Raw genomic sequence first — 43,732 nt, 5'->3', positions numbered from 1 at the left:
GGGTGTCAACTCGACGAAAAGCGTGTCGAGTTGACACCCCTCCTCGGGCGCGGCCAACGATCAGCCACGACTCGTGACGGGACCCACCCCACCCAGAGCGTTCGCTCAAAGCAGCTCGGCTTCGCCTTCGCCACTGCCTTGCGCCCCTGCCTTGCCCTCGGGCTACTAGGTCGCGCTTGCCCTCGCGTAGGCGTCAGCTCCGCTGAAGACGTTTTGGCCGTACTCCACGGAGTTGTTGTACGACATGATCGCTGCCCACCAACCCTGGCCTGTGCCGAGGTCTCGGGCGCCGTTCGCGCAGAGGTAGCGGGCGGCGGTCAGGGCGGCGTCGTCGATGTTTTGCGGGTCTGCTGGTTGGCCGTCACCGGCTGCGCGCTTTGCCCAGCGGTTCCAGGTGCCTGGGATGAACTGCATTGGGCCCACGGCACGGTCCCAGGTGGTGTCGCCGTCCAGGCGGCCGCCGTCGGTGTCTTGGATTGCTCGGACTCCTGCTGAGCCGTTGAGGGGGACGCCGACGATTGGGCGGGTGGGGAGGCCGTTGTCTTGTAGGCGGGCGCCGAAGATGCTGCCGTGGTGGGACTCGACTCGGCCGATGCCTGCGAGGGTGGCCCAGGAGATTCGGCAGGCTGGGGCTTCGCGTTGCATTTCCAGGTCTGCTGCGGCGTAGGCCTGGAGGGCGCGTTGGGGGATGTCGGTTTTGGACGCGACCCTGGAGGCCCAGTCGGCTAGCGGGTTGGGGTCGGTGTTTCCTGGGGTTGAGGCGTTGCCTGGGGCTGCGGCTCCTGGTTTTACGTCCTGGATGGGGACCAGGAACGGTGGCGGGCCTGGTGGGGAGGCGTCTCTGCGGTTCAGGGCGCCCAGGGCCCAGGCTCCGGCGGCCACCACGACGATCAGCAGCAGCACCAGGACGATGCGGCCGAAGATGTTGCCGTAGTTGGGGCGTCGGGGCTGGGTTTGCTGGGGCGGCGGCGGGACCACGGGATCCAGGCTACGTGCTCGACACGCGCAGTGACGGGGTCAAGCGTGATGAAACCGGCACTGATGGCGGCTGGACATACAGGTGAGGCTTACCTTAAATAAGGCCGACCTAATTTGTTGGAGGTGTCGGGATGTTGTTCACCAATGGGCTGATCGGGCTGCGGGAAGGGCTCGAGGCTGCGCTCGTGGTGAGCATCTTGATCGCATTCCTGGTGAAGACGGACCGCCGGCACGCGCTCAAGTGGGTTTGGGTGGGTGTTGCGACTGCGGTGGCACTCTCCGTAGCGGCCGGGGCGATCATCACCTTCAGTGCTGCCAGCATGAGCTTTGAGCAGCAGGAAGCGTTCGGCGGGATCATGTCGATCATTGCCGTCGCGTTCGTCACCGGAATGATCTTCTGGATGCGCAAGGCGGCCAAGACGATTGCGGCCGAGCTGCGCGGGAAAATGGACGAAGCGCTGCAAATCGGACCTATCGCCGTGGCTGTCGTTGCCCTTTTGTCGGTGGGGCGGGAAGGGCTGGAGACGGCGGTCTTCTTCTATTCCAGCGTGCAGGCGGCCGGTGGGGGGACGACCGAGCCGTTGCTCGGGTTCCTGGCCGGGATCGCTGTGGCTGTCGTGATCGCCGGGTTGTTGTACCAAGGGGCGATTCGGTTCGATCTCGGGAAGTTCTTCACCGTCACGGGTGTGCTGCTCGTGTTCGTGGCCGCCGGGGTGCTCAGCTACGGGATCCACGACCTGCAGGAGGCCGCGATCCTGCCCGGGCTCAACACGCTGGCGTTCGACATCAGCGAGACCGTGCCCGAGGACTCCTGGTACGGGGCGTTGCTCAAGGGGTTCTTCAACTACTCGCAGCGGACTTCGGTGCTGCAGGCCATCGCGTGGGTGGCGTACGTCGGGGTTGTTCTGTCCGTGTTCCTCATCCGGCCGCGCCGTCGCGCCGCCGTGGCCAACTGATCAATGGAGTAGTGACCGTGCGCAAGGCAGTGGTGATTCTCGGTTCGCTCGCGGTGCTGGCGGCGTGCAGCAACGGCGGGGGCGGCGCAGCGAGTGGCAACATCGCCGTCGAGGCGACCGATGACGCGTGCAAGGTCGCCAAGACCGAGGCGGCGACGGGCAACGTCACGTTCGAGGTGACCAACAAGGGCACCAAGGTGACCGAGTTCTACCTCTACGCGGAGGGTGACCGGATCCTCGGCGAGGTCGAGAACATCGGGCCTGGGCTGTCCAGGAAGCTGATCGTCGAGGTGACCGAGTCCGGGAAGTTCCAGACCGCGTGCAAGCCCGGCATGAAGGGCGACGGCATCCGCGGCGACTTCACGGTCACCGGTGACAGCAAGAAGTCGACCGACGGCAACGCGTTGCTGGCCGAGGCGACCAAGAGCTACCAGCGGTACGTGAACTCGCAGGCGGACCAGCTGCTGGTGAAGACCGAGGAGTTCGTCAACGCGGTCAAGGCCAAGAAGGTCGACGACGCCAAGGCGCTGTTCCCCGTGTCGCGGACCTACTGGGAGCGCATCGAGCCCGTCGCGGAGAGCTTCGGCGACCTCGACCCCAAGATCGACGGCCGCGAGGACGTGATCGAGGAGGGCATGGCCTTCACCGGCTACCACCGCCTGGAGAAGGACCTGTGGGAGTCCGGGCTGCAGGCCGACTCCGACAAGATCGCGGACCAGCTCCTGGTCGACGTCAAGGAGATCGTGTCCAAGGCGAAGACGGTCGAGCTGACGCCCGTGCAGCTGGCCAACGGTGCCAAGGAGCTGCTGGACGAGGTCGCCACCGGCAAGATCACCGGTGAGGAGGACCGCTACTCGCACACGGATCTCTGGGACTTCCGGGCCAACGTGGACGGCTCGCAGGCGGCGATCGCGGCGCTGCGTCCGGTGGTGGAGCAGAAGGACAAGGCTCTCGTGTCCACTTTGGACGCCAAGTTCAAGGCGCTGGACGAGGCGCTGGAGAAGCACCGCAAGGGCGACGGCTTCAAGTCCTACACCGAGCTGTCGCAGGACGAGATCAAGGCGCTGGCCGAAGCCGTCGACGCGCTCGGCGAGCCGGTCAGCAAGGTCGCGGAAGTGGTGTCGGCCAAGTGAGCGAAGGGGTTTCGCGACGGAGGCTGCTGGGCTACGCGGGCGCCGGGGTGGCGCTCGCGGGTGCCGGCGCGACTGCCGGTGTGCTCGCGACCAGGCAGTCGCCGGAGGTCGAGAACGTCGCCGCGGCGAAGGTTCCGTTCCGCGGCGAGATCCAGGCGGGCATCACCACGCCCGCGCAGGACCACATGCACTTCGTCGCGCTGGACGTGAAGACGACCAGCCGCGACGAGCTGATCGACCTGCTCAAGCAGTGGACGATCGCCGCGGAACGGATGACCGCGGGCCAGGAAGCCGCTGAGAACGGTGCCGTTGGTGGCAATGCGGAAGCGCCGCCGAAGGACACCGGTGAGGCGCTCGACCTGCCCGCGTCCGCGCTGACGATCACGATCGGCTTCGGGCCGTCGCTCTTCGACGACAGGTTCGGGCTGAAGGACAAGCGGCCGGAAGCGTTGATCGACCTGCCGCGCTTCCCGCAGGACGACCTGGATCCCGCGCGCAGCAACGGCGACATCTGCATCCAGGCCTGCGCGAACGACCCGCAGGTCGCCGTGCACGCCGTCCGCAACCTGGTCCGGATCGGCTTCGGCCGGGTCGCGGTGCGCTGGTCGCAGCTCGGGTTCGGCCGCACGTCGTCGACCACGCGCGCGCAGGCCACGCCGCGCAACATGTTCGGGTTCAAGGACGGCACGCGCAACATCAAGGCCGAGGACACCGACCTGCTGCGCGACCACGTGTGGGTCACCGAGGGCCCGGAGTGGATCCGCGGCGGCACGTACCTGGTGGCGCGCCGGATCCGCATGCACATCGAGATCTGGGACCGCACGTCGCTGGTCGAGCAGGAGCAGATCGTCGGCCGCACCAAGGGCGAAGGCGCCGCGCTCGGGCAGCAGAAGGAGTTCGACGAGCCGGACCTGCACGTGCGTGGCGCGGGCGGCATTCCGTTGATCGGCGAGGTCGCGCACATCCGGCTCGCGTCGCCGGAGTCGTTGAACGGCGTGCGGATCCTGCGTCGCGGCTACAACTTCACGGACGGGTCGGACGGGCTCGGGCACCTCGACGCCGGGCTGTTCTTCCTCGGGTTCAGCCGCGACTCGCGCACGCACTTCGTGCCGATGCAGCAGGCCCTGTCCACAAAGGACGAGATGATGGAGTACGTGGAGCACACCGGTTCCGCGCACTTCGCCATCCCGCCCGGCGTGAAGGAAGGCGGGTTCTGGGGCGAGGGACTGTTCCGCTAGTTTCCCAGGGCCAGGCGGGCTTTGACCTCGCCGAGCGCTTCCTGGTACTCGGGTGACGGGTTCATCGCGACCGCCATCCGCAACTGGGCGAGCGCCTCGGTGAGGCGGCCCTGCCGTTGCAGGGTCTTGCCGAGCGCGAACCGCGCGTAGTGGTCGGACGGGTCGAGGTCGAGGACCTTCCGGAACGCCTCTTCCGCCCGGTTGAGCTGCGCGGACCCGAGGTACGCGCGGCCGGCCAGCAGCTGCACGGACGGAGCTTCCCCGGCTTCGTCCAGCACCTGTTTCAGCTCGCGGAGCGCATCGAGAGGGCGGCGCTGGGCCATCAGCGCCTCCGCCTTCCTGAACGCCTCGAAGGTGCTGTCCGTCATTCGATCAACGTTACCCACCGCTCGCCCGTTCTTCGACTGCCGTCCGGGCGACAGCACTCTTCGGGGTGGCGGTGCCGAGCCAGCACGCGCAGAAACCGAGCACCAGCCCGGCCACCACACCGGCCGTCGGCGCCTGCCCGAGCAACGGCCACGCGATCAACGCCGTGACGGACGGGACTACAGAGGACAGCGTGGTCATCGCCGCCGCGCCACCGTTGCGAACCCCGACCAGGAACAGCGACGCGCCGCCCATCGAGTTGACCAGCACCAGGAACACCATGGTCAGCCAGAACTGCTTCCAGTCGGTCACCCCGGCGTGCTCGGTCAGCGCGAGCAGTCCGACCACCGGCACCGACACGGCGTGCTGCACCGCGTTGCCGCTGCGGAAGTCCGTGTCGCGGCAGAACTTCTGCTGGTAGACACCGCCCGCGACGAACCCGAGCATGCCGAGCACCGTGAACACCGCGCCGGACCCGAACGATCCCAGCCGGTCCCACAGCGCGGCGAGCACGGCGGCGACTCCCAGCGCCAGGCCCAGCAGCTGTTTGAGTCCAATTCGGACACCGAACACACCCGCCGACACAACGGCTGTGAGCACCGGTGTGCACGAGATGATCAATGCGGTGACCGACGCCGGGACGCCGAGTCTGAGCCCGAGGTACACACCGGAGAACTGACAGGCCTGCACCAGCAACCCCGCCACGCAGGTGTGGACGAGCTGCCAGCCCCGCGGCCAGCCGGCGCTCGTCGTGAGCGCCACGAGGGCCATCAGCGCGGCCGCGAGGCTGAAGCGGATGGTGGTCATCAGGAACGGCGGAGCGACGGCCACGGCGAGCGCGCCCACCGGATACCCGGAGGCCCAGACCAGCACAGTGCCCGCCGCGAAGCCGGGTTTGATCCGCACAGACTCCAGAACTACCAGTCGATCACGTTCCGGACGAGCTTTCGTTCCACGCACGGGCCATGCGCGCGACCGCCTCGGTGATGATCTCCGGCGAGGTGGCGAGGTTCATCCGCACGAACCCGTTGCCGCCGGTGCCGAACGTGGTGCCGCAGTTGACCGCGACCCTGCCCCGGTCCAGGAAGGTCTTGGCCGGCCGGTCGCCGAGGCCCAGTTTCCGACAGTCCAGCCAGGCCAGATAGGTGCCCGGTGCCGGTCGGTAGCGGACTTCGGGCAGGTGCTCAGCCAGCAGGTGCTGGAGGTGTCGCCGGTTCTCGTCGAGTCCTTCGAGGAGTCCGTCCAGCCAGTCGCCGGCGTCGGTGAACGCGGCAGTGTGGGCGAGGATGCCGACGTGGCTGGGCCCGTGGCTGACCTCTTCCGGCAGCCTCGCGAGATCCTCCGCCGCATCCGGTCCGGCGATCGCGAGCGCGGCCTTGAGCCCGGCCAGGTTCCAGGCCTTGGACGCCGACATCAACGACAGCCCGTCGTCCGCAACGCTCAGGTACGGCACGAACTTCGCTTTGGTGATCGGCGCGTGGATCTCGTCCGCGACGACTCGGACGCCGTGCTTGCGCGCGAGTTGTGCGACCTGGGCGAGCTCGGCTTCGGTGTGGACGGTGCCGGTCGGGTTGTGCGGGTTGCACAGCAGGTAGACGGATCCCTTGCCGGCTCTGGTGAACGCCGCATCGAGGGCGTCGAAGTCGATCCGGTGCGCTGCGTCGAGCGGTGCCTCGACGACTTGGCGCCCCAGCGACTCGATGAACTGGTAGAAGGGCGGGTACACCGGGCAGTTGACGACGACCGGTGCGTCCCGGTGCGAGACCAGCCGGAACATCTCGACGACGCCGAGCATCACGTCCGGCACGATCGCGGTGCGTTCGACAGCGGGCGCCCAGTCCCATCGCTTCTTGGCGAACTCGGCCAGTGCTTCGGCGTACGCGGTGCCCGCGGGATATCCCGTGTCGCCTCGTTCGGCCGCCTCGATGATCGCTCGCTTCACCGGTTCGGCCAGCTGGACGTCCATCTCGGCGACCCACACCGGCAGCACGTCCTCGGGGTAGTACCGCCACTTCATGCTCGTGCGTTGCCTCAGCTGATCCAGGGTGAGCTGACGTAACGGGTTCATACCCGCAAACCTAGGGTCGTCGGCAGAGGAAGTGTTTGCGATTCTTTGCTGCATGGACGCCCTGGACCGCAAGATTCTTGCTCACGTGCAGGCCGACGGCCGCCTGACCATCACCGAACTGGCCGAACGCGTGCAGCTGAGCGTCTCCCGAGTGCAGCGCCGCCTGCGCGAACTCGAACGAGCGGGCGTGATCCGCGGCTACCGAGCCGTCGTGGACGCCGCCGCGATCGGCTTCGGTTTCGAGGCACTGGTGTTCGCCAAGCTGCGCATCGAGTCGATGGACGACTTCGACCGCGCGCTGGTGGACGTGCCGAACGTGGTGGAGGCGCAACGGTTGTTCGGCAGCCCCGACTACCTGCTGCGGGTGGTCACCGCGGACCTCGTGTCGTACCAGCGGCTGTACGAGGAGACGCTGGCCAAGCTGCCAGGGGTGCGGGGGCTGACGTCGACGATCGTGATGAAGCAGGTGATCGAGCCGCGCCCGTTGCCGGCCAACCCGTGAGACGGGAAGCAGGGAATGCCTGCGGGCGTTGTGCTGTTGCATGAGCCTGCGCTTCTCACTGATGGGTCCGGTACGAGCCTGGCGAGACGACGAGGAGATCGACCTGGGTCCGCGTCAGCAGCGGGCGGTGCTGGCGGCGTTGTTGCTGAACAACGGCATCCGGCTGAGCAACGACCAGCTGATCGGCATGGTCTGGGACGACCCGACGCCGAGCGCGGTCATGGCGTTGCGGACGTACATGTACAAGATCCGCAAGACGCTGCCCGAGCTGAACCTCAAGTCCAAGGACGGCGGCTACACGCTCAGGGCCGAGCTCGTCGACGACTGCCGCGGCGAACCCTTGGAGGGGCTCCAAGGGACCTACTTCGAGGCGCACCGGGTCCGGCTCGCCGAGCACCGGCTCAAGGCGCGCGAGGAGTGGCTCGAACGCGAGCTCGACACCCTTGAGCTGCAGAAACACGTCGCGGCCCACCCGCTCAGGGAACGGCCGCGTGCCCTGCTGATGCACGCTCTCTTCCAGGAGGGCCGCCAGGCCGAGGCGTTGGACCACTTCCACCAGGCGCGCGCACTGCTGAACGAGGAGCTCGGCCTCGAACCGGGGCCTGAGCTGCGCAGGGTCCACGCGCAGATCCTCAAGGGCGACCTGACCGTCCCGCGCAGGCCGGAGCAGCTGCCGTCCAGCCTTCCGGACTTCACCGGCAGGTCCGCGGAGATCGCCCAGGCACTCCGCACGCTCCCGAACACCGTCGGCATCACCGGGATGAGCGGCAGCGGCAAGACGGCGCTCGCCACGCACATCGCGCACCTCGCCAAGTACGACTACCCCGACGGGCAGATCTTCGTGCGGGGCAGGGACGTCGCCAACGAGCTGCTGCGCGCGGTCGGGGTGGAGAACCCCAACGGCGACAAAGCGGCTCTGTGGCGGGAGAAGGCGCGCGGCCGGCGGTTCCTGATCGTGGTCGACGACGTGCAGGACCCCTCGCAGCTGCAGGACCTGCACACGCCCGGCAGCGCCATGATCCTCACGAGCGTGCGGCGGTGGAACGGCCTGCCCGGCGTGACCTGGTTGACGATCGCCGGGCTGACCGAGCCCGAGGCGCGGGAGTTCTTCCGCAAGGTTCTGGATCCCGCGCGGATCGACGCGGAGTCCGACACCGCGGAAGTGGTGCTGGAGCGGGTGTCCCGCATGCCGAACCCCATCCGCGTGCTCGGTGGCAAGCTCAGCGGGCGTCCTCATTGGACGGTGGCGATGCTGCTGGCTCAGATGGAAAGGGAAGAGCGGCTCGGTACCTCCATCCCGTCCGACTGCCGGGCGGTGCTGGCGCCGATGATCAAGGCAGAGAAGGAGCTCACCGACCCGGAGAAGCACCTGCTGCAGTGCTTCGCGCGCCGCGACGCCGACGTGATCGACGTCTGCGAGGCGGCGGAGATGGCGGGCATCGAGGCCGGGGCGATCGAGTACGTGCTGGAGTCGCTCGCCGACGTGCACCTGATCGAACCGCTGGTGCTCGGCCGGTACCGGTTGCCGCGGTTCGTGCGCCTCTACTTCGGGTGGCGCATACCTGCTCTGACCAGCTGATTCATCTGGAATTTATGGCTCGACCATGTGGTGCGAGCACGTTCGTAGACATGTCAACCAAGGAACTCGCAGGCAAGAAGGCACTCGTCACCGGCGCCACCTCGGGCATCGGCCGCGCGATCGCGGTCAAGCTGGCCGAACAGGGCGCCACCGTCTACGTCACCGGCCGCCGCGCCGAGCTCGGCAAGGAGACCGTCGCGCTCATCGAGCAGGCCGGCGGCACCGGTCACTTCATCGTCTCGGACGTCGCCAGCGTCGACGACGTCCGCAAGCTGGCCGAGGAGGTCGGCGACGTCGACGTGCTCGTCAACAACGCGGGCATCTTCCCGTTCTCGCCCACGCCAGAGCAGTCGCTCGACGGCTACCAGCAGGTGTTCGACGTCAACGTCCGCGGCACCTACTTCCTCACCGCGGCCCTCGCCCCGGCGATGGTGGCCAAGGGCAAGGGCTCGATCATCAACGTCTCCTCGATCGCGGCCGTGATCGGCACCCCGGTCGGCTCCGTCTACAACGCCTCGAAGGCCGCGATGGACGCGCTGACCAGGTCGTGGGCGACCGAGTTCGGTCACGCGGGCGTCCGCGTCAACTCCGTCGCGCCCGGCCCGATCCGCACCGACCAGGCCGTCCAGGAGGCCGGTGAGCTGTTCCAGACGATCACCGAGCTCACCGCGTTGAAGCGGGTCGGCGAGCCCGAGGAGATCGCGGAGGCCGTGCTGTTCCTGGCGTCGGACCGGTCGAGCTACTTCACCGGCTCGGTGCTGACCGCGGACGGCGGTTACGTGGCGAGCTGAGCCAGCAGCGCGGTGATCGACGAGGGCGACTCGACGTGCACGTTGTGGCCCGTGCCGGGGAACTCGACCGGCTCGGGCACCAGCTCCTTCAGGTGCTCCTGGGGACTCATCGGGTCGTTCTCGCCCGCCGCCAGCACGACCTCGGCCTCGGCGGCCATGATCAGGCCAGGCATGTCCGGCCTGCCGACGCCGAACGCCTTCATGTCCAGCGACGGCGTCCATCCACCGTCCACTTCGGACACGCCGTGGGCCAGCTTCACGCCCGCCATCTTGGAAGCGCGCTCAACGGCTTCTTCCTCGCTCGCGAAGACCTTGCCCGGTTTCGCGGCGAGTGCCGCTGCTTTGCTCAGCTCCTCGTCGGTCCACTGGACCTTGATCCCGACGCCGACGCACGTGGTCACCTTCACGCCGAACCAGCCGCTCGCCAGCGCCAGCCCGACCACCCCGCCGAGCGAGTGGCCGATCACCGTGACGGGCTCCTTCGGGATCACGTCGGCCACAGCGGACGCGAACGAACCGAACGAGTAGCGCTCGATCTTTCCGGAGCGGCCATGTCCGGGCAGGTCCGGCACGAGCCAGCTGCCCCGCCAGTCCCGCACGACGTCCTGCCACACCTCACCGGTCGCGCCCAGGCCGTGCAGCAGCACCAGCAGCGGCCCGTTTCCCCCACGTTCGACATGAAGCACGTCAGAATCCCGTTCTATGCGGACCGATGCCGAGCTGATCGCCGACCCGGACACGTATACCTCGGGTGTCCCGCACGACGCACTCACCCGGCTGCGCGAAAAGAACGTCGTGCGCGTCGACGACTTCTGGGCAGTCTTCCGCCACGCCGACGTCCGCGCAGTTCTTCGGTCGCCCGGGGTGTTCTCGTCCCATCGCGGCGCCACCCAGATCCGCGACCCTCAGCCCGCCGACCTGGCCTACGTCCAGCGCATGATGCTCAACCAGGACCCGCCCGCGCACAGTCGTTTGCGACGCATGCTGACCAGGGCTTTCACCCCGCGCGCCGTGGCCCGCCTGGAAGAGGGAATCCGCTCGAACGCTCGCCGGATCGTCGCGGAGATGTCCGGCGACTTCGCTCACGACGTCGCCGACCTGCCGTTGCTGACGCTGGCCGACGTCTTCGGCGTGCCCAGGCAGGACCGCGCGCTGCTCTACGACTGGAGCAACCGCGTGATCGGCTTCCAGGACTCCGAATACGCGCTGTCGTCCAGTTCGACCGCCGGTATGACCGACATGGCGTTGGCCGCGTTGGAGCTGCGTCCTTCCGATGGACGTGACCCGCGCGCACGGGACGGCATGCCCGACCTCTACGCCTATGCGCACGCGTTGGGCTCGTACAAGCGCTCGCATCCGACCGACGACGTGGTCAGCAACCTCATGCAGGAGGACCTCTCCGTCGAGGAGTTCGAGAACCTCTTCTGGCTGTTCTCCGTGGCGGGCAACGAAACCCTGCGCAACGGCATCCCCGGCGGCATGATCGCGCTGCTTCAGCACCCGGACCAGTACAAGCGACTGCGCGACGACCGTTCGCTGCTTCCCACCGCCGTCGAGGAGATGCTGCGGTGGTGGACGCCGGTGATGCACTTCCGACGCACGGCTGTGGAGGACACCTCGTTGTCCGGCGTGCCGATCAAGGCGGGGGACAAGGTCGTCGTCTGGTTCTCGTCCGCGAACCGCGACGAGCTGGCGTTCACCGATCCTGCGGCGTTCGACGTCGGGCGGCGCGAGGCCGACCACCTGAGCTTCGGGCACGGTCCGCACTTCTGCCTCGGCGCCCAGCTGGCCCGCACCCAGATGCGCGCGGTGTTCGACGCGGTCCTGGATCTGCCTGGCATGCTTCAGCTCGACGGCGAGATCAGCCGACTGCGGTCCAACTTCCAGAACGGCGTGAAGCACCTGCCGCTGAGGTTGGAGTGACGTTGCTTCTGGGGGAAGCTCATGGCGATTGAGCAGGTGCCGTCCGCGGAGTGGCCGACCAGCGAGAATCGTCCGCTCCTGGTGATGTTGTTCAGCCCTGAGGAACTGGCCGAGAAGTTCGGGCTCGTGTTCGACGACGACGAGGATGACCTCGGGCCGCTGAAGCTCGCCGTCGTCAGGGCGTCGTTCGGTGTCGCGGGCCTGATCCGATACGTCGACGCACCGTTTGACGGAACGACCGTGTACGTCGACCGGGACGCCGACCTCGAGAGCACCCACCGCGCGGTGGTGAGCGAGTTGGGACTGGAGAGTTCGGACATCAGCTGGGCCGCCGAGTAGCGATCTGGCACGATTCAGACGACCGGAGCTGGCGGCCCACTGTGATGTGCAGGTGGCGAGCCCCAGCCGGTCACCTGGCCCAAGTAGGCTCGTCGCGAGACGAGACGCAGGAGAAACAGGGAGCGCAAGTGGCGGTCATCGAGCAGGTCGGAGCACGCGAGATCCTGGACTCTCGCGGCAACCCCACCGTCGAGGTCGAGGTGGCGCTGGACGACGGCACGCTGGAGCGCGCGGCCGTTCCGTCGGGCGCGTCCACGGGTGAGCACGAGGCGGTGGAGCTGCGGGACGGCGACGCCAAGCGGTACCTGGGCAAGGGTGTCGAGCGCGCGGTCACCGCCGTGCTCGACGAGATCGGGCCCGAGCTGGTCGGCATCGAGGCCGTCGAGCAGCGCGTCGTCGACCAGAAGCTCGTCGACCTGGACGGCACGCCGGACAAGGGGCGCCTGGGCGCCAACGCGATCCTCGGTGTGTCGCTGGCTGTCGCGAAGGCCGCGGCCACGTCGTCCGGCCTGGAGCTGTTCCGCTACGTCGGCGGCCCGAACGCGCACGTGCTGCCGGTGCCGATGCTGAACATCCTCAACGGTGGTTCGCACGCCGACACCGAGGTGGACATCCAGGAGTTCATGATCGCGCCGATCGGCGCGGAGACGTTCCGCGAGGGCCTGCGCTGGGGCACCGAGGTCTACCACGCCCTGAAGTCCGTGCTGAAGAGCAAGGGCCTCGCCACGGGTCTGGGTGACGAGGGCGGGTTCGCGCCCAGCCTCGCCAGCAACCGCGACGCGCTCGACCTGATCCTCGAGGCCATCGAGAAGGCCGGCTACCGGCCGGGTCGCGACGTCGCGCTCGCGCTCGACGTGGCCGCCACGGAGTTCTTCTCCGACGGCGCCTACACGTTCGAGAAGAACAAGCGCTCCGCCGAGCAGATGATCGGCTACTACTCCGAGCTCGTCCGCGACTACCCGATGGTCTCCATCGAGGACCCGCTGTCCGAGGACGACTGGGACGGCTGGGTGCAGATGACCGCCGAGCTGGGCGAGAAGGTCCAGATCGTCGGCGACGACCTGTTCGTCACGAACCCGGAGCGCCTGGAGGAGGGCATCTCCCGCCGCGCCGCCAACGCGCTGCTGGTGAAGGTCAACCAGATCGGCACGCTGTCCGAGACGCTCGACGCGGTCTCGCTGGCCACGTCGTACGGCTACAAGTCGATGATGTCGCACCGCTCGGGCGAGACCGAGGACACGACCATCGCCGACCTCGCCGTCGCGACCGGTGCCGGCCAGATCAAGACCGGCGCCCCGGCGCGTGGTGAGCGCACCGCGAAGTACAACCAGCTCCTGCGCATCGAGGAGTCCCTCGGCGACGCGGCGCGCTACGCGGGTGAGCTCGCGTTCCCGCGCTACACGCCGGAGAGCTGAGAAGCTGTAAATCATGGCCGAGCGCGCGCGTCGTCCCCGCCGCCCCCGCGAAGAGCGGGAGGCGCGGCCCGCGCGCGTGCGCAAGCCGCCCCGTCCGAAGGCGCCGTCGCGTCGTAGTGACGGCACGGGCGGCGCGTTCGGCATGACCGGTACGCGGCGGGCCGCGATGTTCGCGATGGTGCTCTGTGCACTGGCGCTGAGCGTCGCGGTCCCGTTGCGGACCTACCTGTCCCAGCGCGACGACCTGAGGGACGTCGGCGCCGAGCAGCAGAAGCTGCGGGAGCAGGTGGCTGCGCTGGAGCAACGGAAGGCGCAGTTGAACGACCCGGCGTACGTCGAGATCGAGGCGCGCAAACGGCTGCACTGGGTGCGGCCCGGCGAGACGCCGTACATCGTCCAGCTGCCGGGCGACGAGAAGCGCAACACTGAATCGGAGAGGCCGTCGGGCAAGCCCGCGGCACAAAGGTCTTGGTACGAGGAACTGTGGGAATCGGTGACGCACAAGTAAGTGCTGCTGACCTGGAAACGGTCGCTCAGCAGCTCGGCCGCATGCCGCGCGGAACACGTGCGATCGCCTCGAGATGCCCCAGCGGGCACCCGAACGTCGTGCAGACCGACCCGCGGCTGCCTGATGGGACCCCGTTCCCGACGCTGTACTACCTGACCTGCCCGAAGCTGAACTCCCTGGTCAGCACGCTGGAGGGCGGCGGGCTGATGAAGGAGCAGCAGGACCGGCTGGCCACCGACGAGGAGCTCGCCGCCGCTTATCTGCGTGCACACGAGGCGTACCTCGCGGAGAGGGACGCCATCGAGTCGTTGGGCACGCAAGTCACCGCGGGCGGCATGCCGAGCAGAGTTAAGTGCCTTCACGTGCACGTCGCTCATGCCCTCGCGAAGGGCCCTGGGGTCAATCCCATGGGGGACGAAGCCCTGGCAATCTTGACCGGGCAGGGGCTGTGGCCGACCGGTGAATGTTCGGGGAGTTAACAGTCAACGGAACCGAACAGACGCTTCACTCCGTCTTGGGTACACCTAGGCTCAGGAGTGGGGCAGGGTGGAACGGGTCAGCGATGGGGGCGGCGCCGTAACTGCCGGGCGGCGCGCCGCGATGACGCACGAGAGGTGAGTATTCGTGGCAATGGCAAAACTGCGTGGTCCGGTACGGCTGTCCCCGAGGCAACGGGGGTTCGCCGTGGCCGCGCTTGCCGCCATGCTCGCGCCAACCATGATCGTCGGTACCAAGCTCGTCGACTGGGTCAACCTCTCCAAGCACAACGACATCGCTGTCAGCCTCGGCCCCGCGGACGTCTGGAACGCCCTGCACCGCGACCCGTCCGAACTCGGCGCGTCCGGCCGCCTGCCGCTCTCCGACGAGTTGAGCGCGGCCCTGCTCGCCGACCTCGAGGACGGCAAGATCGACGACGACCTCGACAACGACCCGGGTGACTCGGTCGATGACGACCTGGGCAGCGCCGACATCCCCGGCGTCGTCTTCGAGGCCTACCTCCGCGCCGAGGGCAAGATGGGCGAGCTCGTCCCCGGCTGCAACCTCGACTGGGCCCTGCTCGCCGGCATCGGCAAGGTCGAGTCCAACCACGCCAGCAACGGCCGCGTGAACGCCGTCGGCGACGCCACCCCCAAGATCCTCGGACCGCTGCTGAACGGTTCCCCCGGCGTGGCGGCCATCCACGACACCGACGGCGGCCGCCTCGACGGCGACAGCACCTGGGACCGCGCGGTGGGCCCGATGCAGTTCATCCCGGCCACCTGGGCGGGCTACGGCGGCGACGGCAACGAAGACGGCACCGTCAACCCGAACAACGTCTACGACGCAGCCCTGGGCGCCGGCCGCTACCTCTGCGCGGGCGGCGGCGACATGACGAAGCAGGCCGACCGCGCCAAGGCCGTGTTCCGCTACAACAACTCCACGACCTACGTCGAGACGGTCCTCAAGTGGGCCAAGGAGTACAGCGAGAACGTCAACGCCCTCCCGCCGCTGCCCGGCACCGGCAACGACGTGCAGAACCCCACTCCGGGAAACCCTGGCAACCCTGGAAACCCCGGTAACCCGGGCAACCCCGGAAATCCCGGCAACCCAGGTGGCACCACCACCACCACCACCACGACCACGACGACGACGCCTCCGAACTGCCCGACGACGACCACGTCGACCAGCACCTCCACGAGCACGTCGACGACGACCCCGACGTCCACCTCCTCGTCGTGCCCCACGACGTCCACGACGACGTCGACCACCACGACTACGACCACGACGACCACCACCACGACGACGACCACGGCGGCCAACACGCCGCAGCAGCCGACGGGTGGCACCTCAGGTCAGTCGTCCACGTCGTCGACCGAGAAGTCCGAGAGCGGCAGCTCGACGCCGCAGTCGACGTCGAACAGCTTGATGACGAGCACGCCCAGCTAGCACGGCGTGTCGCGTTAGAGCCGTTCCAAGCCGTACTTCCTTCGGTGCGATTCGGGCAGAAACGTTGGAGGAGCGGGGATTCCGTCTCCTAGCTTGCTTTCCATGCCGAAGCGCAACTCAAGCGTGGTGGGCCGGGAGTTCGGCAACGCCGTCCGCTACGCCATCGAGCAGTCGGGCCTGACCCAGGCCAAGCTCGCCGAACTGCTCGGCTGGCAGCAAGCCAAGATCTCGGACTTGGTGCAGGGCAAGGGCGGCGTCGACGAGGTGGACCTCGTCCGCCTGCTTTCCTACTGCCGCATCCCTCACGCCGAAGTCGAGTACCTGATCGCCCTCTTCCGCGAGTCCAGGGAGAAGGGCTGGCTGCAGTTCCCCGCAGACGGCGTGCCGGAGCAGCTGCGCAGCCTCGTCGACCAGGAACGCCTCGCCAGCAAGATCACCGTGTGGACCATGAACGTGATCCCCGGCCTGTTCCAGATCGCCGGCTACATCCGGGAGGTGGCCGAGAAGTCGACCCGGAACCTCACGCCCGCGGACATCGACGACTTGATCAGAGCGAAACTCGAACGCCAAGCGATCCTCACGCCTGCCCGGGAGTTCGCCTTCTACGTTCACGAGCAGGCGCTTCGGCTGCCTGTCGGTGGCCCAGCTCTGATGAGGACGCAGCTGGAGCACATCATGATGATGCTGGTCCGGAAGTACATCACCTTCCGAGTCGTGCCGACTGCCATCGGCGCGCACGCAGGGCTGGCGAGCAACTTCACCCTGCTGACTTACGAGAAGTTCGAGCCGGTCGTCTACGTGGAGAGCCTCAACACCGGCCTCTTTCTCGAGGACAAGGCTTCACTTGGCATGTACGAAGAGGCGTTGATAGGGCTGGATCGTGATGCCTTGGACGCGGAACAATCGAGGGAGCTGATCACCAGCATCGTGTTCTGAGGAGGCGTGCCGCATGTCGACGTGGCGCAAGAGCAGTTACAGCGCATCGGGGAGCGAGTGCGTCGAGATCGGGCACGGCATCGGCATCCGCGACAGCAAGGCCCCGGTCGCTCACCTTCCGGTGTCTGGCGAGGCTTGGGACGCGTTCCTCCACCTCGTGAAGGCACCGTGACGCGGAGGTTCTCACCAGAATCCGAGCGGACCCTGAGGCAGGCGGGCTGGTACCCCGGCAGGACCATCGACACCGCGAAGTGGCGTGTTCCGCTGGAGGAGTCGGGATTCGTCTTCCCTGAAGCGGCCGAACGGTTTCTCGGGGAGTTCGGCGGCCTTTCCGTTGAGGATCAGGGCTCTGGGATCACGACCGCGAGGGAGGCGTTCGAGTTCGATCCGCTGCTCGCCTTCGGTGAGGACGACCGCTTCGGAGCGTTGGGAGCGTTGATCGGCCGGGTCATTGCTCCACTCGGCGAACTCGCCAACGACGGGTTCTTCCTCGGTGTAGACGAGGAGGGCGTGATCTACCTCGTCGCCGGCTGGCTCGCACGGTTCGGTTCCGGGGACGCCGGCCTGGAAAACCTGATCTTGGGCGTCATGCCCGAGGCCCTCCACAACACCTGGCCTGGAAAACCCGAGGCGAGGCGCGGCTGACGTTGGCAAGGTGGTGGGCGTGCGCCCTGACTACCCGGTCAAGACCGACCGCCTCGTCCTCCGCCCCTTCGAAGAGCAGGACCTCGACGACCTGCACGCCTACATGTCGAACCCCGACGTCTGCCGCTACCTCTACAGCGAACCCAGCAGCCTCGAAGAGACGCAGAAACGCCTCGAGAGGAGCTTCACCCTGGACGAGCTGACCGAAGAGGGTGAGTGGCTGGTCCTCGCGGTCTACCTCCCCGAAGCGGATCGGGTGATCGGTGACGTCGTCCTCAAGTGGGTCAGCGAGAAGCATCGGCAGGGCGAGGTCGGGTACGTGTTCAACCCGGAGTTCCACGGCAAGGGCTATGCGCGTGAAGCAGCTGAGGCGATGCTGAAGATCGGGTTCGACGAGCTCGGCCTGCACCGGATCGCCGCTGAGTGCGACCCGCGCAACGAGCCGAGCTGGCGGTTGATGGAACGGCTCGGCCTTCGCAGGGAAGGGCACTTCAGGCAGAACGAGATCTTCAAGGGCGAGTGGGGTGACCTCTTCGTCTACGCGATGCTCGAAGAGGAGTACCGGCGTGCTCAGGCCTGACTATCCGATCAGGACCGAGCGCCTGACGTTGAGGCCCTTCGACGCCAACGACTTCGAGGCCTTCTACGCCTACCGCTCGCTGCCCGACGTCCACCGCTACCTCAACAACAAGGCGGCGGACCGGGAGGGCGTGGCGCAGTTGCTCGCCCGGCGGACGACCGAGCACCAGCTGGCCGAGGCGGGGCAACGGCTCGCGCTGGCCGTGTGCCTGGACGACAAGGTCATCGGTGACGTCGCCCTCGTGTGGCGGACCGACCACGAAGGCGAGATCGGGTACAGCCTGCATCCAACGTTCCAGGGCAAGGGCTACGCGCGCGAAGCAGCCGAGGCCATGCTCCGGATCGGGTTCGACGAGCTGAAGCTGCGGAGGATCGTCGCCGAGTGCGACCCGCGCAACGAGCCGAGCCGGCGGGTGATGGAACGGCTCGGTATGCGCAAGGGCACGTCGGGCGACGGTCTCGTCTACGCCATGCTTGCCGAGGAGTTCAAGAACAAGAGGTAGGGGTGAGCATGTCGCGCGTTGCGGCCATCGACTGCGGGACCAACTCGATCAGGCTCCTGATCGCCGACGTGACCACAAGGGACGACGGCACGGCGTGGCTGCGGGACGTGCACCGCGAGATGAAGATCGTCCGGCTCGGGCAGGGGGTCGACGCGACCGGGCGGCTGCACCCCGACGCCATCGAGCGGACGCGCCAAGCACTGAATGACTACGCGCGCACGATGCAGCGGAAGGGCGTCGAGCGGGGGCGCATGGTCGCCACGAGTGCGACGCGGGACGCGAGCAACCGCGACGAGTTCTTCGGCATGACCGAGGAGATCCTCGGCGCGCCCGCTGAGGTGATCACCGGGGACGAAGAAGCACGACTGAGCTATCTCGGCGCGGTGGCCGATCTTGACCCGGAAGAGGGACCCTTCCTCGTCACCGATTTGGGTGGAGGTTCGACCGAGTTCGTCCTCGGCAGCGGCACGGAGGTCGAGGCCGCGCGGTCGATGGACATCGGGTGCGTCCGGCTGACGGAGCGGTTCATCCGCGAAGACCCGCCGAGCAAGGAAGAAATCGTCGCAGCGGAAGCGTTTGCGCGGCAGCAGATCAAAGAAGCGTTCGAGATCGTGCCAGTCGAGAAGACGAAGACCTGGATTGGCGTTGCTGGAACGGTTACGACGTTGTCAGCCCTGGTCCAAGGGCTGGAGGTGTACAACAGCGACGTTATTCACCTCAGCAGGATCACACTTGACAATGTAGAAGAAATCACCGACCGTATCCTGTCGATGACTCATGATGAGCGTGCCTCGCTCGGGCCCATGCATCCCGGTCGGGTGGACGTGATCTGCGGTGGAGCCATCGTTCTGCGCGCGATTGCCAGGGAGCTGGAGAATCGCGCGGGTACTCGCACGCTCGTGTGCAGTGAGCACGACATCCTCGACGGCATCGCGTTTTCGCTGGTCTAGCCGAGAATTAAGGTCGGCTTGAGGTGATCGTGACGAGTTTGTGACCGCTTTCGATGCGCGTACTCCTGGACACCCCGGTTAACGTCCTCTCACGTTTTGGGAGGTGGACGAGACCTCCCGGGGAGGCGTGCGTGCGCAATAACTGCGCCGACGCCGGGGAAAGGCGGGAGAGACTGATGTCGCGATCACGGGTTGCGTGGGTGGCACTGCCAGCCGCGTTGGCCATGACGCTCAGCGCGTGCGGCGGCGGTGGGGGCGGCTCCACTGCTACTGGCAAGGACAACCCGGACGGCACGGTGTCCATCTACGGCACCGAGCCCAAGAGCACGTTGTTCCCGGCCAACACGACCGAGGCCGGCGGTGGCAAGGTCACCGACTCGCTGTTCTCGCGGCTGGTCGGTTACAAGGCCGAAGACGGCGCGCCCTACAACTTGATGGCCGACTCGATCACGTCCAGTGACGCGAAGGTCTACACCATCAAGATCAAGCAGGGCTGGAAGTTCCACGACGGCACCGAGGTCAAGGCGAAGAACTTCGTCGACGCCTGGAACTGGGCCGCGTACGCGCCGAACGCACAGCAGGCGGCATCCTTCTTCGCCCCGATCCAGGGCTTCGAGGACGTCCACCCGGCCGACGAGAACGCCAAGCCGGCCAAGGACAAGATGTCCGGCCTCGAGCTCGTGGGCGACTACGAGTTCAAGGTCACGCTCAACGGCCCGACCTCGGTGTTCACCACGATGATCGGCTACACGCCGTTCTCGCCGATGGCGGACTCGTTCTTCAAGGACCCGAAGGCCGCCGAGGCCAAGCCGATCGGCAACGGCCCGGTCAAGTTCGTCTCCCGCACGCCGAACGCGCTGATCAAGATGGAGCGCTTCGACGACTACAAGGGCGAGGACAAGGTCCACTTCAAGACCCTGGACTACAAGATCTACTCCTCCCAGGAGACCGCGTACCAGGACCTGGTCGCGGGCAAGCTGGACTTCATGGAGGCCCTGCCTCCGTCGGCCAAGGTCGGCGAGAAGTACAAGGCAGACCTGGGCGACGCCGTCGTGACCGCGAACCTGCTCGGCCAGAGCGCCATCGCGTTCCCGCAGTACATCGACGCGTTCAAGAACGTGAAGCTGCGCCAGGCCGTCTCCATGGCCATCAACCGGGAGCAGATCACCAAGACCGTGCTGGCCGGCTCGTACGTGCCGTCCACCAGCTACGTGTCGCCTGGCATCAAGGGCTACCGCCCGGACACCTGCGGTGAGTACTGCAAGTACAACCCGGAGAAGGCCAAGCAGCTGTTCCAGGAGTCGGGCTTCACCGGCAAGCTGACCATCCAGTCCAACCAGGACGGTGGCCGCAAGGAGCCTCTCGAGGCGGCTTGCAACAGCATCAAGCAGGCGCTGGGCGTTGAGTGCGAGTTCGTCGGTGCCACCAACTTCGGTGCGTTCCGCCAGATCGTCGACGGCAAGCAGCTGACCGGCATGAGCCGTTCGGACTGGTCGGCCGACTACCCGTCGATCGAGAACTTCCTCAACCCGCTGTACCGCACGGGTGGTTCGTCCAACGACTCGAACTACTCGAACCCCGCGGTCGACGCGCTGCTGAAGAAGGCCGACGAGACGGCCAACGAGGACGAGGCGATCAAGCTCTACCAGCAGGCCGAGGACCTCATCGCCAAGGACATGCCGTCCATGCCGACCTGGAACGAGAAGGGCATCGGCGGTCGCTCCAAGAACCTGCTCGAGGCCAAGATGTCGTTCAAGCGCCAGGGCGTGCTGGAGTCCTTCCGCGTCAAGGCCTGATTGCCGAACACCTGAGTTCTGAGTGAGACCGTCCGGCCCTGCGTCCGTCGAGCGATCACGGGCGTGGGGCCGGAGCGGTGTTCAGGCTCGGGGCGCCCCCCACCACGCAAGGAGCCGACCTAATGGGTCGCTATGTGCTGCGCCGTCTGCTGCAGCTGATACCGGTCTTCCTCGGGACCACCTTTCTGATCTACGCCCTGGTCTGGGCCATCCCTCAGGACCCCTTCGCGGGCAAGTGCGGCCAGCGGCCGTGCGATCCGGCCTACATCGCTGAGATGAGCCAGAAGCTCAACCTCAACGACCCGTTGCTGCTGCAGTACTTCAAGTACCTCGGCAACCTCCTCACCGGAGACTTCGGCACCACCTTCAACGGCGTGTCCGTCGGCGAGCAGATCGCCACCTCGTGGCCCATCACGTTCAAGATGGGCATCATCGCGGTGATCATCGAGGCCATCATCGGCATCACCGCCGGCGTCCTCACCGGTCTGCGCAAGCAGGGCTTCCTGGACAACCTGGTCCTGGTCTCGACCCTGTTCCTGATCTCGCTGCCGGTCTTCGTCACCGGTTTCGTCCTGCGCCTCTACCTCGGCCCGCAGGGCTTCGACCTCATCGACACCTCGGTCAGCTCCGATCCGACGATCGGGGAACTGATCTTGCCCGGCTTCGTGCTGGGCAGTCTCTCGATGGCCTACGTGGCCAGGCTGACCCGCACGAGCATCGTCGAGAACCGTCGCGCCGACTTCGTGCGCACGGCCATCGCGAAGGGCCAGCCGCAGACCCGCGTCGTCGGCATCCACCTGCTGCGCAACTCGCTGATCCCGGTGATCACGTTCCTCGGCACCGACCTCGGCAGCCTCATGGGTGGCGCGATCGTCACCGAGGGCGTCTTCAACATCAACGGCATCGGCGGCCTGATCTTCCGCGGCATCCAGGAGAAGGAAGGCATCATGGTCACGGGCATCGTGACCCTGCTGGTGCTGGTGTACCTGCTGGCCAGCTTGCTCGTCGACCTCCTGTACGCCGTTCTCGACCCGAGGATTCGCTATGAGTGACCCAGGATCCGTGTCCGGCGGTTCCGGACTCGAAGCGGCCGCGGCGGCCGGTGTCGACCAGCTCAGCCACGTCGACGACTCGTCGCAGAAGCAGAAGAAGCCTCGCTCGCTCTGGAGCGACGCGTGGGGCGAGCTGCGCCGCAAGCCCTCGTTCATCATCTCGCTGGTGATCATCGCGGTCATCGTGCTGATGGCGATCTGGCCGACGCTGTTCACCTCCGTCGACCCGCGCCACGCCGACCTCGACAAGTCGCTGCAGCCGCCGTCGGGTGACGCGTGGTTCGGCTACGACCTGCAGGGCTACGACGTCTACGCCCGCGCCATGCACGGCGCCCGCGCGTCGCTGCTGGTCGGCATCTTCGCCACGCTGCTGACCGTGGTCATCGGCTCGCTCGTCGGCATCATCTCGGGTTACGCGGCGACGTGGATCGACAGCGTGCTGTCCCGGTTCGCGGACATCTTCGCCGGCATCCCGTTCGTGCTCGGCGCGATCGTCATCCTGACCACGCTGAACGCACCGACCGAGAACCCCGGCGTGGTCCGGATCGTCACCCAGGTGGTGCTCTCGATCGCGGTGCTGTCGTGGCCGGTGGTCATGCGCATCATGCGTTCGGCGACGCTGGTGGCGAAGCAGCAGGACTACGTCAAGGCCGCCCGCGGTCTCGGCGCCTCGCCGCTGCGCATCGTCTTCCGGCACCTGCTGCCGAACACGGTCGCACCGGTGCTGGTGTACGGGACGATCGCACTGGGCGCCTTCATCGGCGCCGAGGCGACGCTCGCGTTCCTCGGCATCGGCCTGCGCCCGCCGGTCGTGTCGTGGGGCGTGATGATCTCTGAGTCCCGCGACTACTTCCAGTCGGCACCGCACATGCTGCTGTTCCCCGCGGGCTTCGTCACCGTCACGGTGCTGGCCTTCGTCATGCTCGGCGACGCCGTGCGCGACGCCCTCGACCCCAAGTCCCGATAGGGGAATCCTGTGACTCAGCCATTGCTGGAGGTCGAGGATCTCCACGTGGAATTCCGCACCCGCGACGGTGTCGCGAAGGTGCTCAACGGCGTCTCGTACCACGTCTCCGCGGGCGAAACCCTTGCCGTGCTGGGTGAATCCGGCTCCGGCAAGTCCGTGACCGCGCAGACGATCATGGGCATCCTGGACATGCCGCCGGCGTTCATCACCAAGGGCTCCATCAAGTTCCGCGGTGAGGACCTGCTGTCGAAGTCGGCGGAGGACCGTCGCCAGGTTCGTGGCGAGGGCATCGCCATGATCTTCCAGGACGCGCTGTCGGCGCTGAACCCCGTGTTCACCGTCGGGTTCCAGATCGAGGAGCAGCTCAAGGTCCGCCGCGGGATGTCCAAAGCGGACGCCCGCAAGCGCGCCGTCGAGCTGCTCGACCAGGTCAAGATCCCGAACGCCAAGGGACGGATCTCCGACTACCCGCACCAGTTCTCCGGCGGTATGCGGCAGCGCGCGATGATCGCGATGTCTCTCGCTCTGGACCCGGAGCTGCTGATCGCGGACGAGCCCACGACCGCGCTGGACGTCACCGTGCAGGCCCAGATCATGGACCTGCTGGCGGAGATCCAGAAGGAACGCGACATGGGCATGATCCTGATCACCCACGACCTCGGCGTCGTCGCCGACGTCGCGGACCGGATCTCGGTCATGTACGCGGGCCGCATCGTCGAGCACGCCGACGTGTACGAGCTGTTCCGCGCGCCGGGGCACCCGTACACCGAGTCGTTGCTGGAGTCGTTGCCCAGGCTCGATCTGAAGGGCCAGGAGCTCAAGACGATCAAGGGTCTGCCGCCGTCGCTGACCAACATCCCCGCCGGCTGCCCGTTCAACCCGCGCTGCCCGCGGGTGTTCGAGCTCTGCACCACCGAGGTGCCGACCGTGCACAACCTCGGCATGGGCCGCACCAGCCGGTGCCACATCGCGGAGGAGGTCGTCGCTCGTGGCTGAGCCGATCCTCGAGGTCGAGGGCCTCGTCAAGCACTTCCCGGTCCGCGTCGGCGTGCTGTTCAAGCGCACCGTGGGCCACGTCAAGGCCGTCGACGGCGTCTCGTTCACGCTGAACAAGGGCGAAACCCTCGGCGTCGTGGGCGAGTCCGGTTGCGGCAAGTCCACCCTGGCCCAGGTGCTGATGCGCCTGGAGCCGCCGACCGCGGGCGTGGCCAAGTTCGAGGGCCGCGACATCTTCGGCATGAAGGGCGCGGAGCTGCGCAAGCTGCGCCGCGACATCCAGATCGTGCTGCAGGACCCGTACACGTCGCTGAACCCGCGCATGACGGTCGGCGACATCGTCGGTGAGCCGTTCGAGATCCACACCGAGGTGGCGCCGAAGGGGTCGCGTCAGCAGCGGGTCCAGGAGCTGCTGGAGACCGTGGGCCTGAACCCGGAGCACATCAACCGGTACCCGCACCAGTTCTCCGGCGGTCAGCGTCAGCGCATCGGCATCGCCCGCGCGTTGGCGTTGAAGCCCAAGGTGATCGTGTGCGACGAGCCGGTGTCGGCTCTGGACGTGTCGATCCAGGCGCAGGTGATGAACCTGCTGGGCGAGCTGCAGTCCGAGCTCGGCCTGTCGTACCTGTTCATCGCGCACGACCTCTCGGTGGTCCGCCACCTGTCGAACCGCGTCGCGGTGATGTACCTCGGCAAGATCGTGGAGATCGGCACCGAGGACGACATCTACGAGCGGCCGATGCACCCGTACACGCAGGCGCTGCTGTCCGCCGTGCCGGTGCCGGACCCGACCCAGCGCGGTCGCCGTGACGTCATCCGCCTGACCGGTGACGTGCCGTCGCCGATCGACCCGCCGTCGGGCTGCCGGTTCCGCACGCGCTGCTGGAAGGCGCAGGACATCTGCGCCACCGAGGTGCCGGAGCTGGTCGTGCGCAACGACGGCCACCCCTCCGCGTGCCACTTCGCGGAGGAGCGCACGGTCGTCTGATGTTCATCTGATCGAGGGGCCGTGCCTTGGGCGCGGCCCCTCTTTCGTCGTGCAGGGCGTTCTGGCGTTGACGGTGTGCGGCAACACCCTGCCGGTGGCTTGTCGTCACGTCGGCGGCACCAACATCTACGTCCGCAAGACCGACGGCCCGGAGATCGACGTGAAGTGGCGCCGCTGTGCAGGTGGCGCTGAGGGTTCGGCCGTGCGTTTGCAGAACGCCGACCCGACGCCGTACGTGCGGATCGACACGAACTTCCGCGCGAGCACCGTTTTCTGCCTTTCCGCGAAGTCGTACGGCAGCAACACCACGGACACGTGGAACGGCACCGTCAAGTGGAACGTGAGCTGAATGCGTTTCGCCTGCCTGCTCTTGTTGTTCGTGGCCGGCTGCAGTGCGACGGCCGCACCCGCTGAACCCGTCGGATACGCGGATGAGGTTCGTTCGCTTTATTCGACGATGAGGTGGCCGGCGGACGTTCGCCCGGATCTGGACGCGCTGATCAAGGCCACCACGCCGGCCGCGGACGAGCAGAGCTACTCGCGCCAGGCGCTCGCGGTCGTCAACACCTGCGCCTGGTACCGCTCCTGGGACGCCGCCGTCACCCGTGGCGACTCGGCAGCGGCGAGTTCGTCGCTCGACGCGATCACGAACCTCGTGACGCGGTACCCGCCGGAGGACGACAAGGCAGGCCGCCAGTTCGTGCGGGACGCGCCAGCTCGCGCCGCGGCCGGCGATCCGGCACCGGTTCGCGACTACGTGGACGCGAACTGCTTCGACACCAAGTGGGCCTAGGGCTTGCCCAGGTGCGTGATCGTCACCCCCGGGGCGATCAACGTCTGGCCCGTTTCGACGAACCCGCGCTTCCGGTACAGCCGGAGCGCGGGTTCGTTCTTGGTGCCGGTGCTGACGATCTGCGGCCCCTCAGGCAGTGCGTCGAGGAGCTTGGACGCGATGCCGCGCCGATGTGCGCGTGGGTGGACGACCAGCCGGCAGATGTCCACAGTGGACCCGTCGAGCTGGTACGAGACCGCGCCGACGAGACCTTCCTCGTCGTACAGCCCGAGGAAGGTCTCACCGCACTGCCGGAGTTCCTGCTGTGTCTCGTGTAGCGGCGGAATGCCGTCGAAGCCGATGATCTCGGCCTCGACGGCGTAGGCCAGCCGCTGCACCGTCCACAGCTCGTGCAGGACGGCGTCGTCGGCCAGGTCCAGAATCACGTGTTGGACGAGTTCCGCACGAACGCGGCCAGGTCCTCGGACTGCTGGATCCTGCTGGGCTCGTGCACGTACATCATGTGGCCGGCCGGGTAGTAGGCCGACTCGATGTTCGCGGCGAGCTCCTTCGGGATCTGCAGGTGCGCGATCAGGTGCTCGGCCGCGAAGTACGGCGTGGCGCCGTCGTACCAGCCGAACGCGACGTGGACCTTCAGGTGCGGGTTCGCCCGCATCGCCGCCGAGAGCTTGCCCGCCGTGCTCACGTGACGGCCCTCGAACTCCTTGTACGACCACTTCTCGATGGCCGACCAGGCGAGGGTCTCGTACGGCAGGTCGTTGGAGTAGCCGAGCTCGGCGTGCAGGTAGTGGTTGATCGCCGCCGCGTACGGGCCGAGGATCGCGTCGATGGACGGGTCCGCGGAGATGCCCTCGCGGCCGTAGTCCGTGTCCCAGCCGGTGAAGCGGCCGTCGATGCGTCCCACGGTCTTGCGGTCGCGGCGCAGCAGCTCGGTGAAGAACCGGATGTGCTCGATGCGCAGGTCGACCGCGTCCACGTACTCCTCGGTCAGGCCGGTGAGCCGCGCCAGCTTCTCGATCGTCGCGGCGCGCTCGACGTCGGACAGCCTGTTGCCGCGGGCCAGCGCGTAGGGGTAGTCGCGGGACGCGAAGTCCTCCGCCTCGGCGAGCACCTCCTTGAGCGGACGGTCGCCGTGCAGGCCGTGGTAGTGCGCGATGGCCGCGTACGTGGGAAGGAAGAGCGTGTAGCCGAGGTCGTGGCCCTCGTTGAACTCCAGCGTCGCGAAGTCCAGCACCGAGGAGATCAGCATGAGCCCGTTGACGTACATGCCGAACTTCTTCTGCAGGTGCTCGGCCAGGCCCGCCGCGCGCAGCGTGCCGTACGACTCGCCGCAGATGAACTTCGGCGACATCCACCGGCCGTTGCGCGCCGTCCACAGCCGGATGATCTCGGCGACGGAGTCGATGTCCGGCTGGTAGCCGTGGTAGCTGGAGGGCTTCTCGCCCTGTGCGGCCCGGGAGAAGCCGGTCGACACCGGGTCGATGAACACCAGGTCGCTCTCGGCCAGCAACGACTCCTCGTTGTCCGCGAGCCCGTACGGCGGCGCGGTCAGGTTGCCGACGTCGCCGCTGAGCACCCGGCGCGGCCCGAGAATGCCCATGTGCAGCCAGAGGCTCGCGGATCCGGGCCCGCCGTTGAACGCGAACGTCACCGGCCTCTTCAACGGGTCGGCGCCGTCGAGCGTGTACGCGGTCAGGAACACCTCGGCCTTGGGCTTGTGGCCCTCGAACACGCCGTCCTTGACCACTTCTTCCTTGAGCACGACACGCCCGGCGGTGGCTGTGTAGTTCAGCTCGCGGCCCTTGACGGTGATGCTGTGCTGGGTGGTGACCAGGTCATCAGCGGGAGTCGCGGGCTTCTCTTCGGTCTTCTCCTCGGACATAGGAGCAACACTACGGAACTCGACGATCGAATAACGGCCTGCCGAGCGTGCCCGCGCCTGGTCGCGTGGCGTGAGTCGGTCGCCTCGGAGAAGCGTGCGGCGTTCCGGGATTGGGACTATTGGGGCAAGCCGGTTCCGAGCTTCGGACCGCTGGACGCGTCGCTGCTGATCGTGGGCCTCGCGCCCGCCGCGCACGGCGCGAACCGGACCGGCCGGATGTTCACCGGCGACCGCTCCGGCGACTTTCTGTACCGGGCGCTGTACGAGGTCGGGCTGGCGTCGCAACCTGAGTCGGTTTCGGTGGACGACGGGCTGGAGCTGTACGGCGTGCGGATCTCTGCTCCCGTTCGATGTGCGCCTCCTGCCAACAAGCCGACCCCCGAGGAACGCGACCGGTGCACGCCGTTCCTGCGCGAGGAGTTCGGACTGATGACTTCGCTGCGGTCGGTCGTGGTGCTCGGGGCGTTCGGGTGGCAGGCCTTCCTGCCGCTGCTGGGGTCCGCGCGGCCCAAGTTCGGGCACGGGGTCGAGGTGTCGCTGGGTGGGCTGCGGGTGTTCGGCTGCTACCACGTCTCGCAACAAAACACTTTCACCGGGAAGTTGACCCAGGAGATGCTTCAGGAGGTGCTGCGGAGGGCGGTGAGCTGATGGGGAAGCCAAAACCCATGCAGGTGCTGAAGACCGAGGGGCCGCCGGCCTTCGCGTTCCTGGTCGAGAAGTACGGGTTCCTCGGCCCAGAACTGGAGGACGACGGCTTCACCTACCACCGCCCCGGTATGCACATCTCGATCTCCTCCTGGTGGGGGAAAGGCGAGACCGGGTTCACCACCTACGTGGAGGTGTCGGGCGGGGAGCCCTACCGGAGGTGGCACGCCGACCTCGGCTGCCTGTACGTGGCGTGCGACCTGGGCCCGTTGCAGGCGGTGGGCCTGTCGACGGGGAGTGGTCACCTGATGCGGAAGCGGATCGGCGAGCACTCGGCGGCGTTGCGCAAGGTGATGCTGCGGCTCGACGGTCCGGAGTGCTTCACCCTGATGGAGCGCTGCCACGCGAAGCCGCTGCCCGACTAGGCGAGTTGGTCGAAGGATCATCCGAACGGGCCCGTTCCGTGTCAGGCTGACCCGCATGAAGTGGTGGCGGGCCGGGGTGGCGGTGGCGGCGCTGCTGATCGTCGTCGTCGCGGCCAGCGGTTCGTCGCCGGTCACGCTCGTCAACCGCATGCAGGACCGCCCGCCGGCGCAGAACCAGGAACCGTCGATGGACGTGCCGATCCCGCAGGAGCTGCCGGGCGTCATCGCGTGGCCGTTCACGGTGTACCTGCTGGCGCTCACCGCGTTGGTCCTGTTCGGACTCATCGGCATCATCCTCGCTCTGGAACTGCCGCGCTGGCGTCGTCGGAGGGGCGCGCGCGGAGTGGAGATCGAGGACTTCGAGGTCGGCGAGACCGCCTCGGCGGTGCAGCGCGTCGAGAAAGCCTTGCAGGAGTTCACGAACCATCCGCAACGGCCGCCGCGCGACGCCGTGATCGCCGCCTGGCTCGCGCTGGAGGAGGCCGAGGAGCGCCTGCCGCACCAGACGCCCACGGAGTTCACCGAGCGGCTTGGTGTCGATGCGACCGTGCTGAAGAACCTCTACCAACGTGCGAGGTTCGGGCACGAGGACGTGAGCGCCGAGCAAGCTCAAGAGGCGCAACGGGAACTGAGCCGCATCGTCCGGGAGCTCGCGTGAAGACCGCGCTGGCGTTGGGCGTCGGGGTGGCCATCGGCGTGGTGATCTGGCTGCTGGGCGCGTCACCGTTCTGGTCGGCGGCGCTGGCCGTTCCGCCGACCGCGTTCGCCGTGCTGATCACCCGGCTGCGGCGGGCGACGGACATCGTGTGGAGCTCGGCACCGGCGGCGCCCGGTTCGATCAGCACCGCGCACGCCAGCACGCTGACGTCCAGGCTGGCCGAGGCGGCGGAAAGCCCGCGGCGGTACCAGGAGCGGTTCCGGGGCCGGTTGCACCGACTGGGGATCGACGCATCCGAGATGCCGAACCCTCAAGAACTCGCGGAAAGGCTTAGGAGAGTCGAGTGACCATCGCGTTGGAGGCCAAAGCCGTTCTCGACGAGATCGGCAAGGTCGTCGTCGGGCGCACGCGGACCGTGCGGCTGGCTTTGGCTGCTGTGCTGGCCGGCGGGCACGTGCTGCTGGAGGACGTCCCGGGCCTGGGCAAGACGCTGATTGCGCGGTCGCTCGCGCAGGCGTTGTCGCTGGACTTCCGGCGTCTGCAGTGCACGCCGGACCTGTTGCCCGCCGACGTCACCGGGTCGTTCCTCTACGACCCCGGCACGCGTGAGTTCGACTTCCACCAGGGGCCCGTGTTCACCGGGCTGCTGCTGGCCGACGAGATCAACCGGACGCCGCCGAAGACGCAGTCCGCGCTGCTGGAAGCCATGCAGGAGCGTCAGGTCACGGTCGAGGGACGCACGTTCCCGTTGCCGAGGCCGTTCCACGTGCTCGCGACCTCGAACCCCGTCGAGTACGAGGGCACCTACCCGTTGCCCGAGGCGCAGCTCGACCGGTTCCTCGTGCGGCTCGACATCGGCTATCCGCCCGCGGAAGAAGAGGTGGAGGTGCTGCGGCGACGGCTCGCGCGGCAGAAGGAAGAGGCCGAGGTGCCGCCGGTGCTTGCTGTGGGCCGTCTCGCCGAACTGCAGGCCGAGCTCGAACAGACCACAGTGGACGACGATCTCCTGCGGTACTGCGTGGATCTGGCCGTGGCGACGCGGCAGCACCCGTCCGTCGAGGTCGGTGCGTCGCCGCGTGGTGCGCAGGGTCTGGTGCTGGTCGCTCGTGCGCTGGCCACTTTGGACGGACGTGGCTACGTGACTCCTGAGGACGTCAAGGAGTGCGCGGTCGCCGTTCTGTCGCACCGGCTCGTGATGAAGCCGGAGACGTGGACGTCCGGGGTGAGCGGGGTGCAGGTCGTCACCGAGCTGCTCGGCAAGGTTCCGGGCCCGCCCAGCTCATGAGCAGAGCGGACAAGATCAGGGAGGCGTTCGCCCAGTCGCACGGCGCGCACTGGCATCCGACGGACGCCTACTCGCGGGCGGTGTGGCTCGGTGTCGGGCTGATCGTCGCCGGGATGTTCCTGCACCAGGTCGAGATGGTGCTGTTCGGAGTTCCGCTGATCCTTTCGGTGCTGCTGACGCACAAGCCGTCCGGCACACCGACGGTCAGCGTTCGGCCGGTGCCGCGCGGAGCCGGTGCGGGCGTCGTGCACACCGTCGCCCAGGTCGACGGCGCGGACGCGGAGATCGCGGTGATCAAGCTGCCGGGTGGGGTCAGGGCGCTCCCGGCGCACTCGCCCGACCTGCCGGTGGAGATCCGGCGCGACGCGTGGGGGCCCGGCGTCGACCTCCGGCTGGACCACCTGTTCGCCGGGCCGGACGGGATGCACGTCTACGGCCCGATCGTCGGGGTCGAGCACGTCCGCACGATCCTGCCGCCGGTCGAGCACCACCCGTCCGGACCGCTGCCGCCGCGTCCCGCCGGCCTGGTCGGCATCCACCGCTCGCCGCGTGCGGGCGACTCGACGGAGCTGCGGGACATCCGGGTGTTCCAGCCCGGTGACCGGCTCAAGCGCATCGACTGGCGGGTGACGACGCGGACCGGCACCGTGCACGTCCGCGAACGGCACGCGGAGGCCGACGCGGAGATCGTGCTGGCTCTCGACACTCGTACTGATGTCGGCGTCAACGTCGCGGACTGGTCGTCTCCTCAGTACGGGGCCACGACGCGGCCCGACGGCAGCCTGGACCGGGCGGTGCGGCGGGCGGCGTCGATGGCCGCCGGGTACCTGAGGCAGGGCGACCGGGTCGGGTTGATGGACCTGAGCAGGCCACAGCTCAACGTGCGGTCTGGCGTCGGGCGGCGGCACCTGATGCGGATCCGCACGCAGCTGGTCGTGTGCGTGCAGGCGGCGGGGTGGGCGTCGCGCGTCGCGCTGCGGAAGCTGCCGCACGGCTGTGTGGTCGTGTTGCTGTCGCCGTTCCTCGACGACGAGATCGCCGAGCTGGCCGTGCAGACGCGCAAGCACGGACACGTCGTGCTGGCGATCAACACGCTGCCGTTGCCGCTGAAGCCCGATCTCGAGACGCCGTGGGGCGAGGTCGCGGCCGAGATGATCGCGGCGGAGCACCGGCAGCGGCTGCGGCGCATGGCCGAGCACGGGGTGGCGGTGACGCGCGAATGCTGATGCGGCTGTTGATCGTGCTCGCGGCGGTGCCCGTGGCGGTGATCCTGCACCTGGAGTCGGACACCGCGGTGCCGTTGGCGATCGTGGCGGGGCTGACTCTGTTGTCCGTGCTGATGCCGGGGAGCGCGGGGCCGGCGTTGCTCATCGGCTACGCGGCGCTCGCGATGGCGTTCGGCGACGGGCACCCGTTGCGGCTCGGCGTGTGGCTCATGATCCCGGCGCTGCACCTCGTTCACGTGACGTGCGGACTGGCGGCGGTCGTTCCGGTGAAAACGAGGATCGAGCTCGCTGCGCTGAAAGCACCAGCCCGGCGGTTCGCCATTGTCCAGGCGATCTCTTTTGGTGTCGCGGCGTTCGCCTCGTTCATCCCATCAGGGCCCAACTTCGGGCTTGTGGAGCTGCTCGGACTGGGGGCTCTGACGGTCGTGATCGGGGTCGTCGCGCTGAGGATCTGAATCGCTCCTCTCAGCGAGAACTCCTCAAATCAGACTCAAGCCCCAGGTCAGTCCGGATGGTGTTCGGCATCACCCGGCGACGGTAGTCACAACGGCCCCTTCAGACGCGCGAAAAAGGGGGTCCTGGTGCGACCATATGTGTATGGCTGCTGTGAAGTCGCAACCCACGCGAATCGTCATTGTGGGCGGTGGGTACGTCGGTATGTACACGGCTCTCGGACTGCAGAAGAAGCTGCGCTCCGGTGAGGCCTCCGTCACCGTCATCGACCCGCAGCCGCACATGACCTACCAGCCCTTCCTGCCTGAGGCGGCGGCCGGCTCCATCGAGCCGCGCCACGTCGTCGCCCCCCTGCGCAAGGTGCTCAAGCGCTGCCACGTCGTCACGGGCCGCGTCACCAAGATCGAGCACGCGCGCAAGATCGTGACCGCCGAGCTGTCGGACGGCCACGTCGAGGAGATCGAGTACGACGTGCTCGTCTCCGCGCTGGGTGCGATCTCCCGCACGCTTCCGATCCCCGGCCTGGCCGAGGTCGGCATCGGCATGAAGACGATCGGCGAGGCGATCTACGTCCGCAACCACGTGCTGTCGCGCCTGGACCAGGCCGCGAGCACGAACAACGCGGACCTGCGCAAGAAGCTGCTCAGCTTCGTCGTGATCGGTGGCGGCTTCGCGGGCATCGAGACGCTCGCCGAGCTCGAGGACATGACGCGGTATGCGCTTCGGTACTACGAGGGCATCAAGCCCGAAGAGATGAACTGGGTCCTGGTCGAGGCCGCCGGCCGGATCATGCCCGAGGTGTCCGCCAAGCTCGGCGCGTGGACCGTCGAGGCGCTCGAGAAGCGCGGCATGAAGATCTACCTCGACACCCGCGTGAAGTCCTTGGAGGGCGGCCACGTCGTTCTCGACGACGGCACCGAGTTCGACTCCGACACGATCATCTGGACCGCCGGCATGAAGGCGAACCCGGTGCTGCGCAACACGGACCTCCCGCTCGACGAGCGCGGCCGCGTCCGGTGCACCGCCGCCATGCAGGTCCAGGGCCTCGACGGCGTGTGGGCCGCCGGTGACTGCTCCGCGGTGCCGGACCTCTCGCGCATCGAGGAGGACCCGACGGCGACGTGCGTGCCGAACGCGCAGCACGCCATCCGTCAGTCGAAGCTGCTGTCGAAGAACATCGTCGCGTCGCTGCGCGGCCAGAAGCCGAAGGACTACTTCCACAAGTACCTCGGCTCGGTCGCGGGCCTCGGCCTCTACAAGGGCGTGGCGGACGTGTTCGGCCTGCGCTTCAAGGGCGTGCCGGCGTGGTTCATGCACCGCAGCTACCACGTGGCGTTCATGCCGACCGTGAACCGCAAGCTCCGCGTGCTGATGGACTGGACGCAGGCGCTGTTCTACGGCCGCGAGATCGTCGCCCTGGGTCAGATCAACGACCCGAAGTCGGACTTCGACCGCGCGGTGCAGAGCTGATCGGGTACGACGTTCACTCTCTGTGAGTAGTGAGATGCCCCGAGCGTTATCTCGTTCGGGGCATTTCGCTGGTCCAGAGGCGGAACTTGAGCGCCCAAACGGAGTAAAGCTCCGGTACTCTCCTTGACATTGCGTTACGTGAACCAGAGACTACGGCTGGTGCATCACCTGAATGCGTGATGCGCTCATGTGGGGAGAGAGGTGATCCCGATGTCTCTCGAGGAGCTGGCCGCACAGCTTCGTCGTGGCGAGATCGAGGACCCCGCGTTGGCGCAGTACGCCGCAGAGTACGCGCAGGCGGGGCAGAGTTTCCGCAGCAAGAAGGACGATTGAGCAGGTCAGCTGACGGGCGGGTGCCAGGTGCCCCGTCCGAGGCTGCCAGACCCCTTCTGCTCCAGGGCCAGGACTACCTCTTCCGCTCTCCGCCCAAATGCCTGGACTTCCAGGAACAGGTGCACCGCCTCGGCATGGTCGACGAGGGCGACGGCAACCCCCAACCCTGTGTGCTCGTACTGGCGCGCGCCGCAGACATGGAGATGAACGAGCTCTCCATCGCCCTGGCCGAGCGCGGCATCCGCATGGCGCGCATCGACGCCGACCGCTGCGTGGACCTCCCGCTGTCCGTCTACACGGACCAGCCTCTGATCGAACTCGACCGCTGGCTGCTGCGCCCTCTGCTGGTGTGGCGCCGCCACTTCGAGCTCTCCGCCGTCCCCGTCGAGCCCGGCACCCTGGCCGGCGCCTACGCGGTCGACCAGTGGGCCTCAGTGGCCAACTGGCTGTCGTCCCGCTCCGACTGGGCACACGTGAACCCCTCACGCTTCTCGACGCATCTGGACCGCCTGACGCAGCTTTCCGACGCGTCCGCCTTCGGTCTGCGTGTGCCCCGCACGGCCGTGACGACACGTCCGGGCCGTACGCGTCCCGGCGGCGGCCGTTGCATCGTCAAGACCGCGGGCAGGCACCTTTTGGAGCCACGTCCGGGCGTGCAGCACGGCCTGTTCCCGCGCCCTCTGGAGACCTCACGCGCGTCCGACGCCCCTGAGCCCGCGCCGGTGATCGTTCAGGAGTACGTGCCGTCCGACACCGAGCTGCGCGTGTTCGTGGTGGGGGAGCGCTGCATCGCCTTCCAGGTCGACAAGCTCGACCCGGCCCAGCTCTGGGTCGATCCCGACGCCGTGCGCGTGACGCCGACTTCGGTCCCTTCTTCTTTGTCAGACCGGCTTCTGGCCCTCGCCCGCCACTGGCGCGTCCAGGTCGCGGCGTTCGACCTGCTGGTCACCGGCGCCTCGGACTACGTCTTCCTGGAGATCAACGTCAACTGCGACTGGCGCTGGTTCGAACACCGCGCCGGCGACAACTCGGTCTCCGCGGCCGTGCACGACTGGGTCGCGTTGAGGTTCAAGGAACTGCTCGGAGCGGGGAGGGCCCGCTGATGTTCGGGTCCGTTCGATGCTTACCCGAATGGTCGCTCTAGTCCAATTCGCTGGGCCGTGCGGGCGAGAAAAGACCATCCGCTCACACAAGCCGACGATCAAGGCCTAGGCTCACCGCGCCCCCGTAGCCCAATCGGTAGAGGCAGGTCCCTTAAAAGGATCACAGTACGGGTTCGAATCCCGTCGGGGGCACCATCTGCATTCCGGTGCCTGAACAGGCATTTTGCTCTTCTCCCTCGTGGTCGCGGCCGCCCGTTCGGCCGTGTCCGCTACCTCCGAACGGTGCCGCGAGGGGAGCCGGAGAGTAACCGGAAGTTGATCATGGTCATCGTTCAGGTGGACGCCGAGCCGGGTGATCTTGAACGGATGTCGTAGCAGCAGGTCAGAGCCCCATCGGTCGTGCTCGGCCGGGCGTTCTGGTCCGCTGGGTCCCGTGGTCGGTTTGTCCGGCTCCGGCGTGTCGAACGGTGTGGCCTTCGTCACGAGCATCTCGGCCGTCCCGTCAAGTTCCCGCTGTAGTTGGCAACTCCCTGATGGGTAACGCCTGAATGGGTTACACACGATCTTGTGACTACGGATCGTGTGAATGGCGGTGGTTCTTCACCCATGCGTGAGCATCTGCGTGGCGTTCTGCGGCTCCAGCCCGAGCGGAGTGCGGAGAACACGCCTGCCATGCAGCGGCGCGGCGACCTGCTTCGCAATGGTGTGGCGGGATGGCTGGACGAGCAGTTGCCCGCGCTCAGGACGCACGCGCCGGTCGAGATGGACGACTGGAAGGTGAAGGCGAGCGACGGCGCTGGGAACAAGAGCGTCATTCCGTGGGTGCGGGTGTACTCGGACGCTCGCTCGCCGGAGGCGACCAAGGGGTGGTACGTCGTCTACCTGTTCCAGGCTCGGGGCGATCGGGTCTACCTGTCGTTGATGCAGGGCAGCAGCGAGCAGAGAGGACGCGAGTTCAAGCCTCGACCGCTGCAGGGTCTGCGGGAGCGTTCGGAGCGAGCACGAGCTGTGCTGGCCGACCGACTGCGTGAGCGCCCCGACCTGGTCGACGTGATCAGCCTCGAGGCGACCAACACGAAACTCGGGCGGGCTTACGAGGCGGGGACCGTCGTGGCGTTCGAGTACCCGGTGGACGCGATGCCTTCCGACGACGTGCTGCGCAACGACCTGATCTTTCTCGCTTCGGTTCTCGGTTACCTCTACGAGCTCCCCGACGACATGGCGCCCGAGGTCGCCGACGCGGTGGTCGCGGCCGATCGGTCGGCCGGGAAGTCGCGGCGAGGCCAGGGTTTTCTGCTCAACGCGGCGGAACGCACGGCCATCGAACGGCGGGCTGTCGCGGTGGCGACGGAGTACCTCGTCGAGCAGGGGTACGAGGTCGCCGACGTCGGTGCCACCGAGTCGTACGACCTCGACGCTCGAGGGGGCGAGGAACACCTTTACGTCGAGGTCAAGGGCACCACGGGAATGTGGACGAGTGCTTCCGAGATCATCTTGACGAAGAACGAGGTCGATCTTCACCTGCAGAAGTACCCCGACAACATGCTGTTGATCGTCAGCAGCATCGTGCTCGACCGCGCCGCCACCCCGCCGTCGGCGTCGGGCGGCAAGCTGAAAGCCATCCACCCGTGGCTGATAGCGCCGGCGAACCTCACCCCGCTGAGCTTTCGATATCTCGTGGGGGAGTGAGGGTCGCTAGGTTGCCGATCATGACTCTCTCGGGCAAGACCTGTGTCGTCACCGGCGCCGCCAGCGGGATCGGCCGAGCCACCGCCGAACTGTTCGTCGACCTGGGCGCCGCGGTCATCGCCACGGACATCGACGAAGCAGGCCTCGACACCCTCGAAGGCGTCACGAAGGTCGTCGGCGACGTGGCCAAGGACGAGGACGCGAAGGCCATGATCCAGGCCGCGGTCGACCAGCAGGGACGCATCGACGTGTTGGTGGCCAACGCGGGCGTCATTCCGTTGATGACCGTCACGGAGGCGACCGGGGACGACTGGGACCACGTCATGGCCGTGGACGGCAGGGGCATGTTCCTCACCTGCAAGTACGCGATCGAGGCCATGCAGGACACCGGCGGCTCGATCGTCACCCTGTCGTCGATCTCCGGGGTGGCGGGGCAGCCGAAGCAGGCGATCTACGGGCCGGCCAAGTTCGTGGCCACAGGGCTCACCAAGCACCTCGCCGTCGAGTGGGCGCACAAGGGAATTCGGGTCAACGCTGTCGCGCCCGGCACGATCCGCACGGCTGTCGTGAAGGACCTCGAAACGACTGACGAGGGCAAGGCCTACGTCGACGGCATGGCGGCCATGCACCCCATGAAGCGGCTCGGCGAGCCCGTGGAGGTGGCCAGGGCCATCGCGTTCCTGGCTTCGGATCAGGCTTCGTTCATCACCGGCGCGATCTTGCCGGTGGACGGCGGCTACTTGGCACAGTAGGGGCGGGGACGCCGAGTGAGTAGAAGGCCTCGGCGAGGCCGCTGGAGGCGAGCACGGCGTTGGACCTGGCGACGTTGTGGCCGGGCGTGAAGTCGTGGCCGGGTTGGGCCAGCGCGCTCGCGCCGACCAGCAAGGCGGACATGGTGAGGTCCGAGTGGCGGTTCGACATGCTTTCGCGGTGGTGGAAGTTCACCGGGAAGCCGTCGGCGAGGACTGTCACCGGGCCCTGGCGCAGGTGGTAGCGGGTGCCCACGACGGCCAGGTCGTCCACGCGGCGGGCCTGGCCTGCCAGGGCTGGGAGGTCGAACTCGACGTCGCGGCTGGAGACGCTGGCCAGGTGCGCGCCCGGTGGTAGCAGGCCGAAGTGTTCGTCGTGCAGGGAACCACGGCCTGTTGTGCCGAAGATGAGCAACGGCCCGTGGTCGCGCAGCAGCACGGACAGGTCGCCGGACGTGGTGTAGCCCTGTTCGCTCGCGCTGAGCCGGCGCAGGACGTCCAGGTCGTGCACCGCCACGCGCATTCGGAGCGAGCGCAGGACCGAGGCCAGGCGTTCGCCCACGTTGCCGAAGCCGATGACGAGGGCTGGGCGGCCTTCCAGCGGTTCGTCCGGGATCAGGTCCCGCACGGCGCGGACGGCGGTGTCGGCCACCCAGTACGACTCGATCGTGCCCTTCATCCGCGACTCGGCCACCGAGAACACCGGGACCGGCAGGCTGGAGAACGGTTCCAGGCGGTAGATGCCCGACATCGTCTGCTCCACGACGCCGCGCACCGACGACAGCAGGTGCGGGGCTTCGGTGAGCAGGGACGGCAGCACGTAGCCGCCGTCGTCGATCACGACGGTCGGGTGGTCCACTGTGGACAAGTGCGATCGCATTGCCTCGACCGAGATGGGCGCGACGGTGACGCCGGACGAACGCAGGTGTGCCGAGACGCGGCGGCGCAGCTGGTACGGGTAGTCCTTGCACAGCACGGTGATCGCCGAGGCGCCCAGCTCCAGCGCCTTCTCGGCCTGCACGACCAGGTCGGTCATCAGGTGGCCCACGATCACCAGCGCCACCCCGTCGAGCCTGGTCGTGAGGTTGGAGAGCAACGGCATGCCCGCCCGTAGCTCCGACGTCTCCAGCGGGGTGAAGCCGATGTCCTCGACGAGCGAGAGCAACGTTCGGGTCAGCTCGCTCGGCATGCCGCCGGTCACCGTTCCGCTCAACAGGTACGTGTCGCGAGGCTCGGTGCGCGGGTCGGCCGGTGGGGCGAGCGTCAGCATCAGCAACGCGGCGTCCGCGTCGCACAGATGTACGCCGCGGCCCAGTCGCCGCGTCAGGAAACCCTGTGCGCGCGCCCGTTTGAGCACACCGCACATCAGCGCGTGGGCTTCCTCGGGTCTAGCACGGAACTTCGTGAGGGCAGTGCCTGTACCACCAACGAACATGCTCGAATAGTGGATCGTGATCGGCGCGAGCGCGTGCCGGATCAGCCCTTCGTGCTACCAGGTCGGGCGAGCCGTCACGCCGCCGTCGACGACCAGGTCGTGGCCCGTGATCCAGGAAGCCAGTTCTGAGGCCAGGAAGACGCACGCGTTGCCGATGTCCTCCGGCGAACCCAGACGCGTCAACGGCGCCGCCGCCTCCCATCGCGCCACGCCTTCCGGCCACTGCGACTCGATGCCCGGGCGGGCGATCAGGCCCGGCGAGACCGTGTTGACGCGGATGCCGGAAGGGCCGTACTCCACCGCGGCCGCCCGCGCGTGCATGATCAGCGCCGCCTTCGACGCGGCGTAGTGGGCGTGGCCGGGGGCCGGGTGCGAGCCCTCGATCGACGCGATGTGCGTGATCGAGCCGACCCCACAACGCACGGCAGCCTGGGTGACGGCGAACGGGCCCGTCAGGTTCGTGTCCACAACGGACTGCCATTGCGCGACGGTCATGTCCGGCAACGGTTCCACGGGCTGCACACCCGCGTTGTTGACGACGGCGTCCAGGTGGCCGTGCACCTCGAAAGCTTCGCGGACCACGCGCTCCGCGTCAGTGCGCAGGTCACCGTCGGCCAGTCCGCGATGGCGAACGACCAGCGCGCCCGCGTCCTCGAACCGGAGAGCTATACCCGCACCCAGACCACCGCCGGCCCCGGTGACCAGCACGACCCTGCCGCTGAGATCGATCACGAGACGATGCCCTCCAACTGTGAGCGAAGCCAGCCAACGATCTCACCACGACCGGCCACGAACCCGTCCGCGCCGACAGGCCAAAACTCCCCGCCCGCCGCGCGCACGAGCACCGAGCCCGCCGCCACGTCCCACGGGTGGATGCCGAGGTTCGCCGCCGCGTCCGCCCGCCCGGCCGCGACCCAGGCCAGCGACAGCGCGGTCACGTACACCCGCCGCACGTCCGCGACCTCCATCAGCGACGACAGCAGCTCCATCTCGCCGGAGTAAGGGCTGCCGGGCAACGGGATGTCGGTCAGCACGAGCGGCCGCGGACTCTCTCCAGGCGCAACGACGAGACCCGTGGACCGCACCGAGAACGGCACACCGACGGCCGCCGTGAACAGCTCGTCGCGGAACGGGTCCAGCACGCACCCCGCCACCAGCTGACCGTCCACAGCCGCCGCCACCGAGATGCACGCCAACGGGATGCCGCGCACGAAGTTCCGCGTGCCGTCGATCGGGTCGACGAACCACGTGACAGAAGCGGAAGCCGACCCGAGCTCCTCCCCGACGACCGCCGAGCCCGGCACACCCGACGTCAAGGCGGACCGCAGGTACGTCTCCACCTCCAGATCAGCTGAGCTGACCTGGTCGTACGCGCCTTTCGAGGCGACTGAGACGTGAGCCTCGTGCAGCAGCTTGGCGGCGTCCAGGCAGGTTTGCGTGGCCAACGAGAGGAGTTCCCCAGGAGTCACTGCTCCATTGTGATCGGTCACAAACACGACCGGCTGACTCTGGGCAACGTCCCACCCGCTTCAGTGACCAGAGCCACCACGATGAGCTGACCTGACGATGACGTTGGAGGTTCGGGATGCGGATCGTGGCCGGGTTGGCGTTCGTGGCGGCATTGGTCGCGGGAACAACCACAGCGCAGGCGGACACCATCGAGTACGTAGCGCTGGGCGACTCGGCGGCGGCCGGCCCGTTGATTCCGAACCAGGATCCTGCCCTGTGGTGCCTGCGCAGCGACCACGACTACCCGCAGGTCGCGGCGGAGATCCTGGGCGCGCAGCTCACCGATGCCACCTGCTCCGGCGCCGAGACCGATCACCTCGCCGGCCGTCAGTTCGGGTTCGTGACGCCGCAGCTCGCCGCGCTCAAGCCGTCCACGGACCTCGTGTCGCTCACGATCGGCGCCAACGACGTCGGCCTGTTCCAGACGGCGTTGAGCTGCATCAACCTCCTGCCCGAACCCGTGGGTATCTCCTGTCACGACCGCTACACGACAGGCGGTGACCAGCTCGCCAAGGCGGTCGACGCGTGGGCACCGGAGCTCGGCGCGGCCCTCGACGCGATCAAGAAGCGCTCGCCGAACGCGAAACTCGTGATCACCGGATACGGCACCTACATCAGGCCCGGTGGCTGCTACCCCGTCCAGCCCGTGTGGGGTCGCGACGGCGACTACCTGCAGAGCGTCATGAACCGGATCAGCGCCGCCGCGAAGTCCGAGGCGACCAAGCGCGGTGCCGCGTTCGTGGACTTCGGCGTGGTGACCGTCGGCCACGACATCTGCGCCGCACCGGCCGACCGGTACCTGGAAGGCCTGGTCCCGACGACGATCGCCGCGCCGCTGCACCCGAACGCGGCGGGGATGCGGGCGTTCGGCACGGCGGTCGCCAAGGCCGCGAAGTGATCGCCTTGCTCGTCGCGGTCGGGCTGACCTTCGCCCCGCTGCCGGTCACCTACCACTCGATCCCGGCGGTCGCGACGACGATCGCACACCCCGGCGCCGCGCCACCCGGTGCGAACGAGTGGACGTGCCGTTCGACCAAGAGGCCAGTAGTGCTGCTGCACGGCACACACGTGAACATGGCGCTCAACTGGAACGCTCTGTCACCCCTGCTGAAGAACAACGGCTTCTGCGTCTTCGCGCTCAACTACGGCGGTCTGCAGTTCGGCCAGGTCGGCGGTACCGGGCCGATCGAGGAGTCCGGCGAGGAGCTGGCGGAGTTCGTCGAACGGGTGCGCATGGCGACCGGATCGTCCGAAGTGGACCTGGTCGGGCACTCGCAGGGCGGCCTGCTCGCCCAGTACTACGTGAAGTTCCTCGGTGGGGCGGCGAAGGTGCACGACGTGGTCGGCCTCGCGCCCACCAGCCACGGCTCGGACGCGCTGGGCGTGGACCGGTGGATCTGGTCGCTGCTGCAGATCTTCCCCGCGCTGGAAGGTGCCATCAGCGCGACGGATCCCGCTGCCCTGCAACAACTGCGCGGTTCGCCGTTCATGAACCGGATGAACGCGACGCCCGACGTCGTGCCGGGTGTGCAGTACACGACGATCACCACCCGCTACGACGGCATCGTCACGCCGTACCGGTCGCAGTTCCTCGACGGCGGCCGCAACGTGGTGCTGCAGGACCTGTGCGCCAACGACTTCGCCGACCACCTGGCGCTCGCGTTCGACCACGTGGCACTGCGGGAGGTGCTCAACGCGCTCGATCCGCAGAACGCGCGAGCACCTGACTGCTCGCGGACCGTCTGGCCGTTGATCGGCGGTTGACGGGCCCGTTTCGACCTCAGCCACGACGATGAAACCTGACCTGACGATGATGTTGGAGGTTCGGAATGCGGATCTTGGCCGGGTTGGCGATGATCACTGTGCTGGTCGCCGGCACAACCACAGCGCAGGCGAGCACCATCGAGTACGTGGCCCTGGGCGACTCGGCCGCGGCGGGCCCGCTGATCCCGAACCAGGACCCCGCTCTGTGGTGCCTGCGCAGCGACCGCAACTACCCGCAGGTCGCCGCCAAGTTCCTCGGCGCGAGACTCGTGGACGTGACCTGCTCCGGCGCGACCACCGACGACTTCGGTGGCCGCCAGTTCGGGTTCGTCGCACCGCAGTACGACGCGTTGAAGAAGACGACCGACCTCGTCTCGATCACCATCGGCGGCAACGACGTCGGGCTGGTGCAGACCGCGTTGAGCTGCCTCAACCTCTTCCCGGAGCCGTTCGGCGTCTCCTGCAAGGACCGGCTCACGGCGGGTGGTGACAAGGTCGCCGCGGACATCGCGAAGTGGGCGCCGGAGTTCGGTGCCGCCCTCGACGAGGTCAAGCGCCGCGCACCGAACGCCAAGATCCTGGTCACCGGCTACGGCACCTACATCCGCCCCGGCGGCTGCCACCCGGTCCAGCCGATCTGGGGCCGTGACGCCGACTACATCCAGGGCTCGGTGAACCTGCTCAGCGCCACGGCGAAGGCCGAGGCGACCAAGCGCGGTGCGGCCTATGTGGACCTGGCGGCGGTCAGCGTCGGGCACGACGCCTGTGCGGCACCGAGCGAGCGTTACCTGGAAGGCCTGATTCCGACGACGATCGCCGCGCCGTTGCACCCCAACGCGGCCGGGATGAAGGCGTTCGGTCTCACGGTCGGGCGCGCTGCGCTGCAAGGGCTGCGGACAGGAGCGTGACGTGCTCGATCCGCGTGGGATCGAGTCCGGTCAGCTCGGCGACCCGGCGCAACCGGTAGTCCACCGTGTTCGGATGCACGTGCAGCTCGGTGGCGGCCGGGCGCCGCGACCCGCGCCGGAGGTAGACCTCCAGCGTGCCGGCGAGCTCCTCGGTCAACGGCGCCACGATCGCGGCCAGCGGTTCGAGAGCCGCGCTGGGTCGGGACAGCTGGTACTCCAGCAGCACGTCGGCCAGCCGGTACAGGCCAGGACCTGACCGCAGCGCGACGAG

At 67.7% G+C, this 43,732-nt stretch carries 51 protein-coding genes and 1 tRNA gene (1 of these 52 cut by a window edge); 41 read left to right on the top strand and 11 right to left on the bottom strand.

Going from position 1 to position 43,732, the window contains the following annotated elements; translation table 11 throughout:
- Positions 1-165 precede the first annotated feature (165 nt).
- Positions 166-978, bottom strand: coding sequence for a murein transglycosylase (locus AB0M24_RS33110; protein WP_363776974.1), 813 nt, complete (start codon positions 976-978; stop codon positions 166-168).
- A 131-nt stretch (positions 979-1,109) separates the two neighbouring features.
- Between AB0M24_RS33110 and efeU the strand changes: the two genes are divergently transcribed.
- Genes efeU through efeB form a run of 3 tightly spaced genes read left to right on the top strand, consistent with a single transcriptional unit; the run spans position 1,110 to position 4,305 of the window.
- On the top strand, positions 1,110-1,934 hold the full coding sequence (efeU, locus tag AB0M24_RS33105) for an iron uptake transporter permease EfeU (protein WP_363776972.1): 825 nt from the start codon (positions 1,110-1,112) through the stop codon (positions 1,932-1,934).
- A gap of 11 nt (positions 1,935-1,945) precedes the next feature.
- Positions 1,946-3,067 (top strand): iron uptake system protein EfeO, encoded by a 1,122-nt coding sequence (efeO, locus tag AB0M24_RS33100; protein WP_363776969.1) that lies wholly within the window; start codon positions 1,946-1,948, stop codon positions 3,065-3,067.
- The gene (efeB, locus tag AB0M24_RS33095; protein ID WP_363776966.1) at positions 3,064-4,305 is read left to right on the top strand and encodes an iron uptake transporter deferrochelatase/peroxidase subunit; all 1,242 of its coding nucleotides are present in this window, start codon (positions 3,064-3,066) and stop codon (positions 4,303-4,305) included. Before efeO ends, efeB begins: the two co-directional genes overlap by 4 nt.
- On the opposite strand, the gene AB0M24_RS33090 is transcribed toward efeB, so the two are convergent.
- Genes AB0M24_RS33090 through AB0M24_RS33080 form a run of 3 tightly spaced genes read right to left on the bottom strand, consistent with a single transcriptional unit; the run spans position 4,302 to position 6,739 of the window.
- Positions 4,302-4,673 carry a tetratricopeptide repeat protein gene (locus AB0M24_RS33090; protein ID WP_363776963.1) on the bottom strand — a complete coding sequence of 124 codons (372 nt, stop codon included), beginning with the start codon at positions 4,671-4,673 and terminating at the stop codon, positions 4,302-4,304. The genes efeB and AB0M24_RS33090 overlap by 4 nt on opposite strands.
- 10 nt (positions 4,674-4,683) lie before the next feature.
- Positions 4,684-5,577: a DMT family transporter gene (locus AB0M24_RS33085; protein ID WP_363776960.1), complete on the bottom strand. Its 894-nt coding sequence runs from the start codon at positions 5,575-5,577 to the stop codon at positions 4,684-4,686.
- A 22-nt stretch (positions 5,578-5,599) separates the two neighbouring features.
- Positions 5,600-6,739, bottom strand: coding sequence for an aminotransferase class I/II-fold pyridoxal phosphate-dependent enzyme (locus tag AB0M24_RS33080; protein ID WP_363776957.1), 1,140 nt, complete (start codon positions 6,737-6,739; stop codon positions 5,600-5,602).
- Positions 6,740-6,791: 52 nt separating this feature from the next.
- On the opposite strand from AB0M24_RS33080, the gene AB0M24_RS33075 reads away from it, so the two are divergent.
- The 3 genes from AB0M24_RS33075 to AB0M24_RS33065 are packed head-to-tail and all read left to right on the top strand — an operon-like array spanning position 6,792 to position 9,611.
- A complete protein-coding gene (locus tag AB0M24_RS33075) occupies positions 6,792-7,241 on the top strand; it encodes an Lrp/AsnC family transcriptional regulator (protein ID WP_363776954.1) in 450 nt (149 codons plus the stop codon).
- A 40-nt stretch (positions 7,242-7,281) separates the two neighbouring features.
- A complete protein-coding gene (locus tag AB0M24_RS33070) occupies positions 7,282-8,820 on the top strand; it encodes a BTAD domain-containing putative transcriptional regulator (protein ID WP_363776951.1) in 1,539 nt (512 codons plus the stop codon).
- A 50-nt stretch (positions 8,821-8,870) separates the two neighbouring features.
- Entirely contained in the window at positions 8,871-9,611 is a 741-nt protein-coding gene (locus tag AB0M24_RS33065) for an SDR family oxidoreductase (RefSeq protein WP_363776948.1), read from the top strand.
- Here the strand turns inward: AB0M24_RS33065 and AB0M24_RS33060 are convergent.
- Positions 9,596-10,297 (bottom strand): alpha/beta hydrolase, encoded by a 702-nt coding sequence (locus tag AB0M24_RS33060; protein ID WP_363776945.1) that lies wholly within the window; start codon positions 10,295-10,297, stop codon positions 9,596-9,598. The two genes, AB0M24_RS33065 and AB0M24_RS33060, sit on opposite strands and share 16 nt — an antisense overlap.
- Before the next feature lie 16 nt (positions 10,298-10,313).
- Between AB0M24_RS33060 and AB0M24_RS33055 the strand changes: the two genes are divergently transcribed.
- From AB0M24_RS33055 to AB0M24_RS32965, 19 genes are all read left to right on the top strand, one after another.
- Positions 10,314-11,534, top strand: a complete 1,221-nt coding sequence (locus AB0M24_RS33055; protein ID WP_363776942.1) for a cytochrome P450 — start codon at positions 10,314-10,316, stop codon at positions 11,532-11,534.
- Positions 11,535-11,555: 21 nt separating this feature from the next.
- Positions 11,556-11,873 carry a hypothetical protein gene (locus AB0M24_RS33050; RefSeq protein WP_363776940.1) on the top strand — a complete coding sequence of 106 codons (318 nt, stop codon included), beginning with the start codon at positions 11,556-11,558 and terminating at the stop codon, positions 11,871-11,873.
- Between the two features lie 128 nt (positions 11,874-12,001).
- Positions 12,002-13,288 carry a phosphopyruvate hydratase gene (gene eno, locus AB0M24_RS33045; RefSeq protein ID WP_112270630.1) on the top strand — a complete coding sequence of 429 codons (1,287 nt, stop codon included), beginning with the start codon at positions 12,002-12,004 and terminating at the stop codon, positions 13,286-13,288.
- Positions 13,289-13,301: 13 nt separating this feature from the next.
- Positions 13,302-13,796, top strand: coding sequence for a septum formation initiator family protein (locus AB0M24_RS33040; protein WP_355552898.1), 495 nt, complete (start codon positions 13,302-13,304; stop codon positions 13,794-13,796).
- A gap of 41 nt (positions 13,797-13,837) precedes the next feature.
- Entirely contained in the window at positions 13,838-14,275 is a 438-nt protein-coding gene (locus AB0M24_RS33035) for a DUF501 domain-containing protein (protein WP_363776995.1), read from the top strand.
- Positions 14,276-14,426: 151 nt separating this feature from the next.
- Positions 14,427-15,722 carry a lytic transglycosylase domain-containing protein gene (locus tag AB0M24_RS33030; RefSeq protein WP_363776992.1) on the top strand — a complete coding sequence of 432 codons (1,296 nt, stop codon included), beginning with the start codon at positions 14,427-14,429 and terminating at the stop codon, positions 15,720-15,722.
- Positions 15,723-15,824: 102 nt separating this feature from the next.
- A complete protein-coding gene (locus AB0M24_RS33025) occupies positions 15,825-16,658 on the top strand; it encodes a helix-turn-helix transcriptional regulator (protein ID WP_363776936.1) in 834 nt (277 codons plus the stop codon).
- 13 nt (positions 16,659-16,671) lie between these two features.
- Entirely contained in the window at positions 16,672-16,830 is a 159-nt protein-coding gene (locus AB0M24_RS33020) for a DUF397 domain-containing protein (RefSeq protein ID WP_363776933.1), read from the top strand.
- Positions 16,827-17,303 carry an SUKH-3 domain-containing protein gene (locus AB0M24_RS33015; protein ID WP_363776930.1) on the top strand — a complete coding sequence of 159 codons (477 nt, stop codon included), beginning with the start codon at positions 16,827-16,829 and terminating at the stop codon, positions 17,301-17,303. The genes AB0M24_RS33020 and AB0M24_RS33015 overlap by 4 nt, the downstream gene beginning before the upstream one ends.
- Positions 17,304-17,322: 19 nt before the next feature.
- Positions 17,323-17,883 carry a GNAT family N-acetyltransferase gene (locus tag AB0M24_RS33010; RefSeq protein ID WP_363776927.1) on the top strand — a complete coding sequence of 187 codons (561 nt, stop codon included), beginning with the start codon at positions 17,323-17,325 and terminating at the stop codon, positions 17,881-17,883.
- Positions 17,870-18,385 carry a GNAT family N-acetyltransferase gene (locus AB0M24_RS33005; protein ID WP_363776924.1) on the top strand — a complete coding sequence of 172 codons (516 nt, stop codon included), beginning with the start codon at positions 17,870-17,872 and terminating at the stop codon, positions 18,383-18,385. The genes AB0M24_RS33010 and AB0M24_RS33005 overlap by 14 nt, the downstream gene beginning before the upstream one ends.
- An 8-nt stretch (positions 18,386-18,393) precedes the next feature.
- Positions 18,394-19,335 carry a Ppx/GppA phosphatase family protein gene (locus AB0M24_RS33000; protein ID WP_363776921.1) on the top strand — a complete coding sequence of 314 codons (942 nt, stop codon included), beginning with the start codon at positions 18,394-18,396 and terminating at the stop codon, positions 19,333-19,335.
- A gap of 176 nt (positions 19,336-19,511) precedes the next feature.
- A complete protein-coding gene (locus tag AB0M24_RS32995; protein WP_363776918.1) occupies positions 19,512-21,131 on the top strand; it encodes an ABC transporter substrate-binding protein in 1,620 nt (539 codons plus the stop codon).
- 122 nt (positions 21,132-21,253) lie between these two features.
- Positions 21,254-22,183 (top strand): ABC transporter permease, encoded by a 930-nt coding sequence (locus AB0M24_RS32990; protein WP_363776915.1) that lies wholly within the window; start codon positions 21,254-21,256, stop codon positions 22,181-22,183.
- Positions 22,176-23,150: an ABC transporter permease gene (locus AB0M24_RS32985; RefSeq protein ID WP_363776912.1), complete on the top strand. Its 975-nt coding sequence runs from the start codon at positions 22,176-22,178 to the stop codon at positions 23,148-23,150. The genes AB0M24_RS32990 and AB0M24_RS32985 overlap by 8 nt, the downstream gene beginning before the upstream one ends.
- A gap of 9 nt (positions 23,151-23,159) precedes the next feature.
- Entirely contained in the window at positions 23,160-24,146 is a 987-nt protein-coding gene (locus tag AB0M24_RS32980; protein WP_363776909.1) for an ABC transporter ATP-binding protein, read from the top strand.
- Entirely contained in the window at positions 24,139-25,134 is a 996-nt protein-coding gene (locus tag AB0M24_RS32975; protein ID WP_363776906.1) for a dipeptide ABC transporter ATP-binding protein, read from the top strand. The genes AB0M24_RS32980 and AB0M24_RS32975 overlap by 8 nt, the downstream gene beginning before the upstream one ends.
- A 49-nt stretch (positions 25,135-25,183) precedes the next feature.
- Positions 25,184-25,483, top strand: coding sequence for a hypothetical protein (locus AB0M24_RS32970; RefSeq protein WP_363776903.1), 300 nt, complete (start codon positions 25,184-25,186; stop codon positions 25,481-25,483).
- Positions 25,484-25,927 carry a hypothetical protein gene (locus AB0M24_RS32965; protein WP_363776900.1) on the top strand — a complete coding sequence of 148 codons (444 nt, stop codon included), beginning with the start codon at positions 25,484-25,486 and terminating at the stop codon, positions 25,925-25,927.
- Here AB0M24_RS32965 and AB0M24_RS32960 read toward each other — a convergent pair.
- Entirely contained in the window at positions 25,924-26,352 is a 429-nt protein-coding gene (locus AB0M24_RS32960; RefSeq protein WP_363776897.1) for a GNAT family N-acetyltransferase, read from the bottom strand. The genes AB0M24_RS32965 and AB0M24_RS32960 overlap by 4 nt on opposite strands.
- Entirely contained in the window at positions 26,349-27,809 is a 1,461-nt protein-coding gene (locus tag AB0M24_RS32955) for a peptidase S10 (protein ID WP_363776894.1), read from the bottom strand. Before AB0M24_RS32955 ends, AB0M24_RS32960 begins: the two co-directional genes overlap by 4 nt.
- A 30-nt stretch (positions 27,810-27,839) precedes the next feature.
- Here AB0M24_RS32955 and AB0M24_RS32950 point away from each other — a divergent pair, with 30 nt between their 5' ends.
- The 13 genes from AB0M24_RS32950 (at position 27,840) to AB0M24_RS32890 (ending at position 37,848) form a co-directional block, all read left to right on the top strand.
- Positions 27,840-28,457 (top strand): uracil-DNA glycosylase, encoded by a 618-nt coding sequence (locus tag AB0M24_RS32950; RefSeq protein ID WP_363776989.1) that lies wholly within the window; start codon positions 27,840-27,842, stop codon positions 28,455-28,457.
- Complete coding sequence (locus AB0M24_RS32945; protein ID WP_363776891.1) at positions 28,457-28,879, top strand: hypothetical protein; 423 nt, start codon at positions 28,457-28,459, stop codon at positions 28,877-28,879. Before AB0M24_RS32950 ends, AB0M24_RS32945 begins: the two co-directional genes overlap by 1 nt.
- A gap of 55 nt (positions 28,880-28,934) precedes the next feature.
- Positions 28,935-29,537 (top strand): DUF4129 domain-containing protein, encoded by a 603-nt coding sequence (locus tag AB0M24_RS32940; protein WP_363776888.1) that lies wholly within the window; start codon positions 28,935-28,937, stop codon positions 29,535-29,537.
- Entirely contained in the window at positions 29,534-29,884 is a 351-nt protein-coding gene (locus AB0M24_RS32935; protein WP_363776885.1) for a hypothetical protein, read from the top strand. Before AB0M24_RS32940 ends, AB0M24_RS32935 begins: the two co-directional genes overlap by 4 nt.
- Entirely contained in the window at positions 29,881-30,822 is a 942-nt protein-coding gene (locus tag AB0M24_RS32930) for a MoxR family ATPase (protein ID WP_363776882.1), read from the top strand. Before AB0M24_RS32935 ends, AB0M24_RS32930 begins: the two co-directional genes overlap by 4 nt.
- A complete protein-coding gene (locus tag AB0M24_RS32925) occupies positions 30,819-32,048 on the top strand; it encodes a DUF58 domain-containing protein (protein ID WP_363776879.1) in 1,230 nt (409 codons plus the stop codon). Before AB0M24_RS32930 ends, AB0M24_RS32925 begins: the two co-directional genes overlap by 4 nt.
- Positions 32,042-32,503, top strand: a complete 462-nt coding sequence (locus tag AB0M24_RS32920; RefSeq protein WP_363776876.1) for a hypothetical protein — start codon at positions 32,042-32,044, stop codon at positions 32,501-32,503. Before AB0M24_RS32925 ends, AB0M24_RS32920 begins: the two co-directional genes overlap by 7 nt.
- 142 nt (positions 32,504-32,645) lie before the next feature.
- Positions 32,646-33,971 carry an NAD(P)/FAD-dependent oxidoreductase gene (locus tag AB0M24_RS32915; protein WP_363776873.1) on the top strand — a complete coding sequence of 442 codons (1,326 nt, stop codon included), beginning with the start codon at positions 32,646-32,648 and terminating at the stop codon, positions 33,969-33,971.
- 210 nt (positions 33,972-34,181) lie between these two features.
- Positions 34,182-34,304 (top strand): hypothetical protein, encoded by a 123-nt coding sequence (locus AB0M24_RS32910; protein WP_269083663.1) that lies wholly within the window; start codon positions 34,182-34,184, stop codon positions 34,302-34,304.
- Positions 34,301-35,407 (top strand): hypothetical protein, encoded by a 1,107-nt coding sequence (locus AB0M24_RS32905; protein WP_363776869.1) that lies wholly within the window; start codon positions 34,301-34,303, stop codon positions 35,405-35,407. The genes AB0M24_RS32910 and AB0M24_RS32905 overlap by 4 nt, the downstream gene beginning before the upstream one ends.
- A gap of 118 nt (positions 35,408-35,525) precedes the next feature.
- Positions 35,526-35,602, top strand: a tRNA-Leu gene (locus tag AB0M24_RS32900).
- A 411-nt stretch (positions 35,603-36,013) separates the two neighbouring features.
- On the top strand, positions 36,014-37,096 hold the full coding sequence (locus AB0M24_RS32895; protein ID WP_363776866.1) for a DUF3578 domain-containing protein: 1,083 nt from the start codon (positions 36,014-36,016) through the stop codon (positions 37,094-37,096).
- Between the two features lie 20 nt (positions 37,097-37,116).
- Positions 37,117-37,848 carry an SDR family NAD(P)-dependent oxidoreductase gene (locus tag AB0M24_RS32890; RefSeq protein WP_363776864.1) on the top strand — a complete coding sequence of 244 codons (732 nt, stop codon included), beginning with the start codon at positions 37,117-37,119 and terminating at the stop codon, positions 37,846-37,848.
- Here AB0M24_RS32890 and AB0M24_RS32885 read toward each other — a convergent pair.
- Genes AB0M24_RS32885 through AB0M24_RS32875 form a run of 3 tightly spaced genes read right to left on the bottom strand, consistent with a single transcriptional unit; the run spans position 37,802 to position 40,749 of the window.
- The gene (locus AB0M24_RS32885; RefSeq protein ID WP_363776861.1) at positions 37,802-39,280 is read right to left on the bottom strand and encodes a hypothetical protein; all 1,479 of its coding nucleotides are present in this window, start codon (positions 39,278-39,280) and stop codon (positions 37,802-37,804) included. The two genes, AB0M24_RS32890 and AB0M24_RS32885, sit on opposite strands and share 47 nt — an antisense overlap.
- 54 nt (positions 39,281-39,334) lie before the next feature.
- The gene (locus tag AB0M24_RS32880; protein ID WP_363776858.1) at positions 39,335-40,012 is read right to left on the bottom strand and encodes an SDR family oxidoreductase; all 678 of its coding nucleotides are present in this window, start codon (positions 40,010-40,012) and stop codon (positions 39,335-39,337) included.
- A complete protein-coding gene (locus AB0M24_RS32875) occupies positions 40,009-40,749 on the bottom strand; it encodes an inositol monophosphatase (protein WP_363776855.1) in 741 nt (246 codons plus the stop codon). Before AB0M24_RS32875 ends, AB0M24_RS32880 begins: the two co-directional genes overlap by 4 nt.
- Before the next feature lie 116 nt (positions 40,750-40,865).
- Between AB0M24_RS32875 and AB0M24_RS32870 the strand changes: the two genes are divergently transcribed.
- From AB0M24_RS32870 to AB0M24_RS32860, 3 genes are all read left to right on the top strand, one after another.
- Complete coding sequence (locus tag AB0M24_RS32870) at positions 40,866-41,687, top strand: SGNH/GDSL hydrolase family protein (protein WP_363776852.1); 822 nt, start codon at positions 40,866-40,868, stop codon at positions 41,685-41,687.
- Positions 41,684-42,553 carry an alpha/beta fold hydrolase gene (locus AB0M24_RS32865; protein ID WP_363776849.1) on the top strand — a complete coding sequence of 290 codons (870 nt, stop codon included), beginning with the start codon at positions 41,684-41,686 and terminating at the stop codon, positions 42,551-42,553. The genes AB0M24_RS32870 and AB0M24_RS32865 overlap by 4 nt, the downstream gene beginning before the upstream one ends.
- 65 nt (positions 42,554-42,618) lie before the next feature.
- The gene (locus tag AB0M24_RS32860) at positions 42,619-43,461 is read left to right on the top strand and encodes an SGNH/GDSL hydrolase family protein (protein WP_363776846.1); all 843 of its coding nucleotides are present in this window, start codon (positions 42,619-42,621) and stop codon (positions 43,459-43,461) included.
- On the opposite strand, the gene AB0M24_RS32855 is transcribed toward AB0M24_RS32860, so the two are convergent.
- Positions 43,415-43,732 carry the final stretch of a helix-turn-helix domain-containing protein gene (locus tag AB0M24_RS32855; protein ID WP_363776843.1) on the bottom strand. 831 nt of this gene lie beyond the right edge of the window, so the window shows 318 of its 1,149 coding nt (coding positions 832-1,149); the start codon falls outside the window, past its right edge; the stop codon is at positions 43,415-43,417. The two genes, AB0M24_RS32860 and AB0M24_RS32855, sit on opposite strands and share 47 nt — an antisense overlap.

The sequence above is a fragment of the Lentzea sp. NPDC051838 genome (assembly GCF_040681245.1).
GTDB lineage: Bacteria > Actinomycetota > Actinomycetes > Mycobacteriales > Pseudonocardiaceae > Lentzea.
The sequence above is the reverse complement of the archived record's forward strand: the minus strand, read 5'-3'. Positions and strand labels throughout refer to the sequence as shown.

What these genes read in the sequence shown, in the direction of transcription:
- AB0M24_RS32915 (WP_363776873.1), top strand. Translation starts at nt 32,646, where the DNA reads ATGGCTGCTGTGAAGTCGCAACCCACGCGAATCGTCATTGTGGGCGGT.
- AB0M24_RS32965 (WP_363776900.1), top strand. Translation starts at nt 25,484, where the DNA reads ATGCGTTTCGCCTGCCTGCTCTTGTTGTTCGTGGCCGGCTGCAGTGCG.
- AB0M24_RS32955 (WP_363776894.1), bottom strand. Translation starts at nt 27,809, where the DNA reads ATGTCCGAGGAGAAGACCGAAGAGAAGCCCGCGACTCCCGCTGATGAC.
- AB0M24_RS33025 (WP_363776936.1), top strand. Translation starts at nt 15,825, where the DNA reads ATGCCGAAGCGCAACTCAAGCGTGGTGGGCCGGGAGTTCGGCAACGCC.
- AB0M24_RS32995 (WP_363776918.1), top strand. Translation starts at nt 19,512, where the DNA reads ATGTCGCGATCACGGGTTGCGTGGGTGGCACTGCCAGCCGCGTTGGCC.
- AB0M24_RS32860 (WP_363776846.1), top strand. Translation starts at nt 42,619, where the DNA reads ATGCGGATCTTGGCCGGGTTGGCGATGATCACTGTGCTGGTCGCCGGC.
- AB0M24_RS33075 (WP_363776954.1), top strand. Translation starts at nt 6,792, where the DNA reads ATGGACGCCCTGGACCGCAAGATTCTTGCTCACGTGCAGGCCGACGGC.
- AB0M24_RS33040 (WP_355552898.1), top strand. Translation starts at nt 13,302, where the DNA reads ATGGCCGAGCGCGCGCGTCGTCCCCGCCGCCCCCGCGAAGAGCGGGAG.
- AB0M24_RS32895 (WP_363776866.1), top strand. Translation starts at nt 36,014, where the DNA reads ATGCGTGAGCATCTGCGTGGCGTTCTGCGGCTCCAGCCCGAGCGGAGT.
- efeU (WP_363776972.1), top strand. Translation starts at nt 1,110, where the DNA reads ATGTTGTTCACCAATGGGCTGATCGGGCTGCGGGAAGGGCTCGAGGCT.
- AB0M24_RS32945 (WP_363776891.1), top strand. Translation starts at nt 28,457, where the DNA reads ATGGGGAAGCCAAAACCCATGCAGGTGCTGAAGACCGAGGGGCCGCCG.
- AB0M24_RS32940 (WP_363776888.1), top strand. Translation starts at nt 28,935, where the DNA reads ATGAAGTGGTGGCGGGCCGGGGTGGCGGTGGCGGCGCTGCTGATCGTC.
- AB0M24_RS32885 (WP_363776861.1), bottom strand. Translation starts at nt 39,280, where the DNA reads ATGTTCGTTGGTGGTACAGGCACTGCCCTCACGAAGTTCCGTGCTAGA.
- AB0M24_RS33030 (WP_363776992.1), top strand. Translation starts at nt 14,427, where the DNA reads ATGGCAAAACTGCGTGGTCCGGTACGGCTGTCCCCGAGGCAACGGGGG.
- AB0M24_RS32920 (WP_363776876.1), top strand. Translation starts at nt 32,042, where the DNA reads ATGCTGATGCGGCTGTTGATCGTGCTCGCGGCGGTGCCCGTGGCGGTG.
- AB0M24_RS33080 (WP_363776957.1), bottom strand. Translation starts at nt 6,739, where the DNA reads ATGAACCCGTTACGTCAGCTCACCCTGGATCAGCTGAGGCAACGCACG.
- AB0M24_RS32925 (WP_363776879.1), top strand. Translation starts at nt 30,819, where the DNA reads ATGAGCAGAGCGGACAAGATCAGGGAGGCGTTCGCCCAGTCGCACGGC.
- AB0M24_RS32890 (WP_363776864.1), top strand. Translation starts at nt 37,117, where the DNA reads ATGACTCTCTCGGGCAAGACCTGTGTCGTCACCGGCGCCGCCAGCGGG.
- AB0M24_RS33090 (WP_363776963.1), bottom strand. Translation starts at nt 4,673, where the DNA reads ATGACGGACAGCACCTTCGAGGCGTTCAGGAAGGCGGAGGCGCTGATG.
- AB0M24_RS33000 (WP_363776921.1), top strand. Translation starts at nt 18,394, where the DNA reads ATGTCGCGCGTTGCGGCCATCGACTGCGGGACCAACTCGATCAGGCTC.
- AB0M24_RS33070 (WP_363776951.1), top strand. Translation starts at nt 7,282, where the DNA reads ATGAGCCTGCGCTTCTCACTGATGGGTCCGGTACGAGCCTGGCGAGAC.
- AB0M24_RS33065 (WP_363776948.1), top strand. Translation starts at nt 8,871, where the DNA reads ATGTCAACCAAGGAACTCGCAGGCAAGAAGGCACTCGTCACCGGCGCC.
- AB0M24_RS33050 (WP_363776940.1), top strand. Translation starts at nt 11,556, where the DNA reads ATGGCGATTGAGCAGGTGCCGTCCGCGGAGTGGCCGACCAGCGAGAAT.
- AB0M24_RS32985 (WP_363776912.1), top strand. Translation starts at nt 22,176, where the DNA reads ATGAGTGACCCAGGATCCGTGTCCGGCGGTTCCGGACTCGAAGCGGCC.
- AB0M24_RS32910 (WP_269083663.1), top strand. Translation starts at nt 34,182, where the DNA reads ATGTCTCTCGAGGAGCTGGCCGCACAGCTTCGTCGTGGCGAGATCGAG.
- AB0M24_RS33035 (WP_363776995.1), top strand. Translation starts at nt 13,838, where the DNA reads ATGCCGCGCGGAACACGTGCGATCGCCTCGAGATGCCCCAGCGGGCAC.
- AB0M24_RS33020 (WP_363776933.1), top strand. Translation starts at nt 16,672, where the DNA reads ATGTCGACGTGGCGCAAGAGCAGTTACAGCGCATCGGGGAGCGAGTGC.
- AB0M24_RS33055 (WP_363776942.1), top strand. Translation starts at nt 10,314, where the DNA reads ATGCGGACCGATGCCGAGCTGATCGCCGACCCGGACACGTATACCTCG.
- AB0M24_RS32990 (WP_363776915.1), top strand. Translation starts at nt 21,254, where the DNA reads ATGGGTCGCTATGTGCTGCGCCGTCTGCTGCAGCTGATACCGGTCTTC.
- AB0M24_RS32870 (WP_363776852.1), top strand. Translation starts at nt 40,866, where the DNA reads ATGCGGATCGTGGCCGGGTTGGCGTTCGTGGCGGCATTGGTCGCGGGA.